At 72.2% G+C, this 56,054-nt stretch carries 53 protein-coding genes (2 of these 53 cut by a window edge); 24 read left to right on the top strand and 29 right to left on the bottom strand.

All coding sequences use genetic code 11. From position 1 onward, the window contains the following. Positions 1-576, bottom strand: the 5' portion of a protein-coding gene (locus ACQUQD_RS10405) for a hemerythrin domain-containing protein (RefSeq protein ID WP_428951759.1). It extends 126 nt beyond the left edge of the window; 576 of the gene's 702 nt are visible here — the first part of the coding sequence; the start codon lies at positions 574-576; the stop codon falls past the left edge of the window. Positions 577-780: 204 nt separating this feature from the next. Between ACQUQD_RS10405 and ACQUQD_RS10400 the strand changes: the two genes are divergently transcribed. The 3 genes from ACQUQD_RS10400 (at position 781) to ACQUQD_RS10390 (ending at position 3,384) form a co-directional block, all read left to right on the top strand. After that, positions 781-1,404 (top strand): dTDP-4-dehydrorhamnose 3,5-epimerase family protein, encoded by a 624-nt coding sequence (locus tag ACQUQD_RS10400; RefSeq protein ID WP_428951758.1) that lies wholly within the window; start codon positions 781-783, stop codon positions 1,402-1,404. Positions 1,405-1,645: 241 nt separating this feature from the next. Beyond that, positions 1,646-2,458: an AfsR/SARP family transcriptional regulator gene (locus ACQUQD_RS10395; RefSeq protein WP_428951757.1), complete on the top strand. Its 813-nt coding sequence runs from the start codon at positions 1,646-1,648 to the stop codon at positions 2,456-2,458. A gap of 23 nt (positions 2,459-2,481) precedes the next feature. Next, positions 2,482-3,384 carry a glycosyltransferase gene (locus ACQUQD_RS10390; RefSeq protein WP_428951756.1) on the top strand — a complete coding sequence of 301 codons (903 nt, stop codon included), beginning with the start codon at positions 2,482-2,484 and terminating at the stop codon, positions 3,382-3,384. A gap of 297 nt (positions 3,385-3,681) precedes the next feature. Here the strand turns inward: ACQUQD_RS10390 and ACQUQD_RS10385 are convergent, their stop codons facing one another. From ACQUQD_RS10385 to ACQUQD_RS10325, 13 genes are all read right to left on the bottom strand, one after another. Beyond that, positions 3,682-4,563 carry an ester cyclase gene (locus ACQUQD_RS10385; RefSeq protein WP_428951755.1) on the bottom strand — a complete coding sequence of 294 codons (882 nt, stop codon included), beginning with the start codon at positions 4,561-4,563 and terminating at the stop codon, positions 3,682-3,684. A 37-nt stretch (positions 4,564-4,600) separates the two neighbouring features. Next, a complete protein-coding gene (locus ACQUQD_RS10380; protein WP_428951754.1) occupies positions 4,601-5,809 on the bottom strand; it encodes an FAD-dependent monooxygenase in 1,209 nt (402 codons plus the stop codon). A 45-nt stretch (positions 5,810-5,854) separates the two neighbouring features. Further along, entirely contained in the window at positions 5,855-6,853 is a 999-nt protein-coding gene (locus ACQUQD_RS10375) for an aldo/keto reductase (protein WP_428957512.1), read from the bottom strand. A 52-nt stretch (positions 6,854-6,905) separates the two neighbouring features. Continuing rightward, positions 6,906-8,000 (bottom strand): 3-oxoacyl-ACP synthase III family protein, encoded by a 1,095-nt coding sequence (locus ACQUQD_RS10370; protein WP_428951753.1) that lies wholly within the window; start codon positions 7,998-8,000, stop codon positions 6,906-6,908. Next, positions 7,997-10,363, bottom strand: a complete 2,367-nt coding sequence (locus ACQUQD_RS10365) for a beta-ketoacyl synthase N-terminal-like domain-containing protein (protein ID WP_428951752.1) — start codon at positions 10,361-10,363, stop codon at positions 7,997-7,999. Before ACQUQD_RS10365 ends, ACQUQD_RS10370 begins: the two co-directional genes overlap by 4 nt. 68 nt (positions 10,364-10,431) lie before the next feature. Beyond that, positions 10,432-11,733, bottom strand: a complete 1,302-nt coding sequence (locus ACQUQD_RS10360) for a beta-ketoacyl-[acyl-carrier-protein] synthase family protein (RefSeq protein ID WP_428951751.1) — start codon at positions 11,731-11,733, stop codon at positions 10,432-10,434. After that, positions 11,730-13,004, bottom strand: a complete 1,275-nt coding sequence (locus ACQUQD_RS10355) for a beta-ketoacyl-[acyl-carrier-protein] synthase family protein (protein ID WP_428951750.1) — start codon at positions 13,002-13,004, stop codon at positions 11,730-11,732. The genes ACQUQD_RS10360 and ACQUQD_RS10355 overlap by 4 nt, the downstream gene beginning before the upstream one ends. Positions 13,005-13,058: 54 nt before the next feature. Then, positions 13,059-13,619 carry a holo-ACP synthase gene (acpS, locus tag ACQUQD_RS10350; protein WP_428951749.1) on the bottom strand — a complete coding sequence of 187 codons (561 nt, stop codon included), beginning with the start codon at positions 13,617-13,619 and terminating at the stop codon, positions 13,059-13,061. Further along, positions 13,591-14,004: an acyl carrier protein gene (locus ACQUQD_RS10345; protein ID WP_428951748.1), complete on the bottom strand. Its 414-nt coding sequence runs from the start codon at positions 14,002-14,004 to the stop codon at positions 13,591-13,593. The genes acpS and ACQUQD_RS10345 overlap by 29 nt, the downstream gene beginning before the upstream one ends. A gap of 85 nt (positions 14,005-14,089) precedes the next feature. Next, the gene (gene fabD / locus ACQUQD_RS10340; protein WP_428951747.1) at positions 14,090-15,088 is read right to left on the bottom strand and encodes an ACP S-malonyltransferase; all 999 of its coding nucleotides are present in this window, start codon (positions 15,086-15,088) and stop codon (positions 14,090-14,092) included. Beyond that, positions 15,088-15,330, bottom strand: a complete 243-nt coding sequence (locus tag ACQUQD_RS10335) for an acyl-CoA carboxylase epsilon subunit (protein WP_428951746.1) — start codon at positions 15,328-15,330, stop codon at positions 15,088-15,090. The genes fabD and ACQUQD_RS10335 overlap by 1 nt, the downstream gene beginning before the upstream one ends. Further along, positions 15,327-16,871, bottom strand: coding sequence for an acyl-CoA carboxylase subunit beta (locus tag ACQUQD_RS10330; protein ID WP_428957511.1), 1,545 nt, complete (start codon positions 16,869-16,871; stop codon positions 15,327-15,329). The genes ACQUQD_RS10335 and ACQUQD_RS10330 overlap by 4 nt, the downstream gene beginning before the upstream one ends. Before the next feature lie 211 nt (positions 16,872-17,082). Further along, entirely contained in the window at positions 17,083-18,957 is a 1,875-nt protein-coding gene (locus tag ACQUQD_RS10325; RefSeq protein ID WP_428951745.1) for a BTAD domain-containing putative transcriptional regulator, read from the bottom strand. 260 nt (positions 18,958-19,217) lie between these two features. Between ACQUQD_RS10325 and ACQUQD_RS10320 the strand changes: the two genes are divergently transcribed. From ACQUQD_RS10320 to ACQUQD_RS10310, 3 genes are all read left to right on the top strand, one after another. Then, on the top strand, positions 19,218-19,688 hold the full coding sequence (locus ACQUQD_RS10320) for a nuclear transport factor 2 family protein (RefSeq protein WP_428951744.1): 471 nt from the start codon (positions 19,218-19,220) through the stop codon (positions 19,686-19,688). Positions 19,689-19,765: 77 nt separating this feature from the next. Continuing rightward, on the top strand, positions 19,766-20,695 hold the full coding sequence (locus ACQUQD_RS10315) for an alpha/beta hydrolase family protein (RefSeq protein ID WP_428951743.1): 930 nt from the start codon (positions 19,766-19,768) through the stop codon (positions 20,693-20,695). Beyond that, on the top strand, positions 20,692-21,423 hold the full coding sequence (locus ACQUQD_RS10310; RefSeq protein WP_428951742.1) for a PIG-L deacetylase family protein: 732 nt from the start codon (positions 20,692-20,694) through the stop codon (positions 21,421-21,423). Before ACQUQD_RS10315 ends, ACQUQD_RS10310 begins: the two co-directional genes overlap by 4 nt. Before the next feature lie 24 nt (positions 21,424-21,447). On the opposite strand, the gene ACQUQD_RS10305 is transcribed toward ACQUQD_RS10310, so the two are convergent. The 4 genes from ACQUQD_RS10305 to ACQUQD_RS10290 form a co-directional block, all read right to left on the bottom strand. Then, positions 21,448-22,119 carry a DNA methyltransferase gene (locus ACQUQD_RS10305; protein WP_428951741.1) on the bottom strand — a complete coding sequence of 224 codons (672 nt, stop codon included), beginning with the start codon at positions 22,117-22,119 and terminating at the stop codon, positions 21,448-21,450. 85 nt (positions 22,120-22,204) lie between these two features. After that, complete coding sequence (locus ACQUQD_RS10300) at positions 22,205-22,738, bottom strand: DUF6879 family protein (RefSeq protein ID WP_428951740.1); 534 nt, start codon at positions 22,736-22,738, stop codon at positions 22,205-22,207. A gap of 64 nt (positions 22,739-22,802) precedes the next feature. Further along, positions 22,803-23,504 (bottom strand): 4'-phosphopantetheinyl transferase family protein, encoded by a 702-nt coding sequence (locus ACQUQD_RS10295; protein ID WP_428951739.1) that lies wholly within the window; start codon positions 23,502-23,504, stop codon positions 22,803-22,805. A gap of 4 nt (positions 23,505-23,508) precedes the next feature. Next, positions 23,509-23,766 (bottom strand): acyl carrier protein, encoded by a 258-nt coding sequence (locus ACQUQD_RS10290; RefSeq protein ID WP_428951738.1) that lies wholly within the window; start codon positions 23,764-23,766, stop codon positions 23,509-23,511. 257 nt (positions 23,767-24,023) lie between these two features. Between ACQUQD_RS10290 and fabF the strand changes: the two genes are divergently transcribed. After that, a complete protein-coding gene (gene fabF / locus ACQUQD_RS10285) occupies positions 24,024-25,262 on the top strand; it encodes a beta-ketoacyl-ACP synthase II (RefSeq protein WP_428951737.1) in 1,239 nt (412 codons plus the stop codon). Between the two features lie 123 nt (positions 25,263-25,385). Here fabF and ACQUQD_RS10280 read toward each other — a convergent pair whose 3' ends face one another. Both ACQUQD_RS10280 and ACQUQD_RS10275 read right to left on the bottom strand, forming a co-directional pair. After that, the gene (locus ACQUQD_RS10280) at positions 25,386-25,739 is read right to left on the bottom strand and encodes a hypothetical protein (protein WP_428951736.1); all 354 of its coding nucleotides are present in this window, start codon (positions 25,737-25,739) and stop codon (positions 25,386-25,388) included. A gap of 22 nt (positions 25,740-25,761) precedes the next feature. Continuing rightward, positions 25,762-26,247 (bottom strand): hypothetical protein, encoded by a 486-nt coding sequence (locus tag ACQUQD_RS10275; protein WP_428951735.1) that lies wholly within the window; start codon positions 26,245-26,247, stop codon positions 25,762-25,764. Between the two features lie 238 nt (positions 26,248-26,485). Between ACQUQD_RS10275 and ACQUQD_RS10270 the strand changes: the two genes are divergently transcribed. Continuing rightward, on the top strand, positions 26,486-26,905 hold the full coding sequence (locus tag ACQUQD_RS10270) for a VOC family protein (RefSeq protein WP_428951734.1): 420 nt from the start codon (positions 26,486-26,488) through the stop codon (positions 26,903-26,905). 102 nt (positions 26,906-27,007) lie between these two features. After that, positions 27,008-29,398, top strand: a complete 2,391-nt coding sequence (locus ACQUQD_RS10265; RefSeq protein WP_428951733.1) for an ATP-binding cassette domain-containing protein — start codon at positions 27,008-27,010, stop codon at positions 29,396-29,398. Here the strand turns inward: ACQUQD_RS10265 and ACQUQD_RS10260 are convergent. Beyond that, entirely contained in the window at positions 29,361-30,644 is a 1,284-nt protein-coding gene (locus tag ACQUQD_RS10260) for an MFS transporter (protein ID WP_428951732.1), read from the bottom strand. The genes ACQUQD_RS10265 and ACQUQD_RS10260 overlap by 38 nt on opposite strands. A gap of 436 nt (positions 30,645-31,080) precedes the next feature. On the opposite strand from ACQUQD_RS10260, the gene kdpF reads away from it, so the two are divergent. From kdpF to ACQUQD_RS10230, 6 genes are read left to right on the top strand one after another with little or no spacing between them, the layout of a single operon-like run. Further along, on the top strand, positions 31,081-31,170 hold the full coding sequence (gene kdpF, locus ACQUQD_RS10255) for a K(+)-transporting ATPase subunit F (protein WP_018533641.1): 90 nt from the start codon (positions 31,081-31,083) through the stop codon (positions 31,168-31,170). Between the two features lie 8 nt (positions 31,171-31,178). Further along, entirely contained in the window at positions 31,179-32,840 is a 1,662-nt protein-coding gene (kdpA, locus tag ACQUQD_RS10250; RefSeq protein WP_428951731.1) for a potassium-transporting ATPase subunit KdpA, read from the top strand. Positions 32,841-32,881: 41 nt separating this feature from the next. Beyond that, positions 32,882-34,981, top strand: coding sequence for a potassium-transporting ATPase subunit KdpB (gene kdpB / locus ACQUQD_RS10245; RefSeq protein ID WP_428951730.1), 2,100 nt, complete (start codon positions 32,882-32,884; stop codon positions 34,979-34,981). Positions 34,982-34,986: 5 nt separating this feature from the next. After that, complete coding sequence (locus ACQUQD_RS10240; protein ID WP_428951729.1) at positions 34,987-35,640, top strand: potassium-transporting ATPase subunit C; 654 nt, start codon at positions 34,987-34,989, stop codon at positions 35,638-35,640. Continuing rightward, positions 35,637-36,329 (top strand): response regulator, encoded by a 693-nt coding sequence (locus tag ACQUQD_RS10235; RefSeq protein ID WP_428951728.1) that lies wholly within the window; start codon positions 35,637-35,639, stop codon positions 36,327-36,329. Before ACQUQD_RS10240 ends, ACQUQD_RS10235 begins: the two co-directional genes overlap by 4 nt. 17 nt (positions 36,330-36,346) lie before the next feature. Further along, a complete protein-coding gene (locus ACQUQD_RS10230) occupies positions 36,347-38,935 on the top strand; it encodes an ATP-binding protein (protein ID WP_428951727.1) in 2,589 nt (862 codons plus the stop codon). Here the strand turns inward: ACQUQD_RS10230 and ACQUQD_RS10225 are convergent. From ACQUQD_RS10225 to ACQUQD_RS10195, 7 genes are all read right to left on the bottom strand, one after another. Next, positions 38,853-40,406, bottom strand: coding sequence for an AbgT family transporter (locus ACQUQD_RS10225; RefSeq protein ID WP_428951726.1), 1,554 nt, complete (start codon positions 40,404-40,406; stop codon positions 38,853-38,855). The genes ACQUQD_RS10230 and ACQUQD_RS10225 overlap by 83 nt on opposite strands. A gap of 14 nt (positions 40,407-40,420) precedes the next feature. Further along, positions 40,421-41,368, bottom strand: a complete 948-nt coding sequence (locus tag ACQUQD_RS10220) for an alpha/beta hydrolase family esterase (RefSeq protein ID WP_428951725.1) — start codon at positions 41,366-41,368, stop codon at positions 40,421-40,423. 110 nt (positions 41,369-41,478) lie between these two features. Then, positions 41,479-42,252: a creatininase family protein gene (locus ACQUQD_RS10215; protein ID WP_428951724.1), complete on the bottom strand. Its 774-nt coding sequence runs from the start codon at positions 42,250-42,252 to the stop codon at positions 41,479-41,481. Beyond that, the gene (locus ACQUQD_RS10210; RefSeq protein ID WP_428951723.1) at positions 42,249-42,947 is read right to left on the bottom strand and encodes a FadR/GntR family transcriptional regulator; all 699 of its coding nucleotides are present in this window, start codon (positions 42,945-42,947) and stop codon (positions 42,249-42,251) included. The genes ACQUQD_RS10215 and ACQUQD_RS10210 overlap by 4 nt, the downstream gene beginning before the upstream one ends. 68 nt (positions 42,948-43,015) lie before the next feature. Further along, complete coding sequence (locus tag ACQUQD_RS10205) at positions 43,016-43,672, bottom strand: response regulator (protein ID WP_428951722.1); 657 nt, start codon at positions 43,670-43,672, stop codon at positions 43,016-43,018. After that, positions 43,669-44,871, bottom strand: a complete 1,203-nt coding sequence (locus ACQUQD_RS10200) for a sensor histidine kinase (protein WP_428951721.1) — start codon at positions 44,869-44,871, stop codon at positions 43,669-43,671. The genes ACQUQD_RS10205 and ACQUQD_RS10200 overlap by 4 nt, the downstream gene beginning before the upstream one ends. Before the next feature lie 4 nt (positions 44,872-44,875). Continuing rightward, positions 44,876-47,056 carry an MMPL family transporter gene (locus ACQUQD_RS10195; RefSeq protein WP_428951720.1) on the bottom strand — a complete coding sequence of 727 codons (2,181 nt, stop codon included), beginning with the start codon at positions 47,054-47,056 and terminating at the stop codon, positions 44,876-44,878. Positions 47,057-47,236: 180 nt separating this feature from the next. Here ACQUQD_RS10195 and ACQUQD_RS10190 point away from each other — a divergent pair, with 180 nt between their 5' ends. From ACQUQD_RS10190 to ACQUQD_RS10160, 7 genes are all read left to right on the top strand, one after another. After that, on the top strand, positions 47,237-48,067 hold the full coding sequence (locus tag ACQUQD_RS10190) for an ABC transporter ATP-binding protein (RefSeq protein ID WP_428951719.1): 831 nt from the start codon (positions 47,237-47,239) through the stop codon (positions 48,065-48,067). 119 nt (positions 48,068-48,186) lie between these two features. Next, positions 48,187-49,011, top strand: a complete 825-nt coding sequence (locus ACQUQD_RS10185) for an ABC transporter ATP-binding protein (RefSeq protein WP_428951718.1) — start codon at positions 48,187-48,189, stop codon at positions 49,009-49,011. Positions 49,012-49,023: 12 nt separating this feature from the next. Beyond that, a complete protein-coding gene (locus tag ACQUQD_RS10180; RefSeq protein ID WP_428957510.1) occupies positions 49,024-50,361 on the top strand; it encodes an FtsX-like permease family protein in 1,338 nt (445 codons plus the stop codon). Between the two features lie 95 nt (positions 50,362-50,456). Then, entirely contained in the window at positions 50,457-50,843 is a 387-nt protein-coding gene (locus ACQUQD_RS10175; RefSeq protein WP_428951717.1) for a cell division protein SepF, read from the top strand. A 102-nt stretch (positions 50,844-50,945) separates the two neighbouring features. Then, entirely contained in the window at positions 50,946-52,115 is a 1,170-nt protein-coding gene (locus ACQUQD_RS10170; RefSeq protein WP_428951716.1) for an AAA family ATPase, read from the top strand. Between the two features lie 95 nt (positions 52,116-52,210). After that, positions 52,211-52,525, top strand: a complete 315-nt coding sequence (locus ACQUQD_RS10165; protein WP_428957509.1) for a nucleotide pyrophosphohydrolase — start codon at positions 52,211-52,213, stop codon at positions 52,523-52,525. 193 nt (positions 52,526-52,718) lie between these two features. Further along, a complete protein-coding gene (locus ACQUQD_RS10160) occupies positions 52,719-53,210 on the top strand; it encodes a DUF6099 family protein (RefSeq protein ID WP_428951715.1) in 492 nt (163 codons plus the stop codon). 64 nt (positions 53,211-53,274) lie between these two features. On the opposite strand, the gene ACQUQD_RS10155 is transcribed toward ACQUQD_RS10160, so the two are convergent. Then, on the bottom strand, positions 53,275-53,463 hold the full coding sequence (locus ACQUQD_RS10155; protein ID WP_428951714.1) for a hypothetical protein: 189 nt from the start codon (positions 53,461-53,463) through the stop codon (positions 53,275-53,277). Positions 53,464-53,710: 247 nt separating this feature from the next. On the opposite strand from ACQUQD_RS10155, the gene ACQUQD_RS10150 reads away from it, so the two are divergent. Then, a complete protein-coding gene (locus ACQUQD_RS10150) occupies positions 53,711-54,631 on the top strand; it encodes an LLM class F420-dependent oxidoreductase (protein WP_428951713.1) in 921 nt (306 codons plus the stop codon). 102 nt (positions 54,632-54,733) lie between these two features. Continuing rightward, a protein-coding gene (locus ACQUQD_RS10145) for a 3' terminal RNA ribose 2'-O-methyltransferase Hen1 (RefSeq protein WP_428951712.1) crosses the window boundary here: on the top strand, positions 54,734-56,054 show its 5' portion. Its footprint extends 188 nt past the window's final position; the window shows 1,321 of its 1,509 coding nt (coding positions 1-1,321); the start codon lies at positions 54,734-54,736; its stop codon lies beyond the right edge, outside the window.

Genomic DNA, 56,054 nt, shown 5'->3' with positions numbered 1-56,054 from the left:
GTCCTCCATGACCATGCCGAAGAACTTGAGCAGCTTGGACTTGGGGGTGTGCTGCGCGAAGTGATCCCCGAGCGCGCCGAACTCCTCGGCGGTGAGCCACTGTTCGGCGAGGGGCAGCAGGTGTGCCTCCTCGTCGTCGAGGTGCTCGACCAGCACGGTGCGGTGCTTCTCGATCGCGGCCACGAGCCGGTCGCGAATCTCCGCGTCCGCCGTGGGGGCCCACTGGGTGACCAGGGCGTTGGCCTCGTCGAGGGTCTCGACGACTCGCTCGTGCTCGGCCTCCATGCGCAGGACGACCTCGCTCTCGGACCCGATCCGGGCGAGCATCAGCGGCCACAGCAGCTCGTCCTCGCCCTCGTGGTGGTTGATCAGTCCGATGCGCAGGTCGGCGAAGTGTTCGGCGAGGACGGCGGCGCGCTTGACGTCCCCCGGGGCGACCGCGGCGATCATCTCGCCGAGCAGCCTGAGTTCCCGGCGGAAGGCACGGTGGACGATCGCCATCTCCTGGGCGTCGAACCCGCCGAACCCGGAGTCGCTCCCGGGAGCGGGGGACCGGCCGGACGCGGACGAGGTCATGGGCGTGTTCCTTTCGTGGGGGTCACCGGACTCGGGAACCGGGATGGTCTCCAGCTTGCCCTGGACGCACTTGAGTTCCGCTGGAGCCGCCGGCGAGGGGCGTCGCTTCCCGGGCATGGCCGACACCCCTCACGTCAGCGGGCCCGCGTACCGCGCACGCACCGCTCCACCCGGTCTTGAGCAGCGGCTTCTACCGTCGTCACCATGGATCTCAGTGGCCTGGAAATCAGTGAACTCGCCCTCCGGGACGTGTTCCTGGTCTCGCCCCGCGCCGTCGAGGAGGACGTCGTGGTCCGCTACGAGGCGTTCCGCCAGGACTCCGTCGAGGAAGCGATCGGACGCCCCTTCCCGATCCGGTACAGCGATCTGTCGGTCGCGCGGCGCCGGGTGCTGCGCGGCATCCACGGCACCACCGGCCCGGACAGCCGCGCCAGACTGGTCGGTTGTGTGCGGGGCGCCGCCGTCCACGTCGTGGTGGACCTGCGCGTCGGGTCCCCGGACTTCGGCCGGTACGAGACGGTCTGGCTGGACCACCGCGCCGCGTCCTCGGTGTTCGTGCCCGAGGGCTTCGGCCACGCCTGGCTCGCCCTGGAGGACGACACGGTCGTCGCCTGCCACAGCTCCCGGCCGTACACGGCGGACGCCGGGTACACGGTCAGCGCCCTCGACCCGGCCCTCGCCCTGCCGTGGGGGCTCGCCGAGGCGCCGGTGATGACCGACGACGACCTGGCCGCGCCCACCGCTCAGGAGGCGCTGGCCGGCGGACTCCTGCCGGCCTACGAGGACTGCCTCGCGCTGTACGGCCGCGCCGCGTTCACCACCGACTGAGCCCCCGAGGATCCGGCTCCTTCCCCCCGCCGGACCGCAGGCCCCGCGTGTCATGAGGACACACGGGGCCTGCGTCGTGTCCGGACGTTTTCCGGCCGGCGGCGGCTTGCCCCGCGGTCCATGAATCGGTCACACCCCGAGCAGGACGGAAGCACCCGGCAGAGGAGGAGTGACGCACTGTCCGCTCGGGCGGGCCGCATGGGAGTTTCGAGATCCGATGACAGAGACAAAGGGGGCCCGTATGCGAATCTTCGTTCTGGGGTCTTTGGATGCCGAGCTGAGGGGCGTTCCGATCCTGCCCACCGCGGCGAAGCCACGGCAGATTCTGACGCTGCTCGCCATCTACGCCAACCAGGTCCTGCCGGTGTCCGCGCTGATGGAGGAGATCTGGGGTGACGCCCCGCCGCGCAGCGCGCTCACCACGCTGCAGACGTACATCCTCCAGCTCCGCCGCTGCATGGAGAACGCGCTGGACGGAGAGCCCGGCGGCTCCAAGGAGCTGCTGCTGACCCGGCACGGGGGATACCTCCTGCACGCGGAGCCGGGCAGCATCGACGTGCACGAGTACGACCGGCTGTCCCTGCTCGGCCAGCGCGCCTTCGACCGGGCCGACAACCACGAAGCGGCGCGGCTGTTCCGGGAGGCCCTCGCCCTGTGGCGGGGCCCGGCCCTGGTCGACGTACGCACCGGGCCGCTGCTCGAGATCGAGGCGATGCGGCTGGAGGAGAGCCGTCTCGGGGTGCTGGAGCGGCGCAACGACGTCGAGCTGCGGCTCGGCCGCCATGCCGAACTGCTCACCGAGCTCACCGCGCTGACCGCCCGGCACCCGCTGCACGAGGGCCTGCACGCCCAGTCCATGGTGGCGTTCTACCGGGCCGGGCGCCCCTCCGCCGCGCTCGATGTCTTCCAGAACCTGCGCACCCACCTCGTGGAGGAGCTGGGCATCGAACCCTCACAGCGTCTGCAGCGTCTGCAACGGGCCGTGCTCGGCAGCGATCCGGCGCTGGACGTCGACCCCGGTACCGGGCGGGTCCTCGACCGCTTCACCGGGTGACTGCCTAGGGGGGAGCCGTGCGAGTGCTGTTTTCTGGGGGCCTCGGCATGCCGGCCGTACTGCGACTGATCCTGCTCGCCAGGGCGGTGCAGGCGGCCGGCAATGAGGTCCGTTTCTGCTGTCCGGCCCGGGGACGCCAGCGGGTGGCCCGGGCCGGACTCGTGCCGGTGCTGGCCGGCCCGCAGGAGTTCGGCCGGGCCTGGCGGCCCGACCTGGTGGTCCACGATCCGCTGTGCCCCGAATCCACCGCCATGGCGGCCGCGTCCGGGGTGCCCACCGTCGGCTATCTTCCGTACGCCCACACGCCGTTGGCGCCGCGGCCGACCGTCTGGATCGATCCCTGTCCGCCGCCGCTGCGGGCACGTCCGGAGCCCGGGGCCTGGCACGTGCGCTGTGACGCCTACGAGCTGCCCGGAAAGCCGACGCCCGCGCTCACCGGGCTGTCGCTGCTGCCGCGCGTCTGCATCGCCGGGGTGCCCACCGGCACCCGGCCCGAGGACCGGCGCCGCGCGCGGCTCTTCCGCCGGGTCGCCGAGGGCGTCGAGAGCCTCGGTCTGCAACTCCTCGTGCTGACCGGCGACGACCACCCCTGGAGCCTGCTGCTGCCCGGCTGCGTCGGCGTCGTGCACGGCGGGGACGAGGGGGTCGTGTACGCGGCAGCCCGGTTCGGCGTCTCCCAGCTGGTGCTGCCGGCGGGGGACGAGGAGCGGCGGGCCGGGGCGCGCCTGGAGGAGGCCGGCATCGGCCGTTGCCTCTCCGACGAGGAACTGGCGGGCGACCCCAGCATGCTGCGGCTGCGCTTCCACCTCGCCGAGCTGGTCAACGGCGGCCGGGTGCTGCCCGAAGCGGCCCGGCTGGGCCGGACGATCGCCCGCATGCCACGGCCGGCGGACCTCGTCCCGGGGATCGAGGCGCTGGTGCGTTGATGCGCTGACGCGTTGCCGCGCCGACGTCGGGCCGGCAGGGCGTCGGCGCTCAGCGCGTCCGGGCCTCAGCGCGTCCGGGAGAAGGGAAAGAGCCAGGAGTGTTGACGGGCCCGTGCCGCCGGGGGAAGTACGGCACGGGCCCGTCGGTACGGACGCCCCGAGGACGGGCCTCCCGGCCGACGGACGGCGTCCGTGCGGTGAACAGGAGGCCGCTCTCCGGACGGCCGGGACAGGGCCCCAGTCTGCCGACCGGGTCTGGAAAACGGCTCGAACGCAGGTCGGCAGAGCGTGCGCCGGTCAGCGCGATCCGTCGGGACGGTCCGGGGTGAGCCGCGCCGGCGCCGTCCAGGTGAGGCCGATCGACTCGCAGGAGGTGGCGGGGCCGGCCCAGGGGTCCTCGCCGTGGATGTCGAGGATCTGCTCGCGCAGCCACAGGTCGAAGGGGTGCTTCGACTCCGCCCAGCGCTTCCTGGTCCGCTCCGGGTCCGCGCTCTCGAAGTACACGATCACGTAGTCCCGGTCGGGCCGCGGGTCGATGCGGAACACCTCGTGGGTGATGCCCAGCCGCCGCCGGGAGGCCTCGTACTCGCGCCGGCGCGGCCCCTGCAGCTCCTTGGTGAGCCGGTCCCAGGCCGGCGGCTTGCCGTTGCCCAGCGGCACGGTGCGCATCACGGACCGGGCGCCCTCCGCGGTGCGCCGGCCGCCCTTGCGGGGCGCCAGCATCCGCATGCCGAGCGCGGCGAACATGTTGGACGCCACACCGTGCGCCCAGCGCTCGGCGATCCGGCCCTCCTCGTCGAACCGCCAGGTGACGATGCCGACGGAGAGGAACGAACGGCCGGTGGGCGCGATGCCGAGCAGCTCGCCCAGGTGCGTGCCGCGCCAGGTGTTGTGGATGACGACCATGTCGTCGTGGGCGCTGATGTCCTCGATGGTGACGTGGAAGTCGGGGAACGCCTCACGCAGTCCGGCGATGGTGTACTTCACGCCCTCGGCGCCCTCGGGCGCGCCCGGCAGGCCCTCGTGGTCGACGACGTCCGGCCGGTAGAGCTCGTCCACGAGCGAGAAGTCGCCCTGGTTGACGAACTCGGCGAAGACGCGCCGGATGGTCGCCTTGTTGCGTTCCTCGGTGCTCTCCCACGCTGCCAGCGCCGGATTCGTGGTGGTCGCGGTGGTCACAACAGCGGTCCTCTCTTCGGGGCGGGTACGGGCGCGCTCACACCGCGGTGGCGGCGGAGCCGGAGTTCCAGCGCGTGGCGTAGGCGACGTGTTCGTGCTCCGTGGTGTGCAGGGTGCGGGACCAGCCGAGCTTCAGCACCCGGTCGCGCAGCCAGATGGCGGCCGGGTTCTGCAGGGCGCCCATCACGCCGATGCGGTGCGCGAGCAGCTGCATCGGCCGGGTGCGCTCCTGCCGCTCGGCCTCGTAGGCGCGCAGCGCTCCGGTGACGGAGGCGCCGGGCGCGGCGAGGTGCTCGGCCAGGACGATCGCGTCCTCGACGGCGAGGCAGGCGCCCTGCCCGATGTTGAAGCTGACGGCGTGCGCGGCGTCGCCGAGCAGGGTGACCCGGCCCTGTCCCCAGACGGGGTCGGGCTTGCGGTCCACCACGTCGCCGCGCAGGATGCTCTCCGGCACGGTCGCGTCGAGGATCCGCTGCACGGGGTCGGTCCAGCCGGCGTGCCGGGCGCGCAGCATGTCCAGGGTCTGCTCGGGCGTGCCCTCGTCGCGGCCGCCCGCGGGCCCGTTGGCGACGCTCATCCAGTGCACGACACCGGGGGCGATGTCGTAGTACGTGAAGCGGGTCCCGGGGCCGAACAGGGCCTGGAAGCTGCCGGGCGGGAACTCCTCGGGACTCATTCTGGCGTGGCCGCGCCAGGCGATGTAGCCGGTGTAGTCGGGCGGCTGGGGGCCGAGCAGCTGGCCGCGCACGGCGGAGCGGACGCCGTCGGCGCCGATCAGCAGGTCGCCGTCCTCGGAGGTGCCGTCGGCGAAGTGCAGGCTCACCCCGTCGGCGTGCTCGGTGTACCCGGTGACCTCGGCGCCGGTGACGATGGGCGCGGTCACCGCGTCACGCAGGATGCCGTGCAGGTCGGAGCGGCCGATGGCGACCGTGGGCTGCCCGTAGCGCTCGACGAACTCGCCCACCGGATAGGTGCCGATGGTCCGGCCCTTCGAGGTCGAGAAGTGGCAGACGGACTGGGCGGGGGCGATCTCGGCGACCTGGTCGGCGAGCCCGAGGTGGGCGAGGGCGAGCATGCCGTTGGTGAAGATGTGCAGTCCGGCGCCGCCGTCGCGCAGTTCAGGGGCGCGTTCGAAGACGACGGAGTCGATGCCCTGCTGCTGCAGGGCCAGCGCGGTGGCGATACCGCCGATCCCGCCGCCGGCGATGAGAGCCCGGCGGATGGGACGGAGTGGCTGTACGGACATGGCTTTCTCCCGGAAGTCGGGGCGGATGGCGCGGGGAACGGCGGTTCAGAGGGTGAGCGAGGGCATCTCGGCGGCCGGGTAGCGGTCGCCGGCCGTGATGCCGTACGGGGCGATGGAGTCGATCGCCGCCAGGACGTCGTCGGAGAGCCGAAGGCCGGTCGCCGAGACGTTCTCCTCCAGGTAGGTGCGCCGCTTGGTGCCGGGGATCGCGACGACGTCCTGGCCGCGGGAGAGCACCCAGGCGAGCGCGAGGCGGCCGACGGTGGTGCCGGCCGCGGCGGCGAGATCGCTGAGCTGGTCGACGACGGGCAGGTTCCGGCGGATGTTCTCGTCCTCGAACCGGGGCGCGATACGGCGGAAGTCGAAGCCGCCGTCGGCGATGTCGGAGGTGCCGCGGATGGTGCCGCTCAGGAATCCGCGGCCGAGCGGGCTGTAGGCCACGAAGCCGATGCCCAGTTCGCGCACGGTGTCCAGCACGCCGTTGACCTCGACGTCCCGGGTGAACAGCGAGTACTCGGTCTGTACGGCCGTCAGCGGGTGCACCGCGTGGGCGCGCCGGATGGTCGCGGGCGCCGCCTCGGAGATCCCCAGGTGCCGCACGAGCCCGGCCTGCACGAGCTCGGCGAGCGCGCCGAAGGACTCCTCCACGGGGACCTCGGGGTCCACCCGGTGCAGGTAGTAGAGGTCGAGGTGGTCGGTGCCCAGACGGCGCAGGCTGCCCTCGATCGACCGGCGGATGTAGTCGGGGCGGCCGTTGACCCGCCACGTCAGCTGTCCGTCGGCGTCGATCTCGCTGCCCACCTTGGAGGAGAGCACGACCTCGTCGCGGCGCCCGGCGACGACGCGGCCGATCAACTCCTCGTTGGCGTGCGGGCCGTACATGTCGGCGGTGTCCAGCAGAGTGACGCCGAGTTCCAGCGCCCGTTCGAGCGTGGCGACCGCCTCGGTCGTGTCCGTGGCCCCGTACCCGATCGTCATGCCCATGCAGCCGAGCCCCTGGGCGGACACGTCCAGTCCGGGCTTGCCCAACGTCCTTGTTTCGATTCCCACTTGGTGCCTCCTGAAAGTGTGTCTGAATGTCCGGGGTGTCGGCCGCTCAGGCCGGGAGCGCTGCCTGCCAGGTCACCGAGAGCCCGGTGTAGACGTACCGGCTGGCCTCGATGCCCAGCAGCACGATCCGGTCGCCGGGCTTGATCCGTCCCGAGGTCCAGCCCGCGTCCAGCGACAGCGGCACCGCGGCCGAACCGGTGGCCCCGACATCGGCGAGGTTCTCCACGATCCGTCCGGTGAGCGCCTCGTTGTCCTCGGCGGGCAGTCCGGCGGCCCGGTACTCCTCGGCGAAGTAGTCGGCGTTGCCCTCGGGCAGCACGATCGCGTCGAACTCCCCGATCGCCCGGCCCTCCTTGCGCGCCATCTCCTGGATCGCGCGGACGAACACCTGCGGTCCGAACGTCGAGGTGCCGGGCACGTCGATCTTCATCTGGATCAGCTGGCGCCGGCGCAGCTGCTCCGCCTGCGACACGTCCGTACCGCCGCCGATGATCTCCATGCCGGGCTTGCGCAGACCGCCCACACAGGCGTTGACGAACGTGGACGCGTCCGACGACGTGCCCGCCGGCTCGGCCCGCAGCACCACGGCCCCCGCGCCGTCGCCGAACGTGTACAGCGTCAGCCGGTCGCGCATCCGCACGCGATCCGGTTCCTTGTCCAGGAAGAGCGGCGCCATCAGCGGCGAGACCGACTCACTGCCCACCACGAGGGCGGTGCGCGCCGTCCCGTCGGCCAGCTGCCGCCGGGCCAGGTCCAGCGCCTGCACCCAGCCCGCGCAGGCCCCGCGGATCTCGATCGCGGCGACGCTCTCCAGGCCCAGGTAGTGCTGCAGGGTGGTGGCGACGTTGGGCAGCGTGTACTCCGGGGTCGCGGTGCACACCACGATCAGATCGACCTCGCCGGGCTCCACCCCGGCCCGCTCCAGGGCCTGCCGAGAGGCCCGCTCGGCCATCCGGCTGTTGTTGATCACGTGCTTGCCGGTGGCCGGGTCGATCATCCAGTACCGGGTCTTGACCTGGATGCCGTCGAGGACGTCGTCCGGCAGCGGCCCGACGTACTTCTCCAGCGTGGCGTTGTCCAGCGGATCACCGGGCACATAGCCGCCGGTGGACAGGATCTTCACGTCGTACGCGGCGGTCATCGGCCGGACTCCGTTCCATGAAGGGGGGCGGGGGACAGGACGAGCGAGGTGTGGGTGCCGCCGAGGGACGAGCTGTTGACCAGGACCGGGCGGTGCGCCCCGCCCTCGCGCCAGGCACCGACGGCGAGGACCGCCGACAGATGGGCCCCCGCGCCGACCGGCTCGCCGAGCACCCGCTTCGGGGTCTCCAGCCGCACCCGGTCCAGGTCGAACACCCGCTCCACAGCGGCCTGTTCGGGACGGTCGGCGGTGGCCAGACCCGCCGCGTTCGCCCAGACGGCCGAGACATGGTCAGGTCCGAGCCCGGCGGATCGCAGCGCCTCGCGCATCGCCCGCTCCACGCCGTCGCCGGACGGGTCCCAGCGGCCGATGCCGCACGCGTCCGACGCGGTCGCGTGACCCAGGACCACGGCGTGGATCGGGGCGCCGCGCCGCTCGGCGCTCGCCCGGCGCTCCAGCACCAGCGTGATGCCGGCCTCGGCGAGCGTGTACCGGCGCCCGGCCGCCGAACCGAACAGCGGGATACCGCGGTACGCGTCCAGCGTGGCCGGTGAGAACGCCTCCACCGCCGGCACCAGCAGGCGCTCGGCACGCCCGGCGCGCAGCATGTCGTACGCGACGCCCAGGGCGGCGGCGCCCGCCGCGTGCCCCGAAGTCAGCGTCGACGTCGGCCCTTTGGTCCCCAGCGCCATGGCGACCTGGCCGGCCGCGCCGTTGAACACGGTGGCCGGGAACACGGCCGGGTTCGCGGCCTGCGCGCCCGAGGACAGCACCGGGACGGTGAACCGCTCGCTGCTCTCCATCGGCCCGATCCCGGTGCCGACCACCACGCCGGTCGCGGTAAGGGCGTCCGCGTCGCCGTCCGCCCCCGCGTGCTGCAGGGCGGCCCGGCACGCGGCGACGGCGAGCTGGGAGACCCGGTCCATGCGCCGGCGGGCCTTGGGCGAGCCGGCGGCCGAGCGGTCGAACTCGACCCGGGCCAGGCGCAGTCCGTCCTCCGGCGCACCCTGCCGCTGCCCGGCCGCGTACGCCTCCCAGAGCGCCTCGGCCCCCTCGCCGGCCGAGGTGATCACACCGAACCCGGTCACCACGACGTCGTCCGGTCCGACGGCCGGAGCCGGCACGCCGGGGCCGCCGGGGCGGGCGAAGGCGACGGTGGCGTTGGCGCCGGCGAACCCGAAGTTGTTGGACAGCGCGGTGTCCAGCACCATCGGGCGGCCCGCCTCCGCCACCGGGTCGAGTCCGCACTGCGGATCCACTCCGGTGAAGGACGCGGTGGGCGGCGCCACCTGGTCGCGCAGGGCCAGCACCGTGACGATGCCCTCCACCGCGCCGGCCGCGCCGAGCAGATGGCCGATCATCGACTTGGTGCTGGACAGCGCGGTCTTCTCGGCGGCCTCGCCGAGCGCGGCACGCACCGCGTTGCTCTCCGCCGCGTCGTTCTTCGGAGTGCCGGTGCCGTGCCCGTTGACGTACCGCACGTCGTCGGGGGCCAGGCCCGATGCGGAGAGGGCCGCCCTGATCGCCCGGGCCGCGCCCTCGCCCTCGGGGTGCGGCGCCGTCGGGTGGTGGCCGTCCGCGGACAGGCCGTAGCCCAGCACCTCCGCGACGACCGGAGCGCCGGTGCGCTCGGCCGCCTCCTGCGACAGCAGCAGGAGCATGCCGCTGCCCTCGCCCAGCGACAGCCCCGACCGGTCCTTGGAGTAGGGGGCCGCCGGCCGCACGGAGAGCGACTCCAGGCTGCTGAACCCGGCGAACGCCGACTCGGTGAAGGCGTCGCTGCCGCCGACGAGCATCGCGTCGGCCCGGCCCGCCCGGATCACGTCCAGGGCGTGGGCGAGCGCGTGCGCGCTGGACGCGCAGGCCGTGTTGGCGCTGAGCACCGGCCCCTTGAGGCCGAAGGCGGCCGAGAGCGCCTCCGCGGCGGCGTGCGGCGGCACGTACGTGTAGCGGTGCCAGTCGGGCGTACGGCCCTCCTGCACCTCGCGCAGGGCGAGTTCGGCGCTGCGCCAGCCGCCGTGGCAGGTGCCGTACGAGACGCCCCAGCGCTCGGCCGGGATGTCCGCGCCGACCCGCAGACCCGAGCCGGCCATGGCCTCCTCGGCGGCGGTCAGCGCGAAGTCGACGGAGGCGTCCCGGGCGTCGGAGCCCGGAGCGTAGTCGTGAGCGGGGAAGGGAGGCTCGGTGATCTCGCCGCCCACCGTGGTCTGGTAGCCGTCCATGGACAGGCCGCGCACGGGCGAGATCGCCACGCGCCCCGCGCGCACCCCGTCCCACAGGGCCTCGGCCGAACCGCCCTGCGAGGTGATCGCCCCCACGGAGGCGATCACGACGCGGACCGTCTGGTCAGGAACGTCAGTCATGCGTCTGCTTCCCTCTCTGGCCCTCTCCGGCCCTTTCCGGCTCTTTCCGGACGGGGCTGTTCGGCCGCTCATGAGGGCCTGGACAGGCTCAGGGCGACGGCCTGCCCCTCGATGCCCCGGGCCAGCGCCAGCGCGTGCGCGGGCGCGGACTCCCGGGCGCTGCCGCGGACGTGGTCCAGCGCGCACTCCGGGTCGGGGCTGTCGAGGTTGAGGGTCGCGGGCACCGTCCCGTGGTGCAGGGCCAGCGCGCACACGGCGGCGTTCAGCGCACCGCCGCCGCCGACGAGATGGCCCGTCTGCGGCTTGACGGTGCTGACCGGCACGGACCCGGCGGCCGAGCCCAGCGCGGTGCGCAGGGCGGCGCTCTCGGAGGAGTCCCCGAGCCGGGTGCCGGAGCCGTCCGCGGCGATGTAGCCGAGGTCGTCGGCGGCCAGCCGGGCGTCGCGCAGCGCGTACCGCACCGCCCGCGAAAGGCCGCGGCCCTCGGCGTCCGGCGCCGGCGGCGTACGGCAGTCGGTGCCGGCGCCGTAGCCGGTCAGCTCGGCGTAGATGCGGGCGCCGCGGCGCAGCGCCGCCTGCTTCTCCTCCAGCACCAGCAGCGCGGCGCCCTCGCCGGGGACCGCTCCGCTGCGCTCCCGGTCGAAGGGCCGGTACGCCTCCTGCCCGCGGTCGTTGCGGGTGGTCAGCACGCCGAGCCGGTCGAGCAGCGTCATCGACCACCAGCTGGTGGCGTCGTCGTAGCCGCCCGCGATCGCCACGTCCGCGTCCCCGCGGCGCACCGCGCGCATGGCCCGGCCGATCGCCGTGGCACCCGCGTCCGCGTAGCCCGCGAAGAAGGTGCTGGAACCCCGGATGCCGTACGTCTGCGAGATGTTGAACACCGCGCCGGGCTGCAGCCCTTCGACGAAGAACAGCGGGGGCATGATGACGTCACCGTGCCGGCCGAGGTGGGCCAGGTCGGCCGTGCCGTCCGGGCGGCGGATGACCTTCAGCTCGTCGATCAGCTGCTCCATCCGGCCGATCGACTTGTTGCCCCCGAGGTACAGGCCGGCCCGGTGGCCGAGCTCGTCGCCGCCGGCCTGGTTGTGCGGCAGGCCCGCGTCGTCGAGGGCGAGCCGGGCGGCGGCCAGCGCGAGCCGGTCACCGCGGTTGATGGTGCGCAGCTGGCGCCTGGTGGCGAACCGGGTGGCGTCGAAGTCGGGTATCTCGCCGCCCAGCCGGGTCTGCAGCGGCGACGGATCGTACTCCCGGATCGGGCCGATCCCGGACTCGCCGGCCACCAGCGCCTTCCAGTTGGCCTCGGGGCCTTCCCCCAGCGCGGTCAGCAGGCCCATGCCGCTGATGACGACCTGGCGTTCGGTGCCGCTCATCGCTGCTCCTCCTCGTAACGCCCCACGACCAGACCGACGTTGGTGCCGCCGAAGGCGAACGCGTTGACGAGGGCGTGCCGCACGTCCTTCTCGCGCGCCGTGTTCGGGACGAAGTCGAGGCCGAGCCGGCGGTCGGGCGTCTCCTGGTTGATGGTCGGCGGCACCAGGCCGTGGTTGATCGCCCCGATCGCGGCAAACATGCTCAACGAGGCGCCGGCGGACGTGAGATGACCGGCCATCGACTTCGGCGAGCTGATCAGCAGCCGCTGGGCGTCGTCGCCGAACACCTTCTTGATCGCCGTGGTCTCGGACAGGTCGTTGCCGTGGGTGCTGGTGCCGTGCGCCACCACGTAGTCGATGTCGGACGGTTCGAGACCGGCGTCGGCGATCGCGCCCTGCATGGACTCGATGGCCCCGCTGCCGTCCGGCGGCGAGTCGGTGACCCGCCAGGCGTTCAGGCTGGTGCCGTAGCCCTCGATCTCGGCGAGGATGTGCGCCCCACGAGCTCGGGCCGCCTCCAGTTCCTCCAGGACGAGGACGACGCCGCCCTCCCCGAGGACGAACCCGGACCGCTTGCCGTCGAAGGGGCGGCTGGCCCGCTGCGGATCGTCGTTGTACTCCTTCGTCAGCGCGCCCAGCAGACTGAAGCCCACCAGGTCGAGCCAGGACGTCAGCGAGTCGTAGCCGCCCGCGAGCATGAGCGTCGCGTCGCCCTCCTGGAGGGTGCGGAAGGCCTCGCCGATGGCGTGCCCGGAGCCCGAGCAGGCGGTGGACACCCCGAGCATGGGCCCGGTCGCGTCCAGCATCCGGGCCATCGCCGCGGTCGCGATGCTCTGGCTGTAGGCCAGGGAGTCCGAGGGCCCGTAGGTGAGGAACGCGTCGTCGCGGCCGGTCTCCTCGCGCAGCGCCCCGACGTCCACCAGCCACTGCAGGTTCGGCCGGTCCACGCTCGCGCCCATGGCCACGCCCATGTCCGCGCCGTCGTACGTCTGCTTGTCGACCCCGGCGTCGCGCAGCGCCTCCCAGGCCGCGCCGACGCCGAACGTGCCCGGCCGCAGCAGATGGCGCAGGCCGACCGAGTCGGGCACGGCGTCGGCGAGGTCGAAGTCCTTGACCTCGCCCGCGATGGTCACCTCGAAGCCGGTGGTGTCGATCGAGGTCAACTGGCCCACTCCGCTGCGCCCTTCGGCCAGCCCCTGCCAGGTGCTCGGCGCGTCGTTGCCCAGCGGCGTGACGGCGCCCACGCCGGTGACGACCACTCTGCGGTTCATCGCGGCGCCTCCTCGGTCTGTGACCGCCCCAGGCCGAGCTGCGCGGTCCGGCCGTCAAGCCTCATGCCGATCGTCTCCTTCTGCCGTGTCTGTGGTGGGGGCCGGTGCCGTGTCCGGCGTGGTGCGGGTGGGCGGCTGCGGTTCGGGAGCCGGGGCGGCGGCGCCGGTCAGGCACACCAGGACCGCGTGCGCCACGGCGAGACCTCCGCTGTGACTCAGGGAGATGTCGATCTGGTGCATCCCGAGGGACCGGGCGACCGCCTCGACCTCACCGTGCAGCCGCACCCGGGGGCGGCCGCCGCGGTCGTTGACGATCTCGATGTCCGTCCACTCCATGCGCGGGCCCATTCCGGTCCCGAGGCACTTGAGGACGGCCTCCTTGGCGGCCCAGCGGCCGGCGAGGTGCTCGCCGGCCCGCCGGTGTCGGTAGCAGTAGGACAGTTCGCGAGTGGTGAACACCCTTTCCCGGAGCTCGGGTTGACTGATCATCAACTCCTCGATCCGGGACACCTCCGCCAGGTCCATCCCCGTCCGTACGCGCAGCGGCGGCGGGGCGGGACGGCCCGGCGACCGCCCCGCGCCCGGTTCACGCAGCGGCTGTGGCGAGCGAGGCACGCTCGGTCACCAGGTCCGTCAGGTTCTGCACGGTGAACAGGGTCAGCACCTCGTCCGCCGTGAGCTTGCCGGCCAGCTCCTGCACGTCGATCTGCGGCAGGGACTTCTTGAGCTGGGCGAGCCCGACCGCGTTGATGATGTCGTCCTCGTCGGCGAACTCCTCGTCGGGTATGCCGCCCTGGAGCAGTTCGGCGATGTCCGCGACCTTGATCTTCACGTCCGACGCCCGCTCGATGCGGAACAGGACGTCGAGCAGGTCGATGGACTCGGCGTCGAGGTCGCCCAGCAGGGTCGCCTCGGGCACGACCTCCTCGAGGTCGATGCCCAGCGCGTCGGCGACGGCCTCCTGGACGATGGAGCCGAAGTCTTTCCCGTCGTACGACATGTGTCTTTCCCCTTTGTGAACGGTTGCTGGTGTGGGACGGACCGGGGTGGTGCGACCGGCCCGCGGGCCGGCGGTTCGTGAGGTGTCAGGACGCGACCGGCTCCTGCCACGTCTCCTGCGCCAGGGCGCCGTACAGCGCCGTCAGGCGACGCGGGTCCCCGGTGGAGCGGGTGCGGACCTCGTCGAGCGTCCGGCGGGCGAGGCCGCTGAGTACCCGGCCGGGGCCGATCTCGGTGTACGCGCTCACCGGGTGCCGGGCGGCGGTGCGCAGCACCTCGACCCAGCGGACGGGGCCGGTGAGCTGACGCCGCAGCAGTTCCCGGGCCTCCTCGCCCGAGCGGACGTAGGTGCCGGTGACCGAACTGATCACGGGCACGACGGGGTCGGCGAACGGCCGGGCGGCGAGCGCCTCGGTGAACTCCTCCTCCACCGCGCTCATCAGCGAGCAGTGGAAGGGGGCGCCCACGTCCAGCGGCACGACCCGCTCGGCGCCGGCGTCCAGCGCGGCCCGGCCGGCCTCCTCGACGGCGCGGGCGTGCCCCGAGATGACGGTCTGCAGCGGCTCGTTGTAGTTCGCGACCTGGACCAGGCCGACGCCCTCGGCGCTGCCGCAGGCGGCCAGCACCTGGTCCGCGGGCAGGCCGAGGACGGCCGCCATCGCGCCGGGCACCTGGCGGGCCACGTCGCCCATCAGCCGGCCGCGCAACCGCACCAGCTCCAGGGCCGACTCCAGGGACAGCACCCCGGCGGCCACCAGGGTCGGATACTCGCCGAGGCTGTGGCCCGCGGTCGCCGCGGGCCGGTAACCGGCGGCCTCCAGCAGGTGCCACACGGCGAGACTGGTCGTGGCGATCGCGGGCTGGGTGATCTCGGTGCGGGCGAGTTCCTCGGCGGTTCCGGTCACGCAGATCCGGGACAGCGGCAGGCCGAGGATCTCGTCGGCCTGCGCGAACAGCCGCCGGGCCGAGGGATGGGCGTCGAGCAGGTGCCGGGCCATGCCGGGCCGTTGCGAGCCCTGCCCGGGGAACATGGCCAGGCAGCCGGTCGGCGTGCCGGGGCTGACGGAGCCGGTCCGACCGGTCATCAGGTACTCCTTCCGTGAGTCGGTGCGGGGGTGCGCTGCCAGCCGGCCGCGTCCGGTGCGGCGGCGGGCTCGGGGCGGTGCCAGGCGGTCGGCCGGCCCCAGCCGCGGCGGGCGGCCGGCGGCGGCTCCGGCACGTCGGGGCCACGGCGCAGTGCGGCGAGCGCGACCAGCACGGCGGCCAGTTCCTCCGGTGTGGGGTTGCCCCGCAGCACCGACAGCGGAGGGGTCCGGGGCGTGCTCACAGCGGCTCGTTGCCGTGCTTGCGCAGGGGCTGGCGGGCCCGCTTGGTGCGCAGCATGTCCAGGGACTTGATCAGCACCCGCCGGGTGTCCGCCGGATCGATGACGTCGTCGACGTGACCGCGCCGGGCGGCGACGAACGGGTTCATCAGCTGCTCGGTGTACTCGGCGACCAGCTCCCGGCGCAGCTTCTCCGGCTCCGCCGCCGCACTGATCTGCCGGCGGAAGATGATGTTGGCCGCGCCGTCGGCGCCCATCACGGCCGTCTGGTTGGACGGCCAGGCGAACGACAGGTCGGAGCCGATCGACTTCGAGTCCATGACGATGTAGGCGCCGCCGAACGCCTTGCGCAGGATGACCTGCACACGCGGCACCGTCGCCTCGCAGTACGCGTACAGGAGCTTCGCGCCGCGCCGGATGATCGCGTTGTGCTCCTGGTCGGTCCCGGGCATGAACCCCGGCACGTCGACCAGCGTCACCAGCGGGATGTTGAACGCGTCGCAGGTGCGCACGAACCGGGCGGCCTTCTCCGAGGAGTCGATGTCCAGCACGCCTGCCATGGCGGCGGGCTGGTTGCCGACGATGCCCACCGTGTGGCCGTCCAGGCGGGCCATGGCGCACACGATGTTCGGCGCCCAGCCCTCCTGGACCTCCAGGTAGTCGCCGTCGTCGACGATGTGGCCGATGACCGTCCTGATGTCGTACGGCGTCCGGTCGTCGACCGGCACCAGACGCAGCAGTTCCTCGCAGCGCCGGTCCGGTTCGTCCAGGGGCCGCACGTAGGGCGGCGTCTCGGCGTTGTTCGACGGCAGGTAGGAGAGCAGTTCCCGCACGCCCTCGAAGCAGGACTCCTCGTCCTGGGCCACGAAGCTCGCCACGCCGGTGCGTGTGCCGTGGGTGTACGCGCCGCCGAGCTCCTCCTGCGTGACCTTCTCGCCGGTCACCGCCTGCACCACGTCGGGCCCGGTGATGAACATGTTGGCCATGCCCTCGACCATGAACGTGTAGTCGGTGAGGGCCGGTGAGTAGACCGCGCCGCCCGCGCAGGAGCCGAGCACGACACTGATCTGCGGCACCACGCCCGAGGCGCGGACGTTGCGGGCGAAGAGCTTGCCGAAGCCGGCCAGCGCGTCGATGCCCTCCTGGATGCGGGCGCCGCCGCCGTCGTTGAGGCCGACGACCGGGGCGCCGACGGAGTCGGCGAAGTCGAGGAGCTGGTGGATCTTCGCGGCGAACGTCGCGCCGAGCGCACCGCCGCGGACCCGGGCGTCATGGGCGAAGACGAAGACCGTACGGCCGTCGATCTCGCCCCAGCCGGTGATCACGCCGTCGCCCTCGGGGTGCGAGTCCTCCATCCCGAAGCCCGTCGCCCGGTGCTCGGCGAACAGACCGAGTTCGGTGAACGTGCCCGGATCGAGCAGGTGCTCGATGCGCTGACGGGCCAGCAGCTTGCCCTTGGAGAGATGGCGGGCATCGGCCTCCGGGTCGTGACCGAAGTGGGCCTCCGCCCGGCGGGCGGTGAGCTCGTCGGTCAGGTCCGCCATCGTGGGTGTGCGCACCGGTGCCGGCGGCCGGAGGTCCGAGTCGGTCTCGCCGAGGTCCGGCAGCACGGCCTGGGGAGCGTCCGGAAGAGCCATAGCGATCCCTCTCTGTTCTGCCCTGTCGCGTCGGGGCCTTCGGATAGACCTTCGGACACCGGGATGGGCGCGGGACTGGAGCGCCTCTTGACGAGGGCTGTACTCCCAGGTCGGCGGCCTAAACAGGCAGCCGCACGCCCTCGCTCACCGGGCCCGTCCGGTCCGCCCTGAGCTCGTTCGCGAAGCTGCGCTGCAGACCGTCGAGCCGGTAGCGGGTGGGCAGATCGGCCACGGCGGCCTCGGCCACGGTCAGGAAGTGCGCCTCCACCAACTGCTCGCAGGCGTCCTCGACCGTGGCGAAGTCCTTGCCGAGCACCGGGCACGCCAGATGGGCGTCGAACTCGGACACCGGCAGGTCGGCCAGGCAGCGCAGCACCTCGCGGGCGTCGTCGGGCAGCGCGTTGTACGACACCGTGAAGCTGGCCCGCACGCTCAGCGAGCTGTGCGCCAGCTCGTCGAGCCGCCGCTCCTCGTCGCTCAGCCGTTCCGCGTAGCGGCGCAGCGACCAGTGGGGCCGGGCGTTGAGCCGTACGGCCGCGGCGCGCAGGGCCAGCGGCAGTCCGCCGCAGTACCGGGCGATCGCGGCGGCCGCGGCCGGCTCCTGGGTGACCCGCTCCGCGCCCAGCATCCGGGCCAGCAGCCGCACACTGTGCCCGTGCGGCAGCTCCGCCAGTTGCAGGACGCGGGCGCCCAGCGGAGTGCTGAGCCGGCCCCTGCTGGTGAGCAGCACCGCGGTGTCCCCGCTGCCCGGCAGCAGCGGCTGCACCTGTTCGTCGTCGACCGCGTCGTCGAGCGTGATCAGCAACTGGCGCCCGGCGAGGGCCAGTCGGTAGACCTCGGCGCGCTCGTCGGGGTCGGCCGGGATCTGGTCGGGGTCCGTGCCCAGCGCGCGCAGCAGCCGTCCCAGCACCGCGTGCGGATCCGCCGGACGGGCCCCGCTGCCGCGCAGCGCCGCGTACAACTGGCCGTCGGGGAAGGCGGATTGGAGTCGATGGCTCAGACGGACGGCCAGCGCCGTCTTGCCGACACCTCCGCCGCCGACGATCAGGACAGCGGGCGGCTGCGATGCGGACGTCCGCGTCAAGGTCTTCTGGACCAGGTCGAGTTCGCGTTCGCGCCCCGTGAAGTCGGGCAGGTCCACCGGCAGCATCTGCGGGACGACGACGGCGGGCCGGGGCGGGACGAGGAGCTGCGGCGTCCCGGCGCCGAGCGCGTCGGCGCTCCGCTCGGGCGGCGGCGGGGGAGCGGCCGCCTCGCCGCGCAGGATCGTCTCGTAGAGCTGCTGCACCCGGCGCGACGGGTCCGTGCCGAGTTCCTTGGCGATCAAGCGGCGCATCGACTGGTAGTGCTCAAGCGCGTCGACGCTGCGCCCTTCCAAGTAGAGGGCGAGCATGAGGCGTTCGCCGAGCTGCTCGGAGAGCGGGTCGGTCAGCAGCGCGGCGCGGAGCTCCGCGAGGACGGCGCCGGGCCGCTCCAGCCGGATCTCGGTGTCCGCCCACTGACTGAGCGCCTCATGGTGCAGCTGCCGCAGCGTCTCGCGGACCCGGGCCGCCCATTCGCTGTGCATGCCGCCCAGCGCGTCGCCCCGCCACATGGTCAGGGCCTGCTGGAGCAGCGCGCTGCGTTCCTGGTCGCCGAGGGTCTCCTGCTGGGCGTTCTTGAGCAGTCGGCGGAACCGCACCAGGTCCACGGCGCCGAGATCCGCCGAGACCAGATAGCCGGCCGGCGATCTGACCAGACCGATCGGCTCGGGCAGCTCGGCCGAGGCCCGGGCGAGCGCCCGGCGCAGCCGGGTGACGTAGGTGTGGACGACGTTGCGGACCCCCGCGGGCGGCCGGTCCCCCCATACGCGGTCGACGAGGGACTCCAGCGGCACCGGCCGTTCGGGGTCGACCAACAGGGCGCCGAGGATGCTGCGTTGCCGTGCGGGGCCGATATCGGCCAGCGCGCTGCCCGTCCAGAGTTCTATCGATCCCAGTATCCGGAGCTCCATCGAAGATCACCCGTATCCCTTCAGTGGCCGGAAAGCTAACTCCGGCCGGTGCAGCGCTCCTAGATTTCTGCTCTGCCCTGACGGAGTACGTCATTCCGTTTCCGTGCGCCTCCTGCACCGTCGGGCCCGCGCCGGCCATGGACCGGTCGAGAGCCGCGCACGAGCGGCGCTCGCGCTCCAGCGGAGCGCGAGGGACAGGCGAGGGGAGCGGCCTAGCGTCACCTCTCGAACCGAACCAGCCAATGTCTGAAGGAGTCCCCATGGCCACCGAGGTGCACGCGTTCACCCTGCCCGGCGCGGACCTTCCGCAGCCCGACGCCGAGCTGCGCAAGCGGCGCGAGGCGGTCGTCATCGAGCACACCGTCGCCGAGGGTGCCTGGGACATCGACGGGGTGCTCGCGACGTTCCCGCGGGGCGGCGTGTACAAGGTCATACCGTTCGAGGAGGGCCCGCTGATCGGCGAAGAGGCCATCAAGAAGGGCTACTTCGCCGAGTTGGAGAAGGCCTTCCCGGTCGCCGACCACGGTCTGACCCACGTCCATCACACGCCGACCGCGGTGATCGTGGAGGCGCAGTTCCGGGCCAAGCAGGAGGCGGACTGGCGGGGCATCCCCAACCGCGGCAAGACCGTCGACGCCCCCGTGGCGATCTTCTTCCACTTCGACGGCGACGTGCTGCTCGACGAGACCCTCTACTTCGACATGGCCACCTTCCAGCGTCAGCTCGCCTGAGCCTCCCGCCGGGGCGCCCGCAGCCGGGCGCCCCGGCCGCCCGGACTCAGTTCACCGCCGACCGACAAGGACCACCCATGAGCGTGTCCAGGACGGACCGGAAGAAGAAGCCGCTGCCGACCCACTCGCCCGGGGTGCGCCCGATCCTCCTCGATGCCGCGGGCCTCACCCTGTCCGGACTGCTGGCCGAACCGCCCGACGGACCGCCGCGGGCCACCATCCTCGCCGTCCACGGCGGCGGCATGACCGCGGGCTACTTCGACGGGCAGGTCCACCCCGACCTGTCCCTGCTCACCCTGGGCGCCCGGCTCGGCTTCACCGTGCTGGCCCTCGACCGGCCCGGCTACGGCCACTCCGCCGAGCAGATACCCGACGGCATGACGCTCGAGGAGCAGTCCGCCGTCCTGCCCGCGGCCCTCGACGCCTTCGCCGAACGGCACGCCGTCGGACGGGGATTCCTGCTGCTGGCCCACTCCTACGGCGGCAAGCTCGCCCTCACCACCGTCGCCCGCACCCCCGGCCTGCTCGCCCTGGACGCCTCCGGCGTCGGCCACCGCTTCGGCGTCGAGCCGGCCGGCCGGCGCCTGGGCCGCCGCATGGACTGGGAGCGCAACTGGGGCCCGCTGGGGCTGTACCCCCCGGGCACCTTCCGCGCGGCCGAGGCCCTGCTCGCCCCCATGCCCGCCCGCGAGGGCGCCGAGGTCGACCTGTGGCCGCACATGTTCGAGGAACTCGCACCGCGGATCGACATCCCGCTGCGCCTGACGTTCGCCGAGCACGAGGCCTGGTGGCTGCACGAGGACCAGGACCTCGCCGATCTGACCTCCCGGCTGACCAAGGCACCCGTCGTCCGCGTCGAGCGCCTGCCCGACGCGGGCCACAACATCAGCCTCGGCCTGGCCGCCCGCTGCTACCACCTGCGCGCGCTCGCCTTCTTCGAGGAGTGCCTGCACACCGCCGCACAGACCACGACGTGGCCGACGCGCACCCCTGGAGAGACGACATGACCGAGCCGTACCGGCCGATGCCGGAGGACTGGCAGCGCGCGCTGTGCGTCGTCGCGCACCCCGACGACCTCGAGTACGGGCCCGCCTGCGCGGTCGCCCGCTGGACCGCGCAGGGCAAGTCCGTCGCCTACGCCGTGGTCAGCCGCGGCGAGGCCGGGATCGCCACCATGGACCCGGAGGCCACCGGCGCGATGCGCGCCGAGGAACAACTGCGGGCCGCGGCCGCGGTCGGGGTGCGGGACGTGGACTTCCTCGGCCACCCGGACGGTGTCATCGAGTACGGCCTGCCGCTGCGCCGGGACATCGCGCGGGCGATCCGCAGGTACCGCCCCGAGGTGCTGGTCACCATCAACTTCTACGAGCGCTGGCGCAGCGGTGACTGGAACACCCCCGACCACCGCAACGTCGGCGTCGCGCTGCTCGACGCGGCGAGCGACGCCGGCAACCCCTGGGTCTTCCCCGAACTCCTCGACGAGGGCTTCGAGCCGTGGGCCGGCGTGCGCTGTGTGGCGGTCGGCGGTTCCCCGGAGTCCGGGCACGCCGTCGACGTCACCGAGGGCATGGCCGCCGGCATCGAGGCGCTGGCCGCGCACGCCGGCTATCTGAAGTCGCTGCCGCCGGACAACCCGATGGCCGACGTGGCCGGCTACCTCACCACCAAGCACCAGCGCTTCGGCGAGCGCTTCGGCGGCGTGCCGACCATGCCGTTCGAGATCATCGGTGTCTGAACGGCATCGGCGGTCAGGGCCGGATCAGGAGTCGGCGGCGGAGAACAGCAGGCAGTAGTCGCCGGTGAGGCTCTCCGACGGCGTGCTCCACTCGAAGTAGATCTCGCCCTCGAACTCCAGCACCGCGGACAGGGCGTGCCCGATGTCGAACGCCAGCGGGGTGACCTTGCCGCTGGAATCACGGAAGTTGCCGACGCAGACGCCGATCCGGCCGCCCGGCCGCAGATGCTTGCCGATGGTGCCGAAGATGTCCGCCAGCTCGGCGAGATAGCGCCCGTAGGACCCGTCCATGGTGCGGAACGCGGTGAGCGGGTTCTCCGGGTGGTCGTGCCGCGCCATGTACGGCGGGCTGGTCAGGCACAGGTCGAACTCGCCGAGCCCGAGCCGGTCCCAGTCGCGCACGTCGCCCGCGAGGAACCGGCTCGGCGACCCCGCCGGCAGCCGGGCACTGCTGGACGCGACGCGCTGCTCCTGCAGTTCGATCCCGGTACCGACACGGCCCAGCCGGTCGGCGACGACGATGGTCGTCCCGTAGCCGGAGAACGGGTCGAGCACCCGGCCGCCCGGCGGGCTGAACGCCTCCACGACCGGCCGGATCTGCGCCTCGGTGAAGTGGATGTCGTTGCGCGCGCCCGGTGGCCGCTCACGCGCCTTGTCCTCGCTGTCCAGGCGGAGCAGCCGGTGTGCCGTCATCATGTCCTCCTACGAAGAGGACGACCCGTCTCCCGTCCCGCGGACGAAGCCCGCGGTGACGGGGGAGGGGTCGTCGGGGCGTGGCGCCTCAGGCCGCGGCCTGCTCCTTGCGCGGCGGCGTGTAGTCGGCGTGGTCGACGGCGCGCTCCCACACGGCTTCGAACGCCTCCTTGCACCGCTGGATCAGCTCCGGGTCCTCGGAGAACTCGTGCGGGCCCCACGAGCCGTCGCCGTGGAAGTTGGTGAAGCGCACCAGGCTGTCGTCGAACACCCAGAAGTCGTTGCCCGGCAGCATCAGTTCCGAGGCGCGCTCCCGCGGCAGCCAGCGCACCTTCTCGCCGGCGGGCACGTTCACGATCGTGGTGGTCTCCCACTCGTACTGGATGAAGTCGGTCACCGGCTCGGACACGATCCGCGCCCGCCGCCAGTCGATGCCGCGCTTCGTCGCGTCCTGCACCAGGTCGACCCAGTCGGTGTGCCGGTCGTACTCGATCGGGATGCCCTTCTGCCAGTCCACGAAGACCGGCCCCTGCGGGGTGTAGATGTCGCGCGTCTCCAGGTGCACGGCGGAGTGCTTGGTCTGCGCGATCAACTCGGCGAAGGCCGGGAAGTTGCTCGACATGCGGATCTCCAATCCAAGGTCGTACCGGGGTGAGGTCAGTTGACAGGTCGGGCCTCGAAGCGGGCTAGAGAACCGGTCCGGCGGCCCGCCACGCGGTGCTCAGACGCGTCGGCCGGGTGCTCACCGCGGCGACCAGGGCGCCCCGGCGGGAGTCCGTCACGTCCGTGACATAGACGTCCTCGAAGCGCAGCGGCGTCCCGTCCCCCTGCCCGCCCAGCGGAAGCGCCGAGAGATCAAGGGTGTCGAGCGAGTCCGGGTCCGTCCTGCCGATCTTGATCAGCGCCTCCTTGCGGACCCATTGCCGCAGGAAGGCCTGACCGGGGTCGGCGTGCGCGGTCACCAGAGCGAGCTCGGCGGCGGTGAGCACGCGGTGCATGACTCTGGTGCCGCGGCGCCGCGCGAGCCGCTCCACGTCGATGCCCACCGGGACGTGACCGGCGGCGGCGGCCACCACGCCGTCGGTGTGGGAGAGACTCAGATGCACGTCCGGCCGGCCGGCGAGCAGCGGCCGGCCGTGGTCGGTCCCGCGGCACGTCGGGCAGTGCTGGGCGAAGGCCACCTCGGCCGGGGCGACGCCCAGCAACCGCCCCGCGCAGAGCCGGACCAGGGCGTGCGCGGCGACGAAGTCCCGGCGGGCCGGCTCCCGGTGGAACCGCGCGAGCCGCCCCCGCTCTCTCTCGTTCAGCAGGTGCGGTCCGGCCAGCGGATGGCGCAGCACCTCGTCGGTGCCCGCCACCACGGCCACCGGGCCGCCCGCGTCGGTCATCGCGTCACTGACCGGAAGCGCCGGCCAGGATGCGGTCCACCAGCTCGCCGATGGTGACACCGGCCAGCTCGGCCCGCCGGATGTCCACCCGGTACTCCCGCTTGACCGTGACCATCAGGTCGGCGACGTCGAGCGAGTCGATCTCCAGCGTGTCGATCGTGGTCTGCGCGGAGATGGTGTCCTCCGGTATGCCGAGGTCGACGAGCTCGGTGCGGAGCAACGCGTGCACGGCCTCCGCGGTCACCTCAGGGGCATGGGACATGGGGTATCTCCTTATGGTCGGACGGAAAGCGAACCGCGGGCGAAGAATGTCTCCCCATACTGTCTCCAGGCATTCTCAATAAATGCTTGAGCGGCACTCGAAAAAAACTTGAAAAATTCCCGATGAATACTTGAAATGCGGTTGCTGTCTCGCCGTCAAAAACGGCTCTGAACTGGTCTTACGGATGCGGCTGTCGGAATTTTTGTGCCATCTTCGCCTTCTTCTCCAGGTCAACCGGACCGAGTATTGTCCGTGCAATGCATGATGACGTCGTAATCACAGGTATAGGGGCTCTCACGCCGGTCGGAAATGATCGGGAGAGCAGCTGGGAAGCGATAGTGGCGGGCCGGTCGGGCATCGGACCCATCACCGCTTTCGACACCGCCGGCATGAGCACGCGCATCGCCGGCGAAGTGAAGTCCTTCCGGCCCTCCGACCACTTTGACGCCAAGCGCACCCGGCGCATCTCCCGGTTCACCGCCTTCGCCGTCGTGGCGGCACGCGAAGCGGTGGCCGACGCGAAGCTGGACATCGACGACGACAACCGGGACCGGGTGGCGGTCGTGGTGAACACCGGCGTCGCGGGCTTCGACACCATCGAGGCGGCCACCCGGCAACTGGTCGCCGACAGAGAACCGAGCTCCTACTTCGTGCCGTACTCCCTGGCGAACATGCCCAGTTGCGAGGTGGCGATCGACCTCGGGGTCCACGGCCCGGTCAACGCCAACGCGCTGGCCTGCACGAGCGGCCTGTACTCCCTGATGGACGCGCGGCGCCTGATCCTCTCCGGCGAGGCGGACGTGGTCGTCTGCGGCGGCACCGACGCCGGGGTCACCCCGGTGTTCATGAACGGGCTGTCCACCATGGGCGCGCTGTCCCGGCGCAACGACGACCCCACCCGGGCGAGCCGCCCGTTCGACGTGGACCGGGAAGGGTTCGTGCTCGGCGAGGGCTCGGTGGTCCTGGTCCTCGAGTCCGCCGAGCACGCCCGCAGGCGCGGGGCCACCCCGTACGCGAGCGTCAGCGGTGCCGCGCTGACCTGCGACGCCTTCCATGTCAGCGCCCCGAACCCGACGGGCGAGTACGCCACGGCCGCGATCAGGACCGCCGTGCAGCGGGCGGCGGTCGCACCGGACGACATCGACTACATCTGCGCCCACGGCACGTCCACCAAGGCCAACGACCGCACCGAGACCAAGGCGATCCGTACGGCGTTCGGCGCGGCGGCGGACAGCATCCCCGTGAGCAGCCCGAAGTCGTCCGTCGGCCATCTCGTCGGCGGCGCGGGCGCGTTGAGCGCGATGGTGTGCGCGCTGGCCGTCCGCGACGGCGTCGTGCCGCCCACGATCAATCTGAACTCCCCGGACCCGGAGTGCGACCTGGACCACGTGGCCAACGTCGCGCGGCGCACGCCCGTGCGCACGGCGATGGCGAACGCCTTCGGCTTCGGCGGCCAGAACTGCGTCGTGGTCTTCACGGCGCCCGACCAGTTCTGACGGTCCGGCGCCGGTGGCGGAGCGTTCCGGGGCAAGGGGTGCCGCCCGCCGGGCGGCACATCCGGCTGCCGGAGCCGCTTCGTGGCCGCTCTCCGGGCGGACGGAGGGGCTTCGCGAACCGGCCTACGACACGCGTCGGGCGAGCGCTGCCGTGTCCGGCTCGGAATCCTTCGTGTGCCACCACTCCGTCACGTTCGTGACGACGAGGAATCCCGCCGTCCGCAGGTCCTCGTCGCTCGGGCTGCCGTCGAGGAGCTGCTCGGCGTCATCGGTGAAGTCGAGGGTGAACAGCCATCGCTGCTCCGGCTCGCCGGACGGGGTGACACCGAGGTCGAGCTCGACGTCGACCCGAGGTGCCCGCTCCTCGGTGCGCTCCAGCACCCGCAGGGCCCGCACACGCACAGCGGCGGGCAACTGGTCGTCGTAGCGACGCAGCTGGGCGCGCAGCCGCTGCGCGGTGGCCGGCTGAAGAGACATGGCACCTCCGTCGTGTCGACCGTCAGCAGGCGGGACCGGCGGGTTCGCCCTTCTTCAGACTAGGCGCCAGAGTTCCGCCGGGCTTCTCGTCCATCGAGTAGGCCGTGATGATCCCCTGGGGCTTCGTCACGCGGTCGCCGCCGTAGACGCCGGGGTTGTCGAGGACTCCGAAGTATTTCGTGCAGGGCGGCATGGCCTCCATGTAGTAGTGCCAGCGGCCGCCGGGGATCGTCGCGGGGGTCCCGGACCAGAGCGCCTTCTTGATCTTCTTGTCGAAGGAGGCGCTCCACCTGCCACGAGCCACCAGATGCTTGTAGCCCCACGTCGTGGTGCCGCAACGCAGCGGAATGATGCCCGGGCCGTTGTTGTAGCGCTTCACGACGTGCTTGTACGACTTACCGGCGCACGGGTCGGCCGCGCTGGCGGTGGGCGCGGTGCCGATGAGGACGGCGGCCGCCATCGTGGTCGAGGCCACGACGGCAGCGGTGACGGTACGCATGCTCTTCATTGGTTCTCCCCTGTTGATCGACACTGCGAGACCCGGTCAGTGATCTCGCTCGACCTGTGGGGAAACCCTGACTGATGGTGCCCAAGGGGTTCTAGGGACTTGGTGCAGCATCGGTCGATGGGCCCAATTGCCCGGATAGTTCAGCACGGCAGCACTCCGGTCTGGTACTGAGTGCTGCCGGCGGACCGGTCAGGAATGGAGAAGCCCGTGGCGGGGTGGCGCGCCTAGCGTCGGAGGCATGGATCTCACCCTGCACTCCACCTTCCTGCCGCACGACGACCCCGACGCGTCCGTGGCGTTCTACCGCGACATCCTCGGCTTCGAGGTGCGCGCCGACGTCGGGTCCGGCGCGATGCGCTGGATCACGGTCGGGCCCGCCGGACAGCCCGGCGTGAACATCGTCCTGGAGCCCCCGGCCATGGACCCGGGCGTCACCGACGACGAGCGCCGGACCGTCGTCGAGATGATGGCCAACGGCAGCTACGCCCGCGTCGTCCTGGCCACCCCGGACCTCGACGCCGCCTTCGACCAGGTGCTGGCGGCCGGCGCCGAGGTCGTCCAGGAGCCGACCGCGCAGCCCTACGGCGTGCGCGACTGCGCCTTCCGCGACCCCGCGGGCAATCTGGTCCGCATCAACGAGGTGCACGACCTGCGGTGACGCGGTACCGCCGGAGATACTGCTCGAAGCCGGCGTGCCGCGCCGGACAGGCGATGCCGTCACAGACCGCGCGGGCGGTCCCGCCCGACAGAGGAGAACACGATGACCAGGGCCAGGAAGACCGCGCCGCAGTCGCCTGAGCAGCACGTTGCCGACAGCCACGATCTGATCCGGGTGTACGGCGCCCGCGAGAACAACCTGAAGGACGTCAGCGTCGAGCTGCCCAAGCGCCGCCTCACCGTGTTCACCGGTGTCTCCGGCTCCGGCAAGAGCTCCCTGGTCTTCAACACGATCGCCGCCGAGTCGCAGCGCCTGATCAACGAGACGTACAGCGCCTTCGTCCAGGGCTTCATGCCGACCCTCGCCCGGCCCGAGGTCGACGTCCTCGACGGGCTGACCACGGTGATCACCGTCGACCAGCAGCGGCTCGGCGCCGATCCCCGCTCCACCGTCGGCACCGCCACCGACGCCAACGCGATGCTGCGGATCCTGTTCAGCCGGCTCGGCAAGCCGCACATCGGCTCGCCCAAGGCGTTCTCCTTCAACGTCGCCTCGATCAGCGGCGCGGGCGCGGTGACCGTCAAGCGCGGCGGACAGGACGTGAAGGAGCGGCGCAGCTTCAGCATCACCGGCGGCATGTGCCCGCGCTGCGAGGGCCGCGGCTCGGTCACCGACATCGACCTGACCGCCCTCTACGACGACAGCAAGTCGCTGAACGAGGGCGCGCTCACCATCCCCGGCTACAGCATGGACGGCTGGTACGGCCGCATCTTCACCGGCTGCGGCTTCTTCGACCCGGACAAGCCGATCAACCGGTTCACCAAGAAGCAGCTGCACGACCTGCTGCACAAGGAGCCGACCAAGATCAAGGTCGACGGCATCAACCTGACGTACGAAGGGCTGATCCCGAAGATCCAGAAGTCGATGCTCTCCAAGGACGTCGACTCGCTGCAGCCGCACATCCGGGCGTTCGTGGAGCGGGCGGTCACCTTCACCACCTGCCCCGACTGCGAGGGCACCCGGCTCAACGAGGGCGCCCGGTCGTCGAAGATCAAGCGGATCAACATCGCCGACGCCTGCGCGATGCAGATCAGCGATCTCGCCGAGTGGGTCCGCGGACTCAAGGAGCCGTCGGTCGCGCCGCTCCTCGAGACGCTGCAGCACACCCTGGAGTCGTTCGTGGAGATCGGCCTCGGCTATCTCTCGCTCGACCGGCCCTCGGGCACCCTGTCCGGCGGTGAGGCGCAGCGCGTCAAGATGATCCGCCACCTCGGCTCGTCGCTCACCGACACCACGTACGTCTTCGACGAGCCGACCACGGGCCTGCACCCGCACGACATCCAGCGGATGAACGAACTGCTCCTGCGGCTGCGGGACAAGGGCAACACGGTGCTCGTCGTGGAGCACAAGCCGGAGATGATCGCGATCGCCGACCATGTCGTCGACCTCGGTCCCGGGGCCGGTGCCGGCGGTGGCAGCGTCTGTTTCGAGGGGACCGTGGAAGGGCTGCGGGACAGTGACACCGTCACCGGGAAGCACTTCGACGACCGGGCCGCGGTGAAGGAGTCGGTGCGCAAGCCCACCGGCGCGCTGGAGATCCGCGGCGCCGCCACGCACAACCTCCGGGACGTCGACGTCGACATCCCGCTCGGCGTGCTGACCGTCGTGACCGGTGTCGCCGGCTCCGGCAAGAGCTCGCTGGTGCACGGGTCGATCCCGGCCGGTGAGGGCGTCGTCTCGGTCGACCAGGGAGCCATCCGCGGCTCCCGGCGCAGCAACCCGGCGACGTACACCGGCCTGCTCGACCCGATCCGCAAGGCGTTCGCCAAGGCCAACGGCGTGAAGCCCGCCCTGTTCAGCGCCAACTCCGAGGGCGCCTGCCCCACGTGCAAGGGCGTCGGCGTCGTCTACACCGACCTGGCGATGATGGCCGGCGTCTCCACGACCTGCGAGGAGTGCGACGGGAAGCGGTTCGACGCCTCCGTCCTCGACTACCACCTCGGCGGCCGCGACATCAGCGAGGTGCTCGCGATGCCGGTGGCCGAGGCCGAGGCGTTCTTCGGCGGCGGCGACGCGCGGACGCCGGCCGCGCACAAGATCCTCGAGCGGCTGAACGACGTCGGGCTCGGCTATCTCACCCTCGGCCAGCCGCTCACCACGCTCTCGGGCGGCGAGCGGCAGCGGCTCAAGCTGGCCACGCACATGGCCGAGAAGGGCGGCGTCTACGTCCTCGACGAGCCGACCGCGGGCCTGCACCTCGCGGACGTCGAGCAGCTGCTCGGCCTGCTGGACCGCCTCGTCGACTCCGGCAAGTCGGTCATCGTGGTCGAGCACCACCAGGCGGTCATGGCCCACGCCGACTGGATCATCGACCTCGGCCCGGGCGCGGGCCACGACGGCGGCAAGATCGTCTTCGAGGGCACCCCGGCCGACCTCGTCGCCCAGCGGGGGACCCTCACCGGCGAGCACCTGGCGGCGTACGTCGGGGCCTGACCGGGCCCCGTCCCGCCTCGCTCGCCGGCCCCACGGCCCCGGTACGCCGCAGACGCAGCACCCGCGCCACGAAGACCAGGGCCACCACGACGGCCACGCCGTGCGCGACGCCGACCACCGACAGCGGTGAGAAGGCGTCGAGCGCGGCGGCCACCGCGATCATTCCGGCGCCGAAACCGAGGTTCTCCACCGTCGCCGACAGGCCGAAGGCGCGGGTGCGCAGGGCGGCCGGCAGGGTCTGCAGATGTGAGCTGTACGACACCTCGGTGACGCCGTCGGCCGCGCCCGCGAGCAGCGCGACCACGACGGTCGCGGCCCAGGGCAGCCCGGCGAACGCCAGGATGAACGTCGCCGACATCACGATCGTGCCGCAGCCGAAGCCGAGCGCCCCGACCGTCCGCCCCGAACGCTTCACGTACCGCTGGAGCACCTGCTGCACCAGAACGTTGCCGAGCGCCCACGTACACCAGAAGACACTGACGAACACGGCGGGCCGGGCGGCGTCCAGCTCGGTCGAGTACACGGGCAGGGCCGCGTTGTGCGAGGAGGAGCCGAGCGCGTCGATGCCGCGCAGCGCCACCATCAGGGCGACGGCCGGGGCCGCGGCGAGCGCGACCGGCGCCCCCGCCCGCCACCGTCCGCGCGGTGCGGGCGGCTCGGTGCCGCCGTCACCGGCGGTCCGCGCGGGACGGCCGGTCAGCGGCAGCAGCGCCACGGACGCGGCGCACGCCAGGAACGTCGCCATGTCGATCAGGAAGGCCGCCGTGTAGCCGAGCAGCGACACCACGACGCCGGACGACGCGAAGCCGACCACCATCGCCATCGAGCGGCCGCTCACCATCAGGGAGTTGGCCCAGGTGCGCCGCCCCTCGTCCACCATGTCCGGGACCGAGCTGCGGAACGCGACCATGAAGACGGTGCCCGCCCCGCCGGTCACCGCCGAGACGAGGAACAGCGCGGCGCCGCGCAGCCCGTCGGGCGCGCACACCAGCAGGAGCAGGGCCGCCGCCTGGACGACGTTCGACCAGAACATCGCCGGTTTCGCCGCCCAGCGGGCCAGCAGCGGCGCGGCGCCGAGCCCCGCGAGGAACCCGGCACCGAGCCGTACGGCCATGAACACGCCCACCGCGAGGGCCCGGTCCGTGACCGCGTAGACGTACAGATTGAGCGCGACCAGATTCAGGTACGTGCCGTAGGACGAGAGTGCGTATCCGGTCACCAGAATGCGGTACCGGCGTTCCTTCATCGGTGAACTCCCCCTGTACGAACCCGCGTTGTCGCAGCCTATGTGCAGATGTGCAGTGCACATACCCGGGCCCGTCTACGGCCCGTCGAGGTCGGGGGACTGCGCGCGAGGAACGCGCACGCGCCGTGGCACCGGCGCCGTCATCTGCCGGCCGCGGTTCCGTTTGACGTGGATCACGTCGCGCCCCCGGCCACGTAAGAGACGCGTCAAAGGCGTGTGCGCCCCCGTAAGGGAGCCGTCAACGGGGAGCGAAACCGGCCATGACCGGGGGTTTCCTCTAATCGTCCGACCGTGTCACTCGTTCGGGCGCCGCACGTTCATTCCTGTCCCTTCCGCACCTCACCCAGGAGCTCACGATGGCCGACGTGGCCTTCGTCGTCACCACGCTCGCGGTTTTCGCCCTGGTGGCACTCGTCGCCAAGGGGGTGACCAAGCTGTGACCGCCGAGAACATCGTCGGCCTCGTCGTGGCCGTCGCCCTGCTGGGCTATCTCGTCCTCGCCCTCATCTACCCGGAGAGGTTCTGAGCGCCGACATGAGCCCCGTACTTGCCGGAGCCCTTCAGTTCCTCGCCCTGTGCGCGGCGCTGGCGCTGGCCTACCGTCCCCTCGGCGACCACATGGCCCGGGTCTACTCCTCCGAGAAGCACCTCCGGGTGGAGAAGTGGATCTACAAGGGCATCGGTGCCGACCCGAACACCGAGATGCGCTGGACCGCGTACCTGCGCGGCGTCCTCGCCTTCTCGGCCGTGAGCGTCCTCTTCCTCTACCTGCTGCAGCGCCTGCAGGGGAGCCTGCCGGGCTCGCTCGGCTTCCGGTCGATCGACCCGGACCAGGCCTTCAACACGGCCGCTTCCTTCGTCGCCAACACCAACTGGCAGTCGTACTACGGCGAGCAGACCATGGGCCACGTCGTGCAGACCGGCGGCCTCGCGGTGCAGAACTTCGTCTCGGCGGCGGTGGGGATCGCCGTCGCGGTGGCCCTCGTCCGCGGCTTCGCCCGCTCCCGCACCGGTGAGCTGGGCAACTTCTGGGCCGACCTGGTCCGCGGCACCGTCCGCATCCTGATCCCGATCTCCGTGATCGGTGCGCTCGTCCTGGTCGCCTGCGGCGCGATCCAGAACTTCGCCGGCATCCACGAGGTCGGCCAGTTCATGGGCGGCTCGCAGCAGTGGAACGGCGGCGCCGTCGCCTCCCAGGAAGTCATCAAGGAGCTCGGCACCAACGGCGGCGGCTACTTCAACGCCAACTCCGCCCACCCGTTCGAGAACCCCAACGGCTTCACCAACCTCTTCGAGGTCTTCCTGATCCTGGTCATCCCGTTCGCGCTGACCCGCACGTTCGGCAGGATGGTCGGCTCCCTCAAGCAGGGCTACGCGATCCTCGCCACGATGGCGACGATCTGGGTCGCCTTCACCGGCCTGATGATGTGGACCGAGTTCGCCCACCACGGCCCCGCGTTCGATCTCGCGGGCGGCGCCATGGAGGGCAAGGAGAACCGCTTCGGCATCGGCGGCTCGTCCATCTTCGCGGTCGCCACGACGCTCACCTCGACCGGCGCGGTGGACTCCTTCCACTCCTCCTTCACCGGCCTCGGCGGCGGCATCACGATGCTGGGCATGCAGCTCGGCGAGATCGCGCCCGGCGGCACCGGATCCGGCCTCTACGGCATGCTGATCATGGCGATCATCGCGGTGTTCATCGCCGGTCTGATGGTCGGCCGCACCCCCGAGTACCTCGGCAAGAAGATCGGCACCCGCGAGATCAAGCTCGCCGCCTGCTACATCCTGATCACGCCGGCGCTCGTCCTCGTCTTCACGGCCTTCTCGATGGCCCTGCCGACGCCGAAGAACTCCCTGCTGAACAGCGGCGCGCACGGCTTCTCCGAGATCCTCTACGCGTTCACGTCCGGCGCCAACAACAACGGCTCCGCCTTCGCGGGACTGAGCGCCGACACGAACTGGTTCAACACCACCATCGGCCTCGCGATGCTGCTCGGCCGCTTCCTCCCGATGGTGTTCGTGCTCGCGCTCGCCGGTTCGCTGGGCGAGCAGAAGCCGGTCCCGGTCACCGCGGGCACCCTGCGCACCAACAAGCCGCTGTTCACCGGCCTCCTGGTCGGCACGGTCCTGATCGTCGCCGGCCTGACCTACTTCCCGGCGCTCGCGCTCGGGCCGCTCGCCGAGGGGCTCGCGTGATGAGCACCGACCTCAAGCAGACAGAGAATCCAGAGGACAGCATGTCCACAGCCACTCCCACCCGGGCCCCGCACCAGGACGTGCCCACCGGCCACACGTCCGGGCAGGACAAGGTCGGCGCGGGTCTCTTCGACCCGAAGCAGCTGCTCAGGTCGCTCCCCGACGCCTGCCGCAAACTGCACCCGCGGGTCATGGTCAAGTCACCCGTCATGTTCGTGGTGCTGATCGGCTCGGTCCTGACGACGCTGTTCTCCTTCAAGGACCCCTCCGACTGGTTCGGCTGGACCATCAGCGCCTGGCTCTGGCTGACGGTGATCTTCGCCAACCTCGCGGAGGCCGTCGCCGAGGGCCGCGGCAAGGCCCAGGCCGACACGCTGCGCAAGGCCAAGACGGACACCGTGGCGCGCCGGCTGAACGGCACCGCCGAGGAGCAGGTCCCCGGTACGGAGCTGAAGATAGGCGACCTCGTCGTCTGCGAGGCCGGCGACATCATCCCCGGCGACGGTGACGTCGCCGAGGGCGTGGCCTCCGTCGACGAGTCGGCCATCACCGGCGAGTCGGCCCCGGTCATCCGCGAGTCCGGCGGCGACCGCAGCGCCGTCACCGGCGGCACCAAGGTGCTCTCCGACCGCATCGTCATCAGGATCACGACGAAGCCCGGCGAGACGTTCATCGACCGCATGATCAACCTGGTCGAGGGCGCGGCCCGGCAGAAGACGCCGAACGAGATCGCGCTCAACATCCTGCTCGCGTCGCTGACCATCGTGTTCCTGCTGGCGGTCGCCACACTGCCGCCGTTCGCCGACTACGCGGGCAAGAGCCTCGACATGGTCGTCCTGGTCGCCCTGCTGGTCTGCCTCATCCCGACCACCATCGGCGCCCTGCTCTCCGCCATCGGCATCGCGGGCATGGACCGCCTGGTGCAGCGCAACGTCCTCGCCATGTCCGGGCGCGCCGTCGAGGCCGCCGGCGACGTCTCCACCCTGCTGCTCGACAAGACCGGCACCATCACCCTCGGCAACCGCCAGGCCGCCGAGTTCGTCCCGGTCAAGGGCACCACCGAGGCCGAACTCGCCGACGCCGCGCAGCTGTCGTCGCTGTCCGACGAGACCCCCGAGGGCCGCTCCGTCGTCGTCCTCGCCAAGGAGAAGTACGGCCTGCGCGAGCGGCACCAGGGCGAGCTGACCGACGCCGGTTGGATCGAGTTCACCGCCCAGACCCGGATGTCGGGGGTGGACGTCGACGGGCGCAAGATCCGCAAGGGCGCGACCGGTTCCGTCATCGCCTGGGTCAAGGAACGCGGCGGCGAGGTCGCCGAGGACGCCCAGGCGCTCAACGACCGGATCTCGCAGGCCGGCGGCACGCCGCTGCTCGTGGCCCTGGAGGACGCCGACGGCGCCCGTGTGCTGGGCGTCATCCACCTCAAGGACGTCGTCAAGGACGGAATGCGGGAGCGGTTCGACGAGCTGCGCCGCATGGGCATCAAGACCGTCATGATCACGGGTGACAACCCGCTGACGGCGAAGGCGATCGCGGACGAGGCGGGCGTCGACGACTTCCTCGCCGAGGCCACTCCCGAGGACAAGATGGCCCTCATCAAGCGGGAGCAGGCGGGCGGCAAGCTCGTCGCGATGACCGGCGACGGCACCAACGACGCCCCGGCGCTGGCCCAGGCGGACGTCGGCGTCGCGATGAACACCGGCACGTCGGCCGCCAAGGAGGCCGGCAACATGGTCGACCTCGACTCGAACCCGACCAAGCTCATCGAGATCGTCGAGATCGGCAAGCAACTCCTCATCACCCGCGGCGCGTTGACGACGTTCTCCATCGCCAACGACGTGGCGAAGTACTTCGCGATCATCCCGGCGCTGTTCGCCGCGGTCTACCCGGGCCTGAACAAGCTGAACATCATGCACCTGTCCAGCCCCGACTCCGCGATCCTCTCCGCGGTCGTCTTCAACGCGCTGATCATCATCGCCCTGGTCCCGCTCGCCCTGAAGGGCGTCCAGTACCGGCCGGTGAGCGCCGACCGGATGCTCCGCCGCAACCTCGGGATCTACGGACTCGGCGGTCTGGTGGCCCCCTTCATCGGCATCAAGGTCATCGACCTCCTCCTCTCCCTCATCCCCGGAATCGGCTGATCACGATGAACAACTCGGTAGGAAACACGGCCCGGTTGCTGTGGGCGGGGCTGCGCGCCCTGCTCCTCCTCACCGTCGTGTGCGGCGTCCTCTACCCGCTCGCGGTGACCGGCATCGCCCAGGTCGCGTTCCACGACAAGGCCAACGGCTCGGAGATCACGTCCGGGGGCAGGGTGGTCGGCTCCTCGCTCATCGGGCAGACGTACCTCACCAAGGACGGCAAGCCCGACCTGAAGTGGTTCCAGCCGCGCCCGTCCAACGGCCTCGGCGAGAACAGCGTCAACACGCAGTACAAGCTGATCCTGTCCGGCGCCACCAACCTCTCCGGCGACAACAAGGACCTGATCAAGCAGGTCGAGGAGGCCAGGGCCGCCGTGGTCGAGGACAACTCCACGACGACGTACCGGGTGCGGCCCTCGGACGTCCCGGCGGACGCCGTCACCTCCTCCGGCTCGGGCCTCGACCCGGCCATCTCACCTCGGTACGCCGACCTCCAGATCCACCGCGTCGCGGAGCGCAACCACCTCTCCGTCGCGCAGGTCCGCAAGCTCGTCGACGACCACACCGACGGCCGGATCCTCGGGTTCATGGGGGAGCCCGGGGTCAACGTCCTCGAACTCAACGTCGCGCTCCAGCAGTTGACCGCCGAGAGCGGATGACCCGGGTACTGGTGGTGGAGGACGATCCGCTGCTCGTCCGGGCCCTGGTCCTCACCATCCAGGCGCGCAGGTTCGGGGTCGACGCGGCGCCGGACGGAGCCACCGCGCTCCGTCTGGCCGCCGCGCGGCAGCCGGACGTCGTCGTCCTGGACCTGGGCCTGCCCGACATGGACGGCCTCGACGTGATCAGGGCGCTGCGCGGCTGGACCCGCGTCCCCATCATGGTCCTCTCGGCACGCCGCGCCTTCGCGGAGAAGGTCGCGGCGCTCGACGCGGGCGCCGACGACTACGTGACCAAGCCGTTCAGCATGGACGAGCTGCTCGCCCGGCTGCGGGCGGCGGTGCGCCGCACCGAGCCGGCGCCCGCGGCCCCCGACACCGCGGTCGTCACCACGGACGGCTTCACCGTCGACCTGGTGGCCAAGAAGGCGGTACGGGACGGGCGCGACATCCGCCTGACCCCCACCGAATGGCACCTCCTGGAGATCCTGGTCCGCCACCCGGGCCGGCTGATCAGTCAGCGGCAGCTGCTCCACGAGGTCTGGGGCGCCGCGCAGAGCACCAAGACCAACTATCTCCGCGTCTACATGGCCCAGTTGAGGCGGAAACTCGAAGCGGACCCCTCGCGTCCGCGCTACCTGATCACCGAGCCCGGCATGGGCTACCGCTTCGAGCAACCCGGGCACTGAGGGGAACAGACAGGCAGATGGCCCGCGGCAGGTTCAGGATCTACCTCGGCTCCGCACCCGGCGTCGGCAAGACGTACGCGATGCTCTCCGAGGCGCACCGCCGTACCGAGCGCGGCACCGACTGCGTGGTCGCGTTCGTCGAGCACCACGACCGGCCGCGCACCGAGGTGATGCTGCACGGCCTGGAACAGGTCCCGCGACAGCGACTGGAGTACCGCGGCACGGTGTTCACCGAGCTGGACGTGAACGCCGTGCTCGCCCGCCGGCCGCAGGTCGCCCTCGTCGACGAGCTGCCGCACACGAACGTGCCGGGGTCGCGCAACGCCAAGCGCTGGCAGGACGTCGAGGAGCTCCTCGCGGCCGGGATCGACGTCGTCTCGACCGTCAACATCCAGCACCTGGAGTCGCTGGGCGACGTCGTCGAGTCGATCACCGGGGTCCGGCAGCGCGAGACGGTGCCGGACGAGGTGGTGCGGCGCGCCGACCAGATCGAGCTCGTCGACATGTCACCGCAGGCGCTGCGCCGTCGCATGGCGCACGGCAACATCTACCAGCCGGACAAGGTCGACGCGGCCCTGTCCAACTACTTCCGCCCCGGAAACCTCACGGCGCTGCGCGAGCTCGCCCTGCTCTGGGTCGCCGACCGGGCCGACGAGTACCTCCAGGAATACCGCAGCGAGCACCGGGTCTCGACGATCTGGGGCTCACGCGAGCGCATCGTCGTCGGACTGACCGGCGGACCCGAGGGCCGTACGCTGATCCGACGCGCGGCGCGGCTCGCGGAGAAGGGCGCCGGCGGTGAGGTGCTGGCGGTCCACATCGCCCGCAGTGACGGCCTCACCGCCGCCTCGCCCAAGGAACTCGCCGTCCAGCGCACCCTCGCCGAGGACCTCGGGGGCACCTACCACCACGTCGTCGGCGACGACATCCCCACCGCGCTGCTCTCCTTCGCCCGCGGCGTCAACGCCACCCAGCTCGTCCTCGGCGTCTCCCGCCGCCGGACCTGGCAGTACGCCTTCGGGCCCGGCGTCGGCGCGACCGTCGCCCGCGAGTGCGGGCCCGACCTCGACGCCCACCTCGTCACGCACGACGAGATGGGCAGCGGCCGCGGTCTCGCCCCGGCCGCCCGCACCGGCGTCGGCCGCCGCCGCACACTGTGGGGCTGGGTGACGGGCATCGCGGGACCCGCCCTGCTCACCGTCCTCATCAGCGCCGTCGCCCCCGGCCTCGGCCTCGCCAACGACATGCTGCTGTTCCTGTCGCTGACCGTGGCGGCGGCCCTCCTCGGCGGCCTGCGGCCCGCGCTCGCCTCGGCCGCGTTCGGCTCGCTGCTGCTCAACTGGTTCGCCACACCGCCGATCCACCGGCTGACCATCTCCGACCCGGAGAACATCCTCGCCCTGGCCGTCTTCCTCGGCGTCGCGGCGTCCGTGGCCTCGGTCGTCGACCTGGCGGCCCGCCGCACCCACCAGGCGGCCAGACTGCGCGCCGAGTCGCAGGTCCTGTCCTTCCTCGCGGGCGGCGTACTGCGCGGCGAGACCGGCCTGGAGGCGCTCCTCGACCGCGTACGCGAGACGTTCGCGATGCGGTCCGCCGCCCTGCTGGAACGCGAGAGCGACACCCACCCCTGGACCTGCGCGGGCAGCGCCGGCCCGGGGCCCGCCCCCGCCCGCCCCGAGGACGCCGATGTCGACATGCCCGTCGACGACGGTACGGCGCTCGTCCTCACGGGCCGCGCCCTGCCCGCCGAGGACCGCAGGGTGCTGGCCGCGTTCGCCGCGCAGGCCGTGGTCCTCGTCGACCGCGAACGCCTCAAGTCCGAGGCGGACCGGGCCCGCACGCTCGCCGAGGGCAACCGCATCCGCACCGCCCTGCTCGCCGCCGTCAGCCACGACCTGCGCACCCCCTTGTCCGGCATCAAGGCCTCCGTCACCTCGCTGCGCGCGGACGACGTCGAATGGTCCGCGCGCGACCGGGCCGACCTTCTGGCGGCCATCGAGGACGGCGCCGACCGCCTCGACCACCTCGTCGGCAACCTGCTCGACATGTCGCGCCTGCAGACCGGCACGCTCGCCGCGCTGACCCGGGAGACCGACCTCGACGAGGTGGTGCCGACGGCGCTCGGCGGCGTACCGGACGACCGCCTCGGCCTGGTCGGCCTCGACATCCCCGAGACGCTCCCGATGGTGCTCGCCGACCCGGGGCTGCTGGAGCGCTCGGTCGCCAACATCGTGGAGAACGCCGTGCAGCACACGCCCGACGGCCGGCCGGTCCTGGTCGCCGCGAGCGCCCACGGCGACCGGGTCGAACTGCGGGTCGTGGACCGCGGGCCCGGCGTCCCCGACGACACCAAGGACCGGATCTTCGCCCCGTTCCAGCGCTACGGCGACGCCCCGCGCGGCGCCGGAGTGGGCCTCGGCCTCGCGGTGGCCCGCGGCTTCGCCGAGGCGATGGGCGGCACGCTCGCCGCCGAGGACACCCCCGGCGGCGGCCTCACCATGGTGCTGACCCTGCGGGCCGCGCTCAGCGCACCGCCGCCCCCGGACCGAGCGGAATCCCCAGCACCCACCACGCCAGGAACAGCAGCGTCCACGCCACTGTCATAGCGATCGCCAGGGGCAGGGTGTACGAGGCGAGCGTGCCGATGCCCGCGCTCCTGCGGTAGCGCTGCAGGAAGCCGAGCGCCATCACGAAGTACGGGCTCATCGGTGTGATCGCGGTCGACCCGGAGTCGGCGATGCGGAACAGCGCCTGCGTCGTCTCCGCCGGCACGTGCACCAGCATCAGCATCGGCACCAGGACCGGCGCGGCCAGCGCCCACATCGCCGAACCGCTGGTGACCATCACGTTGACCAGGGTCAGCAGCACCAGGACCAGCAGGAAGACCACGACGATCGGCATGCCGCTGTGCCGCAGCGCCTCCGCCGCCCGCACCGCCAGCACGTCCCCGATGTGCGTCCAGTCGAAGTAGGCGAGGAACTGGGCGATCGCGAAGAAGAGCACCAGGACGGGGGCCATCTGCTTGACGCCCTCGGCCATCAGCCGGGGCACGTCCCCGGCCCGCTCGACGGACCCGGCGCGCCTGCCGTACACGATGCCGGTGACCGCGAACAGGCAGGCCACCACGGCCGCGATGCCGTCCAGGAACGGCGACTCGACGATGCTGCCGCCGTCGCCGCGCAGCGGTGAGGAGTGCGGCAGCAGCGCCGCGACGACCAGCACCAGGCCGGCGCCGAGCGCGAGCAGCGCCGCCCGCAGCGCGGACCGCTCCCGCCCGCTCAGGTGCAGCGCGCCGAGGTCCTCGACGTCGGCGTCCGGATCGGGGTCGAGGTCGGGCCTGCGGGCCAGGACGTACCGCGTGACGAGCGTGATGACGGCGGCGAGCAGCAGCGAGGAGGCGATGTTGAAGAACCAGTTGGACAGGGGGGACACGTACGCGTCGTCGCCGCCGGTGATCTTCGCGGCCGCCGTGGTGATGCCCGCGAAGAGGGCGTCGTTCGGTGTGGGCACGGGGCTCGCGTCGTAGCCGGAGGCGATCGACGTGTACGCCACGACGATGCCGAGCACGGGGGAGCGGCCCACGGCACGGAAGGCGAGGCCGCCGAGCGGCACCAGGATGATGTACGCGGCGGCCGAGGCGACGTGCGCCACCGTCCCGGCGAACGCCACCGCGAACACCACCCACGACGCGGGCACCCGGGCCACGCCGACCTTCATCGCGGCGGCGAGGAACCCGCTGCGCTCGGCCACGGCGACCCCCATGATGACCACGACGATCGTCGCCATGGGCGGGAACGCGGCGAAGTTCGACACCATCGACGACACCGCCATGGCGAGCCCGTCACCGCTGAGCAGGTTCTGCACGGTGACGCTCTTCCCGTCGGCGGGCGACACGACGGACACGTCGAACCCGGCGAGCACGGCGCTGACGACGGCGAGCACCGCCGACAGGATCCAGAACAGCCAGAAGGGATGCGGCAGGGCGTTGCCCGCCCGTTCCACGACGGCCAGGGCGCGGATGACGCGCGGCAGCGGCGCTGCCTCCTCCTGCGGTGGTGCCTGTCTCTCCACGGACATGACGGCGGCTCCAACTAGCGTGTCGGGGAAGGGAGTCGGTGGTTGCGGAAGAAGTCCCACAGCACCTCGTGGGCCTTGATCGTCTGCGTGGTGGTGCCGCCGCCGCTGTACCCGTCGGCGCCCGGCCAGGTGTGCCCGCCGTCGGTCACCGCGACATGCGTCACCTCGGAGCCGTCGGCGCAGTCGGTCCACCGCGACGTCGTGATGTCCGGCTCCGTCACCTCGTCGGGCAGCCGCCGGGCGCAGCCGTCCCGCCCGGCCCAGCCGGCCACCCAGTCGGGGATCGCGGGCAGCCCGCGCTCCGCGTCGCCCGCGTAGGGGATGGTGGCGTCTTTCGTGCCGTGGAAGTCGATGACGGGCACGGGGCGTCGGGGCGCGCAGTCCTCGCCGGTCCCCGGGTAGAACGCCCCGGCGACCGGCGCGACGGCGGCGAACCGGTCGGCCATCCGGCAGGCGAGCAGCCCGGTGAACCCGGCACCGTTCGACTTCCCGGTGGCGTACACCCGCCGTGTGTCCACGCAGAGCCGGCCCTCCAGGCTGTCGAGCAGGCCACCGGTGAACGCCACGTCGTCCACCCCGGGCGCCGCGTACGGCGCGCCCTGCCACGCCTGCCGGTCCCCGTCGCCGGTGCCGACGACCCCGTCGGGGTACGCGACGACGGCGGGCAGGGTCGACAGCCGGGAGAACGCCTCGGTGCCGGCGCCGGTGTTGCCGCGCCCGTGATAGGCGACGATCAGCGGCCAACTCCGGCTCGCGTCATAGCCGTCGGGCAGGTGCAGCTGATACGTCCGCTCGCGCCCGCCGCTGGTGAGGCTGTACGGGACGCTGGTGCCGGGCTCCTGGGGCGAGGCGGCGCCGCATCCGGCGGAGGAGGGCCGGACGTCGGCGGCATGGGAGGGGGCGAGCGGCAGAGCGATGAGCGCGGTGCCCAGGACGCAGGCACGCCGAAGTAGACCCTTCATGGACGGCTCCTCAATAGGGGGCGCCCGTCAGGGGCGCCGGGCTGTTTCGATGGGCGGCTCCGTCGCGCGGGCGCGACCGGCGCAGGCGGCCCGCGGACGGGGAGCGGCCACTAGATGTCGAGCCACTCCTCGACAAACGCACACACACGCTCGACGACCGCGTCCACGACGGCCCGCCCGTCGTCCGCGGTCACCCGTGTCGGATCACCGAGCACGCCGTTGGCGCTCAACTCGTCGTACGGCAGGGTCAGGGAGGGCTGAGCGAACGTACGGGCCAGCCTGGCCTCGGGCTTCAGTCCGTCCCGCGACGTGGTCCCCGGCCTGAGCCGATCGGTGCGCACCAACTCTGGTGCCAGGTACAGCATTTGGGCCGTCTCCGCCTCCCCGCTGTGCCCGTGCACCTCGCTCACCCCCATCCCCGCCACCACGCCGGAGGCCAGCGCGGTCACCGGCGACCAGGCGAACCGCACCTCGGGATCCGCGACCAGGAGATCCTGCGCGACCGTGGTGAGCGCCGCGTTGTTCCCGCCGTGCCCGGTCAGCACGAGGAACCGCCGCCAGCCGTGCCGGCGCAGACTCGCCACGTACTCGCGCACCACGGCCGCGAACGTCGACGTCGTCAGCGTCACGGTCCCGGCGAACGCCATGTGGTGCGGCGACACCCCGACCGGCAGCGGCGGCCCGAGCACCACCCGCCCGGCGAGCCGGACGGCGACCAGCTCCGCGATCCGCTCGGCGCGCACGGTGTCCGTGGCGATCGGCAGGCCGGGCCCGTGCTGCTCGAACGCCCCGGCGGGAATGATCACGACGGGTGCCGCGGTGACGGCGTCGGCGGCCTCCTTGGTCGTCAACTCGGCCAGCCTGAGCGGCATGCCGGCGCTCACGACAGCTCACCCCCGGCGGGGAGATCGGCGGCCAGCACGGCGTCCCGGATCGCCCCGAGGTGCTCGCGCGTGATGCGCTCGGCGGCGTCCGCGTCGCCGTCCCGCACCGCTTCGAGGATGAGCAGGTGCTCGGCGTGGTCGCGCTCCCGGTCGTTGTACCGGTGCCGGATCTCGATCTGGTCGCGGGCGCGGACCTGGAGCAGCGCCTCGACGGTCTCCTTCAGCAGCGCGTTCCCGCTCGACGCGGCCAGCGCGACATGGAAGTGCACGGAGCGGCGCACCGACTCCTCCGGCGGGAACAGGGCGTTGGCCGCCGCGTACGTCAACTGCTCCAGGCCCTGGGGGAGCCGGACCCGGGCCGCCTCGGCGGCGACGGCCGGCTCCACGACGAGCCGGGCCTCGACGAGTTCCAGCACGGACTGCCGGGTGCTGCGCGGCAGATGGGGGTTGGCGAGCAGGCGCCGCTCGATGCCCGGCCCGACGTAGGTGCCCGAGCCGTGCCGGAACTCCACGACCTGCGTCGCCTCCAGACGGCGCAGTGCCTCCCGCACGGTCGGCGTCGTCACCTCGAAGCGTCGGGCCAGCTCGCGCGAGGAGGCCAGGGTGTCACCGGGGGAGAGCCGCTCGGTACGGATGATCTCGACTATGTCGTCCGCGAGGCGTTCGGACAGGGACGGCTGATCCGCGTAACTCATAAAGTGAATAGATCACTTGATCTCTGAGAGTGTCAACGGTCGTGCACGAAGCCGTTCCCCGGGCGGCCTCAGGCCTCGCCGGGCCGCTCCAGCAGGCCGCGCTCCATCGCCACGACCACCGCCCTGGTCCGGTCGCTGACGTCCAACTTCGCGAAGACCCGCAGCAGATGGGTCTTCACGGTCGCCTCGCCGATCACCAGCCGCTTGCCGATGTCGGCGTTGGACAGCCCGTCGGCCACCGCCGTCAGGACGTCCACCTCGCGCGCGGTGAGCGCCGTCTGCACCGGGCGGCGCATCTTCGCGACGAGCTTCTGCGCGACGCGCGGGGCGAGCACCGTCTCACCGCGGGCCGCCGAACGGATCGCGTCGACCAGCTGCTCACGCGAGGTGTCCTTGAGGAGGTAGCCGATCGCCCCGGCCTCCACCGCACGCTCGATCTCGGTGTCCGTGTCGTACGTGGTCAGGATCAGGACGCGGGTGCCGCTCGGGCCCGCGACGATCCGCCGGGTCGCCTCGACCCCGTCGAGGACCGGCATACGCAGGTCCAACAGGGCGACATCGGGGCTGAGTTCCTCGACCAACGTCACGCCCGCGCCCCCGTCGTCCGCCTCCCCGACGACCTCGATGCCGGGATCCGGCGCGAGCAGTGCGAGCACGCCGGCCCGCATCACGGTGTGGTCGTCGACCACGACGACCCGCAGAAGGCGCTGGTCCTGGCTGGTCATACGGACTCCTGAAGGGGAACGTCGGTGACGAGGGGCAGGGACGCGCGGACGAGGGTGCCGTCGCCGAGCGAGCTGGTGACGGTCAGCTCGCCGCCGAGCTCGTCGAGCCGCTTGCGCATGCCGTCGAGGCCGAAGCCGCGGGCGGCGGCCACGTCGAAACCCCGGCCGTCGTCCGTGATCTCCAGATCGACGACGCCCGGGCCCTGGGCGAGGACCACGACGACCGTCGAGGCGGCGGCGTGCTTGCGGACGTTGGCGAGGGACTCCTGGGTGCAGCGCAGCAGCGCGATCCGGGTCTGCTGATCGCAGTCGACGTCCGCCAGCTCCGCGTCCACCGCTGTCCCGGTGTCCTCGGCGAACCGGTCCAGGGTGCGGCGCAGCGTCGTCGACACCGACCCCTGCACCGCGCCGCCCGGCGGCGGTGTCGCGCCGACCAGCGCACGCGCCTCCGCGAGATTCTCCCGCGCCGTCTGCTCGATGGACGTCAACTGCTGTGCGGTGCGGACCGGATCGACGTCCAGGCCGGCGCGCGCCGCCTCCGCCAGGACCACGATGGAGGCGAAGCCCTGCGCGAGGGTGTCGTGGATCTCCCGGGCCAGCCTGGAGCGTTCGGTGGCCGCTCCCTCGCGGCGCAGCGCCTCGCTCAACTCCATCTGCGTGCTGGCCAGTTCGTCCCGCAGCCTGGCCCGCTCGTCACGCAGCTCCAGGGCCCGCGGGGTCAGCGTCACGACCAGCGCGCCCACCACGTACACCGCGAGGCTGGAGACGGTGTTGCGGGTCAGCTCCTCCACCCGCCAGCCCTCCCGCAGCACAGCGCCGAGCGTGATGGCGAGCGCACCCAGGCCGCTGCCGACCAGCGCGCCGCGCCGGCTGTCCGCGTACACCACGAACTGGCCCAGCGTCACGGTGAACAGCACCCCGAAGCCGTCGCGCAGATAGGCCAGCAGCCCGAGGACGGGGATCAGCAGGCCGAGGTAGGCGTACCCGCCGGCCGCCCCGTCGCGGCCCCAGCGGCGGACCGCCGCGTTGCCGCAGCCGAGCACGGCCATCAGCGCGAGCGACCCGTACCGCTGTCCGGCGGGTGCGTCGTGCAGGACCGTGATCAGGGCCAGCAGGCCGATGATCGCCCAGGAGAACAGATCCCACGAGTGCAGGAACCAGATCCAGAACGGGTCGCCGCGCCGCGGTCGTTGCAACATCGGATCAGCCTACGTTCGCCATGATCCGGTCCGCCGGGGTTCCGCTCGGCTCCCGGTCCCGGCGGCGGGCGGGCCACCAACTTGCCTCGCCCAGCAGCAGCATGAGCGCGGGCAGGATCAGCACCCGGATGGCGAACGCGTCGAGCAGCACCGCCACCGCCAGGCTGAAGCCGATCTGCTTCATCTCGATGAAGTGCAGCGACACGAAGCTGGCGAACACCGTCACCATCACGAAGGCCGCGCTGGTCACCACCCCGGCCGAGCTGCCGACCCCGTCGAGCACCGCCTGCCGCGTCGGCGTCCCGCGCAGCACGGCCTCCCTGATCCGGCTGATCACGAACACCTGGTAGTCCATCGACAGGCCGAACAGGATCACGAAGAGGAACAGCGGCACCCGCGAACCGATCGTCCCGGTCGAGGTGAAGTCGAGCGGTCCCTCGGCCCAGCTCCCCTGGAACACCAGGGTCAGCACGCCGAGCGACGCCGCGGCGGACAGCAGGTTGAGCACGACGCCGATCAGGCCGAGCACCACCGAGCGGAACGCCCACACGGTCATCGCGAACGTCACGAGCAGCAGCGCCCCGATGATCAGCGGAAGCTTCTGCTTCTGGTGCTCGGGATAGTCGGCGTAGCGGGCCACGTCCCCGGTCACCGCGGAGTCGATGTCACCGGTCAACGTGCCCACCGTGTCCGGCAGATAGCGGTCCCGCAGTCGTTCCAGGGAGTCCTGCGCGGGCGCCGTGCTGACGTAGTGCGGCACCGGCAGGTCGAGCGAGCTGACACGGCGGTCGGCGGAGGTGCGCACGGTGTAGGTGCCGGCCAGCGCCGGATCGTCCCCGGTGGCGGTCGCGCCGAGCTCGCGCAGCGCGCGCGTCACCTCGTCCGACCGGTCGGCATCGGCCCGTACGACGACCTGGTGCGAGGCCTTGACCTCGGGGAACGCCGCGTTGAGCCGGTCGAAGGCGGGCATCGACTGCACCTGCCGCGAATGCGTCTCGCGCCCCATGTCGGTCAGCTTCATGCCGAGCATCGGCGCCGCCAGGGCGAGCAGGGCCACGACCGCGACCGTCAGTACGGCGGCGGGGCGGCGGGCGGTGAGCCGCAGCAGGGCGTTGTGGCGTACGGGCTTCGCGGCGGCGGGGCGCTTCCCGCGGCGGGCCGCCCGGCGCTCGGCCCGCGCCCCGGTCCTGACGAGCAGCGCGGGCAGCACCGTCAGCGAGCTGACCACGGCCACCAGGGTCACCACGATCGCCGCGGTGGCGATCGAGGAGAAGATCACGTCGTCGGCGAGGTAGAGCGTCGCGCTGGAGACGGCGACCGCGAGACCGGAGAGGACCACGGCCCGGCCCGACGTGGCGGCGGCCAGCTCCACCAGCGCCTGCGGGCTCAACTTCCCTGCGGCGCGCGCCCGTTCCTCCCGTTCGCGCTTCAGATAGAACAGTGTGTAGTCGACGCCGACGGCCAGCCCGATCAGCAGGATGATGTTCGTGCCGACGCCCGCGTCGGGGAAGACGTGCGAGGCCAGCATGGACAGGCCCACGGACGCGACGATCGAGGTGAGCGCGAGCAGCAGCGGCACGGTCGCCATCGCCACGGACCGGAACACGAACAGCAGCGTCAGCAGGGTGATCGGCAGCGCGATCATCTCCGTACGGGACAGATCGCTGCCGCGCAGCTTGTCCACGCCCTGGCTGATGGACGGGCCGCCGGTCTCCTCCACGCGCAGCCCGGGATGTGCCTTCTGCACCGCGGCGGTCTGCGCCCGCAGCGGGTCGACGTGCTTCTTGCCGTCGAGCTCGGCGCCCTTCATGGTGACGTCGACGCGCACCGCCCGGCCGTCCTTCGACCACACGGGCGCGGCCACGGACCGCACCTCGGGCAGGGCGCGCATCCGCTCCGCGACCTCACGGGCGACGGCGCCGCCCTCGTCGCGCGCCGGCCGGGCGCCGTCCGAGCGGGCTTCGATCAGCACTCGCTCGACGGGCCGCTGCGCGAGCCCGCCGTCCCGGGCGATCGCCTCACCGCGCCCGGCCTCGCCGACACCGAAGTCCGCCGACGTGGCGGGGTTCGAGCCGACGGCGATTCCGGCACCGAGACAGAGAACGACGAAGAGGAACCATCCGGTGATCGCCCGCCAGGGGTGTCCGGCGCTCCAACGAGCCATGCGTACGGGGTAGTTGGTCATGACGTCCATGCTGGTCGCGAGGGAGGTGCCGACGACAGCGGCGACCGGTTGAACCCGGGGTCCACCGGTCGGTGGACCCCGGCCCCGCGGCGGCCGGCCCGTCCACGACTCGGACGCGCCCGCGGATAAATGCCGCCTACAGCTACTCTCCGTCCGGTACGCGACGAAGCGGGAGGCGCCATGAGCGGCACGGACGAGCAGGCGAAGAGCGCGGGCGGCGGGCGCGTCGTGGCCGCCCTCGACGGCGCGAGCATGCGCCGCTACACCACCGGCCAGATCATCCTCGACGGCATCGACTGGACCGTCCGCTCCGGCGAGCACTGGGCGCTGCTCGGCCCCAACGGCGCGGGCAAGACCAGCATCCTGCGCCTGGTCGGCGCCACCACCTTCCCCACCACCGGCACCGTCGAGGTCCTCGGCCACCGACTCGGCCGCGTCGACGTGCGCGAACTGCGCGCCCACATCGGCCACGTCTCCACCTCCCAGCGGGTCCCGCAGGACCTCACCGGACACACCGTCGTCCTCACCGGCCACACCGGCACCGTCCAGCCGCTGTGGAAGTCCTACGACGCCGAGGTGCGCGAGCGCGCCCACGAACTGCTCGCCGAACTCCAGATCAAGGACCTCGCCGACCGCGAGTACGGCGTCTGCTCCGGCGGCCAGCGCGCCCGCATCCTCATCGCCCGCGCCCTCATGGCGAACCCGGCGCTGCTGCTGCTCGACGAGCCCTTCAACGCACTCGACCTGCCCTCGCGCGAGGACCTCATCGACACCATGCGCCAACTGGCCGTGAACCGGCCGGAACTGGCCACCGTGACCGTGACCCACCACCTGGAGGAGCTCTCCCCGGCGATCAGCCACGCCCTGCTCCTGCGCGACGGCCGCGTCCTCGCCCGCGGCCACGTCGACGAGGTCCTGACGGCCGAGCGCATGACGGCCTGCTTCGGCCGCCCCATCGAGGTCACCCGGCACGCCGGCCGCTGGCTCGCCCGCTCGGGCGGTCACCTGTAGTTCCGGGGTGTACCTGACGACACCCCAGGTCCGGGCCGTACGCCCCATGTCCCGCGCGCCCGCCGTCCGTAGCGTCGTGGACGAGGCGCACCGGGCGCCGGACGAGGGGACGGGCGGTCATGCGACACGACGCACAGCACGGACGGACAGCCGAGCACGGCCGCGGTGAGGCGCTCCGCCTCGTCAAGGTCACCAAGACGTACGGCGCGACGGACGACGGCGCGGGCGCCGCCCGCGGCACGCAGGTCAGGGCGCTCGACGACATCACCCTCAGCCTGCCCACCGGCAGCTTCACGGCCGTGATGGGCCCCTCCGGCTCCGGCAAGTCGACCCTGCTGCACTGCGCGGCGGGACTCGACCGCCCCGACAGCGGCCTCGTCGTGGTCGACGGCGAGGAGATGACCGGCGGCCCCGGCCCGGCCCGCGGCGAGGCCGCGCTCACCAAGTTCCGCCGCACCCGCATCGGCTTCGTCTTCCAGCAGTACAACCTGCTGCCGACGCTCACCGTCGCGCAGAACACCGTCCTGCCGCTGCGGCTCGCCGGGCGGCGCGTCCACCGGGCCAGGGTCGAGCAGATCCTCGCCGACGTCGGCCTCGGCGACCGGCTCGGGCACACCCCCGACCAGCTCTCCGGCGGCCAGCGCCAGCGCGTCGCCATCGCCCGCGCGCTGGTCAGCGAACCCTCCGTGATCTTCGCGGACGAGCCGACCGGCGCCCTCGACACCCGCAGCGCCCGCGACGTGCTGCGGCTGCTCCAGGAGGCGGTGCGGGTGCACGGCAGGACCGTGGTGATGGTGACGCACGACCCGGTCGCGGCGTCCTACGCGGACGCCGTGCAGTTCCTCGCGGACGGCCGCCTCGCCGGCCGGACGACCGCCCCGACGGCAGACCAGGTCGCCGAACGCCTCGCCCACCTCGGCGACGACACGCTCCTGGAGGCATGAGCCATGTTCACGATGCTCGGACTCGCGGCACGCTCCGTACGGCAGCGCCCCGGCCGCTTCCTCGCGACCCTCCTGTCCGCGTTCCTCGGCGCGGCCGTCATCATGACGTTCAACTCGATGCACGACACGGCCGGCGCCGACGGCGTCGACCAGGTCAGTGCCGACACGCTCACCACCGCGGCGAGCGTCGTCGGCGGCTACGGCACCCTCCTCGTCTTCTTCGCGATCGCGTCGACCCTCACGGTCAACGTGCGTCAACGCACCGAGGAGATCGGCCTGTTGCGCACCAGCGGCGCGACCCCCGCCCAGATCAAGCGCATGGTCGTCGGCGAGTCCGTGGCCGTCGCGTTCGTGGGCGCGCTCCTCGCGATCGGCCCCGCCGTGCTCGGCGGATCCGTCCTGCTCGACGTGTTCAAGGACAGCGGCCAGGTCGCCGACTCCGTCGACTACTCCTTCGGCCCGATCGCCCTCCTGTCCGGCATCGACGTCACGCTCCTCGCGGCGGCCGGCGCGGCGTTCCTCGCCGTGCGCCGCGCCACGAAGGCAACCGCAGGAGTACGCCACCAGGGCCTCCGCGCGCGGAAGTTCGCATCCTGGGCGGCCCTGCTCGTCGGCGCGCTCGCCGTGTGCAGCACCTTCGCCATGAAGTCCACCGACGCCGCGCTGATGGCGGCACCCGCCTACGGCGCGATCCTCCTCTCGGTCGGCCTCGCCCTCGTCTCGACGAGCCTGCTGCGCACCGTCCTGGGCCGCCTCGACCCCCTGCTCACGGCCCTCACCGGGGCCAGCGGATACCTGACCGTACGGAACATGCGCCGCCGCGCCCCCGAACTCTCCGGCATCCTCATGCCGTTGATCCTCTTCACCGGCATGGCCACCGCGACGCTGTACATGCAGGCCGTCGAGAACGACGCGATCAAGGCCTCCGGACTGACCACATCGGTCGAGGACAAGAACCTGGAGACGCTCAACCTCACCGTGGTCGGCATCATCGTCGTGTTCGCCTGCATCATGCTGATCAACTCCCTTTACGCCGCCACGGCCTACCGCGTCCGCGAGTTCGGCCAGCAGCGCCTGGCCGGCGCGACCCCCGCCCAGGTGCTGGGAACCGTCGCGCTGGAAGGCGTCGTCCTGACCGTCACCGGAGTGTTCTTCGGCACACTCGCGGCGCTCGCCGGCATCCTCCCGTTCACCGCCGTACGCACCGACGGGCTGCTGCCCGAACGGGGCCTCGGCATCTGGATCACGGTGGTGGCCACAGCAGCCGCGGCCACCCTGGTCACGAGCCTGGCCACCGCGCGGCGCGGCGTCCGGGTGCCGGCGGTGGAGGCCGTGTCATTGGCCGCATGAGACTCCGGTCCGTGTCGGTGTTGGGCTGAACGGGTGACATGGCGTAAGAATTGGGCGGTGCAGACAACAGTGCGAGCCCGGACGGGGTGGGGGCAGTGAACAGCCACGACGTCACCGATGAACAGTGGGAAGGGCTCGCCCAGGTCGTACCGCTGCGCAGCCGCAACGAGTGGCCGTCGGCGATCGACCACCGGGCGATCCCCGCCGCGGACACCGAACCGCGCCGCCGCTTCGTCGTCCTGCGGGTCAATGTCTTCGGCGACGCGCGCGACGTCGCCGAGACCGTGATGGCCGGCATCCCGGTCCTGCTCGACCTGTCGGGCGCCGAGAGCGAAGTGGCCAAGCGGGTCCTGGACTTCAGCAGCGGCGTCGTCCTCGGCCTCGGCTGCGGCATGCACCGCGTCGATCGCAACGTCTTCCTCCTGGCCCCTCCGGGCACGGAGGTCCAGGGCCTGGTGGCGGGCGCCGGCGCCCTCTCCTGACCGGGGTTCCGGTGGCAAGCCCGGAGGGCATAGTCCCCCGATCGTAGGAAGGTCACCGGGGATGAACGGTTCTGCGTGCGGCGGGCGGCCTACGTTCGCCGCATGACCGTGCTCCACCGGGGCGCGCCCCCGTTAGCCCCGGGCGCGTCCCCGGACCGCCCGCGCGTGACCGAGCTCCGGCTCTCGGCTTTCGGCCGCCACCGCGGCGTCACCGTCCCCCTCGGCCCCTTCACCGTGCTGACCGGGCCCAGCGGCAGCGGCAAGACCAGCACGCTGCGGGCGCTGGAGGCGCTCGCCCGGCTCGGCGGCGGAGCGAGCCTCGCCGAGGTGTTCCCCGACCCGCGGGCGTACGTCCCCGAACGCGCGAGGCCCGATGCCCAGCGCCGCCGCGGCTTCCGCATCGGCTGCACCGTCGAGGGGCCGGCCGGACCCGTCCACCTCGACCTCGCGGTCCAGGCCGAGCCCGAACTGCGCGTCGTGGGCGAGCGGCTGACCGGGCCCGGCATCACCTATCTCGAGACCGCGCTGCGCGATCCCGGCCGGCGCGACGTCCAGGCCGCCTGGCACACCGCCGGATCGGTCCCCGTGACCCGCGCCCCGCTCCCCGACGACCTGCTCGGCACCGCGCTGCTCCCCCTGCGCGTCGCCGGCCGGACGGAAGGGCAGCGCCGGGTCCTCGCCGCCGCCGAGCAGGCCGTGGTCGGGCTGCGCTCGACGTTCGCCTGCGACCCGCACCCGGCCCGGATGCGCGCCCCGGTGTCGGTGAACACCGACCGGCTGCTCGGGGGCTGCGACAACCTCGCGGCGGTGCTGTGCCGCACCCGCGCCGAGTGCGGCACCCGGCACTCCCTCCTCGTCGCCGCTGCCCGGGCGGGCCTCGCGGGTCCGGTGGCGGACGTGTTCGCCGAGCACGTCGCGGACGGCTCCGTCCGTGCCGTCATCGATCGCGGCGACGGACCGGGCACCCCCGTCGGGCGGCTCGCGGACGGCGAGTTGAGATATCTGGCCCTCGCCCTCGTCCTGCTCACCGGGCCCCGCGTGCTGGAGGTCGACCCGGCGGCCGAGGTGCCCGAGGCGTACCAGAGCCTCACCGTCCTCGCGGACGGCCTCGACCGCGGGCTCGACCCGGCGCAGAGCGCCGAACTCGTCGCGCTGGCGGGCCGGATGTGCGCCCGCGGGCACATCCGGCTCGTCGCCGCGGTGGGCGAGGACGGCCCCGCGTCCCGGGCGGCGCGGGCGCACGGCGCGACGGTGGTAGACCTGAAGCCGTGACAAACGGAACCGACGACACGACCGGCCCGGCCGGCCCCACCGGCGCAGCTCCCGCCGGCCCGACCGGCCCGGCGGGACAGCAGCGGCCCCTCGACGTGGCGGGCCTCCAGGCCCGGCTCGCGGACTTCGCCGCCGCCCGCGACTGGGGGCCCTTCCACACCCCGAAGAACCTGGCCGCGGCGCTCAGCGTCGAGGCGTCCGAACTGGTCGAGATCTTCCAGTGGCTGACCCCCGAGCAGTCGGCCCGGGTGATGGACGACCCGCAGTCGGCGCACCGGGTCGAGGACGAGGTGGCCGACGTCCTCGCGTATCTGCTGCAGCTGTGCGAGGTGCTCGGCATCGACGCGCTGGCCGCGCTCGCGGCGAAGATCGACCGCAACGAGAGCCGGTTCCCGGTGCAGGGCGCGTAGACCCGCGCGCTCCCCGGTCCTCGACGGCCCACAGCCGACACCTACCACTCCCTATGTCACTCTCCGGAGTCATAGAAATATCCACAGGGGATTCCGTGTCCACAGATTTCGGGCTTCCTCTGGCTTTTCGTCTCGCGCGCCCTCACTCTGGGTAGTGAACAAAGGAGTTCGGGCGTGACGGACGGGGACGCGGATGGATGCGGTGCGGCTCATCGGGGTCGGCCGGCGAGCCCTGGCAGAGTGTCAGGACGCGCCGGACATCATGAGAGAGGCGTGGCAGGCGCAGGCGCTCGCCCAGGCGATCGGCAGCCGGCTCGCGGTGCTGGGGCCCCCGGAATTACGGGGCGAGGCGCGTGCTCTGACGGAGGCCGGCGCGCGCGGCAGCGGCGGCTCGGCGGTCCCGGTGGTGGGCGCCGGGGGGATACGGGCGGCGCAGCTGACCGAACTGGGCGATGCGCACGGGGCGTTGCGCGAGCTCGGCGCGCTGCTCGGCGATGTCGGCATCTCGCTCGTCGCCGTGGCGAGCGCGTCCTTCGAGGAGGGGGCCTACTGGCAGTGCATGGAGGCGATCGACGCGGCGGACGAGTCCCGGGACCACGTCCTGGAGATACTCCGGCGCCTTCCGGAATGGGACAGCCGCCCGCGCAGGCCTGAACCGGAGCCCGGTTCGGACTCGGCGGCCTGACCGACGGCGCGGCGCTCCCGGCACGGTGGCGGGGGAGCGCAGCGACTCTTCCGGCAGGGCGGCGTCAGGCGTCCTCGGGGCGCGGACGCGAGGTGCCGGGGGACTGCTGGAGGTCGGCGTCGAGCTGCGACAGGTCGGCGTTGAGCGCCGCCATCAGCTCTTCCATCTGCTGCAGCAGACCCTTGGGTGCACCTTGCTGCTCCGGCACGGTGGTCTCGTGCTCGGCCTGTTCGGGCACGGCTTCCTGGGACATGACGGCCTCCTCGGCCTTTGCCCTCCCGTGAGGGACGGGCAGCTGACGCAAGTGACGCCCGGCAGCGACCGCCGGCGCGGGTGCCGGGCGGTCCGGCTCCGTCCGAGCCAACGATCATGCGAGGTGCCTGGTCACTGCGCCGGCCCCGGACCGCGCACCGAGTTGACGCATTTTCACCCGACCGTGGGGGCGGAGGACCGGCGGGACCAGTGGGGTTGACGCACGGTCGACCGTGCAGGATGGAGGCATGGATCTTCGAATCTTCACGGAGCCCCAGCAAGGGGCCACCTACGACACGCTCCTGACCGTGGCCAAGGCGACCGAGGACCTCGGTTTCGACGCCTTCTTCCGCTCGGACCACTACCTGCGCATGGGTTCCTCCGACGGGCTGCCCGGCCCGACGGACGCCTGGGTCACCCTCGCCGGTCTCGCCCGGGAGACCCGGCGGATCCGGCTCGGCACGCTGATGACCGCGGGCACCTTCCGGTTGCCCGGTGTCCTCGCGATCCAGGTGGCGCAGGTCGACCAGATGTCGGGCGGCCGGGTCGAACTCGGTCTCGGCGCGGGCTGGTTCGAGGAGGAGCACAAGGCGTACGGGATCCCGTTCCCGAAGGAGAAGTTCGGCCGCCTGGAGGAGCAGCTGGCGATCGTCACCGGGCTGTGGTCCACCGAGATCGGCTCCACGTTCAGCTATGACGGCACGTACTACCAGCTCACCGACTCGCCGGCGCTGCCCAAGCCGGCGCAGTCCAAGGTGCCGGTGCTGATCGGCGGGCACGGGGCGACGCGCACGCCGCGGCTGGCCGCGCGGTACGCGGACGAGTTCAACATCCCGTTCGCGTCGGTCGAGGACAGCGAGCGGCAGTTCGGCCGGGTGCGGGCGGCCGCCGAGCAGGCCGGGCGCGCGGGCGGCGACCTGGTGTACTCGAACGCGCTGGTGGTGTGTGTCGGCAAGGACGACGACGAGGTGAAGCGCCGGGCGGAGGTGATCGGCCGGGACGTCGAGGAGCTGAAGGCCAACGGGCTCGCGGGCTCGCCGGCCGAGGTCGTCGACAAGCTCGGCCGGTACGCGGCGGTCGGCTCGCAGCGCGTCTACCTGCAGATCCTCGACCTCGACGACCTCGACCACCTGGAGCTGATCTCCTCGCAGGTGCAGTCGCAGCTGTAGGGCGGCAGGGGCCGAGGTCCCGGACCCCTGAGGCCCGAGGTCCCCGGTCGGGGCGGCGAAACTCGCTGGCCGGAGGCTGTGCGGCGGGGGAGACTCGGCCGTGTGTTTCTGACGATCGGCACCACCGGCACCCCGGACCGCCCCGCGACCGACCTCGGGTTCCTGCTGCACAAGCATCCCGAGAGCGCGCAGGCGTTCTCCACCTCCTACGGCACCGCGCACGTCCTCTACCCCGAGGCGAGCGCGGAGCGGTGCACGGCCGCGCTGCTCCTGGAGGTCGATCCGGTGGCGCTGGTCCGTCGCGGCAAGGGCAAGGGCCGCGGCGGCGCCCCCGACGCGGCGCTCGCGCAGTATGTGAACGACCGGCCCTACGCCGCGTCGTCCCTGCTCGCCGTCGCACTGAGCAGCGTGTTCTCCAGCGCGCTGCGCGGAGTCTGCAAGGCGCGCCCGGAGCGCGCCGAGGAGGCGCTGCCGTTGCGCATCGAGGTGCCCGCGCTGCCCGCGCGGGGCGGCCCCGATCTCGTACGGAAGCTGTTCGAGCCGCTCGGCTGGACGGTGGAGGCCGAGTCGGTGCCGCTGGACGAGCGGTTTCCCGAGTGGGGGGCGTCGCGGTACGTACGGCTCGTGCTGGAGGGCGAGTTGCGGCTGGCACAGGCGCTGCGGCACCTGTACGTGCTGCTGCCGGTCCTCGACGACGCCAAGCACTACTGGGTGTCGGCCGACGAGGTCGACAAGCTGCTGCGCGCGGGGGAGGGGTGGCTGGCCGACCACCCCGAGCAGCAGCTGATCACCAGCCGGTATCTCGCGCGGCGCTGGGCGCTGACCCGGCAGGCGCGGGAGCGGCTGGAGCTGGTGCGGCTCGCGGACGCCGACGACACGGACGTCGAGGAGATCGACAACGCCGTCGACGAGCGGAGCGACACCGAGGAGCGGCCGGTGCCGCTGGCCGTGCGGCGGCGCGAGGCGATCCTCGACGCGCTGCGCGCCTCGGGTGCGGCCCGCGTGCTCGATCTCGGCTGCGGGCAGGGCCAGTTGGTGCAGGAGCTGCTCAAGGACGTGCGGTTCACGGAGATCGTGGGCGTGGACGTCTCGGTGCGGGCGCTCACCGTCGCCGCCCGCCGGCTCAAGCTGGACCGGATGGGGGGGCGGCAGGCCGCGCGCGTGCAGTTGTTCCAGGGGTCGCTGGCGTACACCGACAAGCGGCTCGGCGGGTACGACGCGGCGGTGCTGAGCGAGGTCGTCGAGCACCTCGATCCGCCCCGGCTGCCCGCTCTCGAGTACGCGGTGTTCGGGTCCGCGCGGCCCCGTACGGTCCTCGTGACCACGCCGAACGTCGAGTACAACGTGCGCTGGGAGACGCTGCCCGCCGGGCACGTCCGGCACGGTGACCACCGGTTCGAGTGGACCCGGGCGGAGTTCTGCG

The organism is Streptomyces sp. cg35, assembly GCF_050410835.1.
Lineage (GTDB): Bacteria > Actinomycetota > Actinomycetes > Streptomycetales > Streptomycetaceae > Streptomyces.
This window is presented reverse-complemented; position numbering and strand designations above follow the sequence as displayed.

Coding starts and splice junctions, on each gene's coding strand:
- ACQUQD_RS10360 (WP_428951751.1), bottom strand. CDS start 11,733: ATGAGCGGCACCGAACGCCAGGTCGTCATCAGCGGCATGGGCCTGCTG.
- ACQUQD_RS10355 (WP_428951750.1), bottom strand. CDS start 13,004: ATGAACCGCAGAGTGGTCGTCACCGGCGTGGGCGCCGTCACGCCGCTG.
- ACQUQD_RS10315 (WP_428951743.1), top strand. CDS start 19,766: ATGAGCGTGTCCAGGACGGACCGGAAGAAGAAGCCGCTGCCGACCCAC.
- ACQUQD_RS10400 (WP_428951758.1), top strand. CDS start 781: ATGGATCTCAGTGGCCTGGAAATCAGTGAACTCGCCCTCCGGGACGTG.
- ACQUQD_RS10150 (WP_428951713.1), top strand. CDS start 53,711: ATGGATCTTCGAATCTTCACGGAGCCCCAGCAAGGGGCCACCTACGAC.
- ACQUQD_RS10395 (WP_428951757.1), top strand. CDS start 1,646: ATGCGAATCTTCGTTCTGGGGTCTTTGGATGCCGAGCTGAGGGGCGTT.
- ACQUQD_RS10200 (WP_428951721.1), bottom strand. CDS start 44,871: ATGTTGCAACGACCGCGGCGCGGCGACCCGTTCTGGATCTGGTTCCTG.
- ACQUQD_RS10325 (WP_428951745.1), bottom strand. CDS start 18,957: ATGGAGCTCCGGATACTGGGATCGATAGAACTCTGGACGGGCAGCGCG.
- kdpA (WP_428951731.1), top strand. CDS start 31,179: ATGAGCCCCGTACTTGCCGGAGCCCTTCAGTTCCTCGCCCTGTGCGCG.
- ACQUQD_RS10300 (WP_428951740.1), bottom strand. CDS start 22,738: ATGTCGAGCAACTTCCCGGCCTTCGCCGAGTTGATCGCGCAGACCAAG.
- ACQUQD_RS10310 (WP_428951742.1), top strand. CDS start 20,692: ATGACCGAGCCGTACCGGCCGATGCCGGAGGACTGGCAGCGCGCGCTG.
- ACQUQD_RS10280 (WP_428951736.1), bottom strand. CDS start 25,739: ATGTCTCTTCAGCCGGCCACCGCGCAGCGGCTGCGCGCCCAGCTGCGT.
- ACQUQD_RS10190 (WP_428951719.1), top strand. CDS start 47,237: ATGAGCGGCACGGACGAGCAGGCGAAGAGCGCGGGCGGCGGGCGCGTC.
- ACQUQD_RS10170 (WP_428951716.1), top strand. CDS start 50,946: ATGACCGTGCTCCACCGGGGCGCGCCCCCGTTAGCCCCGGGCGCGTCC.
- ACQUQD_RS10265 (WP_428951733.1), top strand. CDS start 27,008: ATGACCAGGGCCAGGAAGACCGCGCCGCAGTCGCCTGAGCAGCACGTT.
- ACQUQD_RS10365 (WP_428951752.1), bottom strand. CDS start 10,363: ATGACTGACGTTCCTGACCAGACGGTCCGCGTCGTGATCGCCTCCGTG.
- ACQUQD_RS10240 (WP_428951729.1), top strand. CDS start 34,987: ATGAACAACTCGGTAGGAAACACGGCCCGGTTGCTGTGGGCGGGGCTG.
- fabD (WP_428951747.1), bottom strand. CDS start 15,088: ATGACCGGTCGGACCGGCTCCGTCAGCCCCGGCACGCCGACCGGCTGC.
- ACQUQD_RS10185 (WP_428951718.1), top strand. CDS start 48,187: ATGCGACACGACGCACAGCACGGACGGACAGCCGAGCACGGCCGCGGT.
- ACQUQD_RS10160 (WP_428951715.1), top strand. CDS start 52,719: ATGGATGCGGTGCGGCTCATCGGGGTCGGCCGGCGAGCCCTGGCAGAG.
- kdpB (WP_428951730.1), top strand. CDS start 32,882: ATGTCCACAGCCACTCCCACCCGGGCCCCGCACCAGGACGTGCCCACC.
- ACQUQD_RS10225 (WP_428951726.1), bottom strand. CDS start 40,406: ATGTCCGTGGAGAGACAGGCACCACCGCAGGAGGAGGCAGCGCCGCTG.
- ACQUQD_RS10320 (WP_428951744.1), top strand. CDS start 19,218: ATGGCCACCGAGGTGCACGCGTTCACCCTGCCCGGCGCGGACCTTCCG.
- ACQUQD_RS10345 (WP_428951748.1), bottom strand. CDS start 14,004: ATGTCGTACGACGGGAAAGACTTCGGCTCCATCGTCCAGGAGGCCGTC.
- fabF (WP_428951737.1), top strand. CDS start 24,024: ATGCATGATGACGTCGTAATCACAGGTATAGGGGCTCTCACGCCGGTC.
- ACQUQD_RS10290 (WP_428951738.1), bottom strand. CDS start 23,766: ATGTCCCATGCCCCTGAGGTGACCGCGGAGGCCGTGCACGCGTTGCTC.
- ACQUQD_RS10230 (WP_428951727.1), top strand. CDS start 36,347: ATGGCCCGCGGCAGGTTCAGGATCTACCTCGGCTCCGCACCCGGCGTC.
- ACQUQD_RS10295 (WP_428951739.1), bottom strand. CDS start 23,504: ATGACCGACGCGGGCGGCCCGGTGGCCGTGGTGGCGGGCACCGACGAG.
- ACQUQD_RS10235 (WP_428951728.1), top strand. CDS start 35,637: ATGACCCGGGTACTGGTGGTGGAGGACGATCCGCTGCTCGTCCGGGCC.
- ACQUQD_RS10220 (WP_428951725.1), bottom strand. CDS start 41,368: ATGAAGGGTCTACTTCGGCGTGCCTGCGTCCTGGGCACCGCGCTCATC.
- ACQUQD_RS10275 (WP_428951735.1), bottom strand. CDS start 26,247: ATGAAGAGCATGCGTACCGTCACCGCTGCCGTCGTGGCCTCGACCACG.
- ACQUQD_RS10155 (WP_428951714.1), bottom strand. CDS start 53,463: ATGTCCCAGGAAGCCGTGCCCGAACAGGCCGAGCACGAGACCACCGTG.
- ACQUQD_RS10370 (WP_428951753.1), bottom strand. CDS start 8,000: ATGACCGCCGCGTACGACGTGAAGATCCTGTCCACCGGCGGCTATGTG.
- ACQUQD_RS10205 (WP_428951722.1), bottom strand. CDS start 43,672: ATGACCAGCCAGGACCAGCGCCTTCTGCGGGTCGTCGTGGTCGACGAC.
- ACQUQD_RS10305 (WP_428951741.1), bottom strand. CDS start 22,119: ATGATGACGGCACACCGGCTGCTCCGCCTGGACAGCGAGGACAAGGCG.
- ACQUQD_RS10180 (WP_428957510.1), top strand. CDS start 49,024: ATGCTCGGACTCGCGGCACGCTCCGTACGGCAGCGCCCCGGCCGCTTC.
- ACQUQD_RS10260 (WP_428951732.1), bottom strand. CDS start 30,644: ATGAAGGAACGCCGGTACCGCATTCTGGTGACCGGATACGCACTCTCG.
- ACQUQD_RS10210 (WP_428951723.1), bottom strand. CDS start 42,947: ATGAGTTACGCGGATCAGCCGTCCCTGTCCGAACGCCTCGCGGACGAC.
- ACQUQD_RS10330 (WP_428957511.1), bottom strand. CDS start 16,871: ATGGCGGACCTGACCGACGAGCTCACCGCCCGCCGGGCGGAGGCCCAC.
- ACQUQD_RS10195 (WP_428951720.1), bottom strand. CDS start 47,056: ATGACCAACTACCCCGTACGCATGGCTCGTTGGAGCGCCGGACACCCC.
- ACQUQD_RS10380 (WP_428951754.1), bottom strand. CDS start 5,809: ATGTCCGTACAGCCACTCCGTCCCATCCGCCGGGCTCTCATCGCCGGC.
- ACQUQD_RS10270 (WP_428951734.1), top strand. CDS start 26,486: ATGGATCTCACCCTGCACTCCACCTTCCTGCCGCACGACGACCCCGAC.